Consider the following 57,516-nt stretch of genomic DNA (forward strand, 5'->3'; position numbering starts at 1 on the left):
TCGATACCATGCTTCTGCACGGGCTGGTGCCCGAGCTGGCCGGGCTTTCCCGGGTCAACCAGATCAAGAACGACACGGGGGTTGAAGAAACCGTCTTTGACCATACCCTGGAAGTGATGCGCCATTACCCGGAAGAGTTGCCCTACGACTGGTACGGCACCCTTGCCTGCCTGTTCCACGATGTGGGCAAGCTGTTCACGGCGGAATACTTTGACGGGAAATGGCATTTCCATCAGCACCATCGTGTTGGTGCCCAGGTTACGCGCAAAATTCTCAACCGGCTGCGCATGCCGCCCTGCGACGTGGACCTGATATGCCATTTGGTGCGTCACCACATGCGCTTCCATTACATGCTTACGGACAAAGGCATCCGGCGCTTCAAGGCGTTGGATGAGTACCCCCGCCTCATTGAATTGGCGCGGGCCGACACCAAGGCACGGGGACAGCATTTTACGGATTTCAACCACAATCTGAAGATGCTGGGACGGGCCGATACGCCCGAAGAGATGCTGGAACCGCTGCTTAATGGAAACGAGATCATGGACTTTGCCCATCTCAAGCCGGGACCGCTTATCGGCATGATTCGCGACTCCCTGCTCAAGGCGCAAATTGCGGGCGAAGTAACGTCCGTGCCCGAAGCCGTTAATTTTGTGATGAAGGCCAAGAGGGAAGCCGGGGCATAGCCACCTTTGGGCTCTCATTGAAAGAATGATGTAAAAAGCCGTTCCCCTGAGGGGGGACGGCTTTTTTTGCTGGCGCAATGGAATCTACGGGCCTTTCAGCAGGCTGTGGCGGGGGCTGGCTGCACGCACTCCCGAACACACTCCAGAAGTTTTGTTGTGGCCTCGGACATGGGGCCATTGCCCGGGATAAGGGCGAGTTCGGAGACGCCAAGCGGAGGAAGGGCGCCTCCCTGGTAGATGGGCAGCCCGGCCGATGCCGCCCGCGGCAATGCCGAAACGCCCATTGCACCCAATACCGCCGCCTGAATTCCCGACAACCCCGCACAGGTGAAGGTGACCCGCCAACGTATCCCGGCTGCGTTCAGGGCGGAAATGGCCTGCTCCCGATACGAGCATCCCTCCGCAAAAAGAATCAGGGGCAGGGGGCTGTGGTTGGAAATTTCCGGAGGGGTGCCGACCCAGACAAGAGGCTCCTGCACCAGGGGAATTCCCCGGTCGGTTTGCGGGCGCTGCTTGATGATTGCGGCATCCAGGGTTCCGTTGTGTACGGCGAGTTGAAGTTCCTCGGAAAGGCCGCAACGCACGTTCAGGCTGATGCGCGGGTGTGTTTGCGAAAATCGGGCAAGGATCAGCGGCAGGTGGATTTCGTCGAAATCATCTGTCAGTCCCAGATTGACCGTGCCTTCCATTTCAGGATCGGCAATGGACAGAACCGTCTGGTCGTTCAGCCGCAACATTTCGCGGGCATGGCCGATGATCTGCGCCCCTTGCTCTGTAAGCCCGTTCAGGCGTCCCTGCCGTCGGCAGAGGAGTTTTTTCCCAAAGACCTCTTCCAGCTTTTTTATCTTGATGCTCACTGCGGACTGGCTCAGAAAAAGCATTTCTCCGGCCCGTCTGAAACTTCCCGCATCCACAACGGCGACAAACGTTCGCAGAAGATCGATGTTTAAATTTTGCAGCACCCGCCGTCCTCCTTCCTTATGAAACACTCCGGGCACCTTTGATTCGGGGCCAGGAAGCAACATTCCAATTGGTAATGCTGACGCATGTGAAATTGAATTTTGTTCTTTTTACCGACTGTACTAACGTCGCGTTCGCTCAATCCATTGCATGGAAGAAGCATCAAGACACGCGATATTCAGTATGGCGGACAGAGCGCGCCATGCGCCACCGAAAGCGGTGTGAGAGAACTTGACCACGTTTGTTAGGTTCGCGATGTCCATCTTCGCGTAAATTCATGTGTTTGCCAAATATTGGAGGTGACTGGTGCAAAGAACAGGAAAAGTATGCATGGCCGTTCTGTTCAGTCTGATGTGGAGTTCCGCATTCATTGCGGGCAAGGTTGGCGTTGCATACTGCCCTCCGCTGCTTTTGCTCTCCCTGAGATTTCTTGTGGCCGGGCCGATTTTGCTGACCATTGCACTCTGTTTGGGACATTCAGTCCGCCTTTGCAAGGAAGAAGCCTTTTGGATGGTGGTTCTGGGAGTGCTGAACTATACATTGTATCTCGGGCTGAGCTTTACTTCCCTGAAATCCATTCCATCGGGAATTGTCGTGGTTATAATTTCCACGGCTCCTTTTTATACCGCGGCAATTGCCCGTTGGCTTTTGCATGAAAAGCAGAATCTTATGACGCTGTTCGGATTGATCATTGGATTTTGCGGTGTGCTTGCCATTATGATGCACTCGTTTTGCGGGGCGGATATGAATGGGACAGGGCTTGTGCTGGCACTTCTTGCGGCTGTTTCCTTTTCCGCGGGGACCGTGTTGTTCAAGAAAGCGCCGTTGGCTTCGGTCAGTCTTTTTGCCACGGTTGGGTACCAGACTCTTATCGGCGGAGTATCGCTGCTTGTTTTGGGATTGTTGCTTGAAGACCCCGGTCAGATACATCTGACCCTGCCTTTTGCCGCATCCCTTGCCTACCTGGTGGTTGTGGTTTCAGTAGGTGCCACCCTGCTCTGGTTTTCCCTGGTACGGTCAAGCACGGCAAGCAGCGCCAGCTCGCTGCATTATCTCAATCCGGTTTTCGGTATCGGCCTTGCCTGGCTTTTTCTGGGCGAGCCGTTGTCGTTGCCGGATGCCTTGGGAACCCTGCTCGTCATCCTTGGAATAGCGGCAATCACCCGTTCCACTACCGTGCCTCGGTAAAGCAAAGCCCTTGAGCTGCAGGTGAATGCCAGCCGCCGGGCTTTGCTGATTTAGCCGGATTGGAGGCGTCACACGAGCATGGATTTGCCGAGTTGTATTGCCTCGTGCAGTCCGTTGGTATCGACAAGGGCTCTTATCTGTTCCGAGAGCCGTGTCTCTTCCAAAAGAGTGTCTGCCAGAAGCTCGGCTTCGAAAGCCAGCATTTTCCGAAGCTCGTGGATTTCGGCACTGTAATTGGTTGTTCCCTGTGCTTTTTTCGCCTCAATGGCTTTGTATACGTCGTACGTGTCGAGCTGGGGCAGTATCTTGTTGGTTCCCCAGTATAAGTCGGACCGTTGCTGATCAAAGACCTGCAGTCCGGAAAATTCATAGACCTCTTTTTCAAAGTAGGGAACCAGCACTGTGGAGTCTATTGTCTGCATCAGTTGCAATGCCTGCTCTGGCTTGGATGCTTCGAGCGCTGTAATTGCATCCGAAAGATTTTTATAATTTTCCTGCGCCATTTCGTGGCCGAAGATGACAAGATCCCAGCGGTTTATTTTTTTCATATCTCCTTGAAGAAGTTTGTAGGCTGATAATACGTTATGGTTGTAATCGGCTATGGAGTCTTTGAGCTTGCGAAATACATCTCTTTGCTGATCCGTAAGCATAGCATCCATGGAAGAAATTCTGTTATACATTGCATTGAGTTCCATGCTCAATACATAAAAATTTCTTGCTTCATCGGCGGCCTTTGCAATTGACGACATGAGATCGTCCGCGCTGCATTCGGATTGGGCTATCGTTTCCCTGATAAGAGTTGTCGGCAATTCAAGCAATGCAGAGCTCAAGTCGATGGGGGCCAGGGCCATGGCGTCAAGCGCCATGCACATCTGTATATAATTAGATATGCAGTATTTTTGTATGGCCGGGATGGTCCCCATGTATTCGTTTGCGTAGTTGTCGTATTGCGTATGGTAGCTTCCCTGCTTCCATTGGGACGGGCCCAGGCCGCAAAGTACGGCCGGAATTCCCTTGATTGCGTAATTGAAATCGTCGGACCAGGGGCCGTTGAGTCCCTGGATTTCAGACGGCTTGGTGTAGGGCGGCGAGGGGGGCGAGGGCAGTTCCTCCATGTGCTGCTGCATAAAACTGTGCAGCTCCGGCGTGGCATTGCAAACAAAAGACGGCGTGTCCGGCCTCACGGCGTCGGTGTTCAAAATGGCAAACGTATTGCCTGCCCATTCCGTGTGGAGCGTGTTGACCGCATGCCACGAGCCGATGCACCAGTCGTAGTGGCTGGCGCTTACTCCGTATTCTTCCGAACCATGGGCAATAAAAATTAGGGTCTTTTCCGGTTGGTAACCCGCTTCCAAAAGTGCTTTGGCGAGTGCCAGGGTGGTGGCGACACCAAACCTGTTGTCCACAAATGCGTTGAAATATCCGTCGTAATGGGATGCGAAAATAATGTATTGGGAGTCGTTTTTTCCTGGAATGCGGCCGACCACGTTGTGGCTTTTTCCCTGGCCGAGGGCCAGATTGATAATGGCCGACAGCCGAGCCGTTACCGGGCCTTTGTGCAGAAGTTCTTTGAGGTGTTCGGCGTCCTTTCGCGACATGTTCAGCACGGGGATGGCAGGGCGTAGCTGGCCGTCGAACGAATTGAGCGCATCGGGACGCATCCCGAAACTGTCGCCATCGTATGTGGCAATAAGCGCTGCCGCGCCTTTCAGCTCCGCCTGGTGTGCCACCGGCCCCACCCAATAGTCTTTGAGAAAATCGAAAGAAGCCAGAACGATCTTACCGGCAACATCCTTCCCCTTGTATTCCTGAACCGCTCCACTCCCTACATCGATAATCTCGGCGTCGATTCCCGTCGGCAAACCCACGCTTCCGGCATAGGCGCTCAGTGTCATGGGTATGTCCGCCATAAAGGGTGATGTGATGGTGAGCGAAGCCGAGGTAAACTCCCAAGCGTCCACAGGGAATTCTTCCAGCGCGACGTCACTCAGCCCGATGTTCCGCATCTCCTCGGCAATCCGGTTCGCTATTTTCACTTCCCCGGAACTGCCTGCCGTGGCAAAGCCCAGAGCGTTGTTGTCATTTCCCATCAGGCTGATTTGTTTCATGAATTCGACCGCGTAGTTTTCATCTATTTGCGCGGCCGCAGCTTGAAATATGGTATCGAGGCTGTCGTTTTCCGTAGGCAGGGACATGTGTTTGGTTCTCCTTTGCTGCCGGGAAGGGGACGAAAAATACGTTTCTTTTGATGCCTTTCAACAGAGTGATTGCGTTCCCGGCATGCTGTTTTTTTTTTGAGGTTTCTCATTTGCACATATGCACATTTCATTCCCGCACTGGGTGGTGAGAGCGGAAAGGCGTATGGCCGGGAGCCGCGCCAACTATGCCGATTCGGTTTCTGGACGGTGGGAGAGTAGGGCTTTTGAAGAAAAACTCGGAAGTATTGCGGCTGGGTTTTCGGGGCAGATTATTTTCTTTTTAGAGAAGATGTTGTGACTTTTTCATCAAAATAAAGACTTAATCTTAGTATGGATTTTATCTAAATTAACAAATTTGGCTATGTGTTGTTTTGTATTTTCTCTCTTTTGTAAAACAAGCAGGGATATAAATTGCATTTTGGGGCTGAAAACCGCGTTTTTCTGTTTTTTTGAGTCAAAAATGAATCAAAAAATGTGTTTTCTTTCAGTGGGTCATACTTATAAAACAAGTAAAATCAATATGTTATTATATATCTCCGTGAACTGAATTTGCCAAAGGCACTTCCTTTGCAATCTCTCAAGAGTGGTCCGACCAATCCGGACTGACAGCTTTGTGGGTAAAGCATCCGCCAATAACCAGGACACCCCAAAGACAGTATACGCTTCGACAAGGAAGGAGTTTTGAGATGAAGAAAGTTATTGTTGCTGTGTTTGCTTTGTTGCTCTTGGCTACGCCCGTCATGGCCAAGGAACTGCGGCTGTACGTCTGGGCCAACTATATGCCGGACGACTTTATCCCCAACTTTGAAAAGCAGACCGGGATCGACGTGCGCGTGGATCATTTTACGTCTATGGAAGAGATGATGGCCAAACTGCAGGTCGGTGGGGAATCCCAGTACGACGTGGTCATGCCTTCGGATTACATCGTTACGAGCATGGTCAAGATGGGGCTGCTCAGGGAACTGGATCATTCTAAAATTCCAAATATGAAGAACCTGGACGATATGTTTCGTGATCCGGTGTACGATAGTGGCAACGCCTATACCGTTCCTTACCAGTGGGGCACGCTGGGTATTATCTACAACAAGGACGTGGTCAAGGATAAGGAAATTTCCTGGGGCCTGCTGTTTGCCCCTGAAAAACAGGCTGGTCCGTTTGTTCTTCTTGATTCGTTCCGCGAGATGCTCGGCTGTGCCGAAGTTTACCTGGGGATGGATGTCAACACGACCGATAAACCGGAGTTGCAGAAACTGGCAAAGCTTATGCTGGATACGAAAAAAAGCGACAACTTCGCCGGTTTTGAAGTCGGCCTGAGCGGACGTAACAAGGTTGTGGGCAATTCCGCCATTGCCGCTATCGTGTACAATGGAAGCGCGCTGCGGGCCCTGAAAAACAATCCGAACCTCGCTTTTGCAGTCCCGGTCGAAGGCACCATTGCCTGGGTGGACAACCTTGTCATCACCAAACATGCTCCCAACCCGGACGCCGCCTATGCCTTCATCAACTATGTCCTGGACGCAAAGACTGGCGCTCATCTGTCCAACTGGACCAGATATGCAACGCCGAACAAGGCCTCGCTCCCGTATATTGATCCTGCCTTGCTGAAGGACGACGCCGTCTACCTGCCGCAAAGCTATTTGCCCAAGCTGCACTTTTTGAAGGACCTGGGTAAAAAAAGCCGTATTTACGACGAGTTGTGGACCATGGTGAAGGCCCGCTAGAAAAACAAAAAGGCCGGGGAGGATGATCCTCTCCGGCCTTTGCTTTTATGGAAGAATGGTCCCTGGCAGTTCCCCGTCGATCCGTTGAAACCAAAGACAATCTTTCGTGCTTTCCGCGGTCTCTCCCGCTACAAATTCAGATCTTGAAAAATGATTTCAGCAGCCTTTACCGGAGCACTTGGCGCACCGGGACGCCGCAGACTGCGGCGCAGTTCGGCCAGTTCAACGCGTTTTTCCTTGAGAAGGCCCGGGGCGCTCAGCCAGTGGGTGGCCGTGGCTGCCAGCACATCGGCGTTGGCTTCCTTTTGCAGGAGCTCCGGCAGCACGGTTTTTTCCGTGATGAGGTTGGTCAGGCTGATGTATTCGATCTTCGTGACCACCTTGCGGGCCAGCCAGTAGGTGAAGGGAGAGAGCTTGTAGGCCACTATGCATGGGGTTTCCAGCAGGGATGCCTCGAATGTGACCGTGCCCGATGCGGCCATGAGCAGGCTGCACGAGCGCATGGCCTCGTACCGGTTTTCCGGCTCGGCCATATCCATGGGCACGTCTTCGGGCCAGTAGGATCGTAGCTTGGCCTTGTCCACGCCCGGGGCGCGGATGATGCGGAACCGCAGGCCGGGTTCAAAGCGGTGCAGTATCCTGGCCGCCCGGCTGAACTCGGGCATGAGGGTTTCTATTTCCTTGCGTCGGCTGCCGGGAAGAATGCCTATGAGCTTGTCTTCCGGTTCCAGCGCGAGCAGGTGGTCAAAGTCCAGCTCGTCCACAAGGGGGTGGCCTACGAACTCTGCAGCCACGTTGTGCTTTTCATAAAATGGCTGCTCAAAGGGCAGAATGCAGAGAATGCGGCGGGCGTATTTTTCCAGGAATTTTACCCGGCCCGTGCGCCATGCCCATACCTGGGGCGAAATATAGAAAAAGACCGGGATGCCAAGCCTGCGCCCCATGCGGGCCAGGAGAAAATTGTAGTCCGGGCTGTCCAGCAGGACCATGGCCTGCGGCCGGGTACGCTTCAGCGTTTTCCATGTCTGGATGAGCATGCGGGCGATGTTGGGCACATGGGCAAAGACCTCGGTAAGCCCCATCAGCGAGAGCTGGGAGCTGTGAAAATCGAGTTCCATGCCGCACTCCTGCATGGCGTCGCCGCCCATGCCCCGGAAGCGTGCCTCCGGGTGGAGATTCTGCATAGCCCGGATAAGCGCCGCGCCGTGCATATCGCCGGAAGCCTCACCCGCGTTGAACCAGAACAGGGGAGCGTTCGGGCTGGAATTTGGGCCCGGGACGTCGGGGCGGAGAGGCGTTGAATCTGGCATTTTCTTAGTCCTCAAAAGAAGTTGAAAAGACCGGGCGTACATACTATCGTGCGCCCCTGTTGGCAACCGCCGGACGGATCAGTACGTGGAACGCTGCGGGTAACGAGCCCGGGCAACAACGTTTGAGCGCAATTCCAATCCGGCGGTATCTTCGGTCTCTGAAGCATGCTCCGATACAGTGGCGCGCCTTAGCCGGTGGGAAGCACAAGCTGCTTTGCGACGCGTCCTGATACTCCACCCCGTTGTTCGCTTCAGTCTTTTTTTCTTTTACATCAGTAGGAAACAATATCATGAATGTTTGCGTTATAGGACTCGGCTGGATGGGCAGGTTGCACCTGCGTGTATATTCCGAAATGCGCGATGTAAACGTGGTCGGCGTTATGGACGTGGACCCGGAGATTCGCAAACAGGTGCAGGAACAATACGGTGTGGCCGTATTCGACAACCTGGAAGCACTGCTCGATACCAAGCCCGATGCCGTAAGCGTTTGCGTACCCACCGTGCTGCACCACGAAACCGCTCTGGCCGTCATCAGGCGGGGCATTCCCCTGCTGGTGGAAAAGCCCCTGGCCGCCAGTGCCGCGCAGAGCAGGGAAATAGTGGAAACTGCGGCCGCTTCGAACGTGCCCCTCATGGTGGGCCATATCGAGCGTTTCAACCCGGCTGTGCAGCGCATCCGCGAACTCATTGCCGAAGATGAACACGTCATTTCCATTCAGATCGAACGCGTGGGACCGTATCCTCCCCGCATTCAGGACGTGGGCGTCATTCGTGATCTGGCCTCGCACGATATCGACCTGGTGCACCACCTTTCCGGCAGCCGCTACCAGTCCATCCATGGCGTAACCTCCTGCAACTTGGGCAAGCACGAGGATACGGTCATTATTTCCGCAAAAATGGAAAACGGCGTCCTGGCGCAGATCAACTGCAACTGGATTACCCCGTACAAGTCGCGCCGCATCCACGTTGCCACCAAGACCCGCTACATCGAGGGCAACCTCATTACCCAGCAGGTCAAGGAGTACAGCAAGTTCGAGCGGTACGACGCCAGCTACAACGTACGCGAATGGCCCGTCATGTACCGCGAACCGGTGAAGGAAGAGCTCAATGCCTATCTTGCCGCTGTTCGCGAAGGCAAGCCTGTGCCCATCCAGGGCGCAGACGGCCTGTATGTGTTGGAAACAATTGAGTCTTTGGAAACAACTGGCTGCTAATTGAACTGATGTGCAAGACCAAAGCCGCATGGAGGAATACATCCTTCATGCGGCTTTTTTTATATCGTCCAACCATTATGACAGAGGTTTTTTCTTTGCAGCTTGCCAGAAGAGGTCGAAACCCGTAAGAAGGGGTGCATCACGAACATATGTCCAGTTGATCTCAAAGCGCAAAGGAGACCAGATATGGCCAAGGAAGACGTACAAAAGTCCATGGGAGTTTTTGCTGCGGTCTTTGCTCACACCGGAGAACTGAGCAAAGAAGAAGCAAAAGAATTGTCCGGCCTTGATGATAATGCTTTTGAAGAAGCGTATGCAAAGGCTGCCCTGGTTGCCAAAAAGGTGCAGGCGGCCGAGTCCAACAAGGTGGAGCATTTCATGAACCACCTGGGCGAGGAAATCAACGAATATATGGACAAGTTTTTTCTCTAGGGGACACTCGCAAGATACCCACACGTATTGTGCGAGAAGCGCGGACCTGAAAGAAGTGGTTTTCAGGTAGCTCGAGCCGATTGGGCGGTCCAAGGCGAGGGTACCACCATGGCGAGAGACGCGCGGAAGGGAGGAAGTCCGTAAAACACATCAGCGTGTTTTACGGAAAACCGCAATTCCGAAAGAAGTGGTTTTCGGTTTTGCGGACGCGCCATAGGCGCAAGCCCGCGTCGGCAGTGTATTTGGAGTGACGACGGGAGCTGGACGAACGGCCGATTCCTGGCCTGTAAAGGCACGGGGAGTTAGGTGGATGGAGACAGGTCGCGGCGTCTCACGACGCCGCCGTCCAAGGGATGGATGGATTTATCAGGGAACGGCGGGTGGACCTTTGGGTTCCCCGCCGTTTAGCATTTGTTTCGGCGAAAATATCCGAAAAAACGCCCCCAAAAATCGCCCAAAAAAAATCGTATAAGTTAGGGTGCATTCTCGGCAAAGCCAGCCAACAGGCCCTGGAGTGGTGATCCACACCGGACGCCTTGTTTCAGGGGGCTCTATCTGGGCTTCACGGAACTATTTTGAGGGAAAAGTCGAGGCGGTCCGGAGAGCAAGATCAGAAGAAAAAGAAAGAAGCGGCAATGATGGCAGAGAGCGGTGGGGGCGAAGCCTCGCGTTGCCCGTCGGGGCAGTCGCTTTCAGCCGAGCACCCCGCCCATGTCATGGTGTATGGCATCGTGCTGCGCCATCATGCCCTGCGCCTTGTAGATTTCCGCCAGCACCAGGTAGGCCTGTTTGCGCATGGGGTGGACATCGCTCAAATCCTTCATGGCCTTGTGGACGCAGCCCATGGCTTGGTGAAAGTTTTGCGACGAAATATGGATTTTGGCCAGGGCCAGCAAAAGAAACGGATCGCTGTCGTAGTAGCGTAGGGCATGCTCCAGGCGGCTCTGGGCTTTTTCCAGTTTTCCCTGGATAATCAGGGGGGATATTTCCGCGATAACTTCCTCTGTATTGCCCGGTTTATTGGCCTTGAGCATGGAGGCAACGAGCTTGGGGCCTTTCTTCTGAAACAGGGCCACGGTTCGGTCGAATTTTCTGGCAGCAGTGTCTTTTTGCCCCTCAAAGGTGGTCTGCTGGTAAAATTCACCAAGATCGTAACAGGGTTTGCCTTTGACAGGCGTTGCCAACCCACGTTTTTTCTTGGCCTCGAAGTCCTGCTGCGATTTGAAATAGTAATGGTTTATCTGGATGGTCTGCGTGGTTGCGTAGGAGCGGAACCCCTGGATGGGGATGCGGTGCTCGTTCACGCAATACCTGCCCGGTTGGTAGGTAAAATGGTGTGGAGAAACCACTTTGACCGCATATCTTGGCTGCAGGATGGTTTTTATAAGCGTGGAGCCGGTGTAGGTCGTGTCGTAGGCTTCCACAGGAGACAGGTCAGGCCGGGTGATGTGCCCGTTGGAACCGAACATTTTCCAGTGGATGCCTATGGCCGCGTATTCTTCGTACTGGCTGAGAAAATCGTTGATGTTGTTGCAGGCGAGTGGGCAGATGTATTCGTCAATATCAATGAATGCGACCCAGCGGGCGGCGTCGGCCAGCTCTTTGAGGAATAAGTTGTAAGCCGTCAGCTGTGGATACTTGTCAACCGGCATGTCCAGTACAACGACGAGATTGTTGGCGACATACTCCCTGAGGATTTCCCGGACCGGATTGGTACTGTTGTTGTCGAAAATGAAGATTTGTTCAAAGCCCACGGCAAGGTGGTAGTCTACCCAATGGCGCAGGGAACTGTCTTCATCCTTGGCAATGGCACAGATGGCACTGTAGTTGGCGTAGAACATATTCCTGCTTGTGTCTGATAGGAATGTTGAATTCAGAGTGATTGCACCATCCCTATCTGGCAGTCTGTTCCCCAAAAAGCAAGGGCAGGATGCGGGAAAAAATCAAGGCAGCTGCATGGTACGGATACGTGAGAGGGAGAAACAACCAGGCTGTTGCGCTTTTGTCAGTCGTCTGCTGATGTCGATTTTTCCGCTACTTTTCGGAAGGCCATGGCAAATTCCGGATCAAAGCGCCGTATTTCCAGATATGCATCGGCCCAATGAATGTTCTGGGATTTGAAATACGCAGCGAGTTCCACTGGGGCATTTCCCTGGTGCACAACATCCCGTCTGCCATCCATGCTTGGCTCACAAAACAAGGTGTAGCCTCCCTCTTTTTTCAGCCTGATAAAAAAGGCAGGCGGCCATGCAGAGGGGGAGGTGTTTTCTCCAAGAAAACCGAGAAATTTGGTTTCGTGGGTTGGCGTATCACTCATGTACTGGAAATAGTACTCCAGAGTCTATTCCAAGCCAATGATAAAATATGCGGCCTCCCAAATGCGTACACAGGGCGCCGCAAAGAGAAAGGTATTGGCTCCAGCTTACTGTATGGCGGATTCGCTGGCCTGGGTTTTGCGGATGACAGTATTGGTCAGCAGTGCCACCCCTTCCAGTTCTATAGACACTTCATCACCTTCATGAAGTTCTCCTACCCCTGCTGGTGTTCCAGTCAGAATTACATCACCGGGATGCAAAGTCATAATGGACGATACAAAGGAGACCAGCTCGAAGGGGGAGAACACCATCTCGGAGGTGCTGCAGTCCTGCACCACTTTTCCGTTGAGGGTGGTGCGCAGCGTCATGTTGCTCGGGTCGGCAACTTCGGTTTCTATCCATGGGCCAATAGGGGCGAATGTATCGAACCCCTTGGCCCTGGCAAACTGCACATCGCGCTTTTGCAGATCCCGGGCCGTCACGTCGTTGGCGCAGGCATAGCCGAAAACATATGGCGCGGCATCGTTGGGCAGTATGTCCTTGCAGGTCTTGCCCATTACCACGGCCAGTTCTCCCTCATATTCCACCTGCTTGCTTTCCGAAGGCAGAACAATGGGCTCTCCATGACCTATGACCGCGGACGGCGGCTTGAAAAAAATGCGGGGCTCCTCCGGAATGGAGTGCTCCATTTCCAGGCCGTGGGCTTTGTAGTTGACGGCTGCACAGACAATTTTGGTGGGCATGACCACGGGGAGGATTGCGACCTGGGCGAGAGGAATGGGCTGGGTGAATCCAAGCGCCTTGTTGAGGCACACAACCGCTTTATTTTCCAAAGATGCGTAAAAAACATGGCCCTGATACATAACGCGCAGTATGCGCATAGGATTTTCCTCGTGAGGTTAGAAGTGAGTCCGCGTGGTACGCAAATTGAGCCTGCGCTACATGTCAAAGGTGACGCAGGACAGTTCGGATACATGTTCCGGTGAGTTGCATGTTGCTTGTGCCGCAAGGCTGCCGCTGCCGCACGAAATTCCACGTATGGAATTTCGTAACATGCTCCCGGTATTTTTGTCTAACAGACGAGGAATTTTTCCCGTTATAAAACTCCGACCACAGGCAAAACCACGGGGTCTCGCTCCAGAACCTTGCGGAAGAAACGCCGCAGGGAAGACCGGATACGTTCCTTGAGCTTCTCGGTTTGTCCGGGCGGGATGTTTTCGTAGATGTCGAGCACGATGCATTTGGCATCTTCAAGCAGATGGGCGTACTCTTTTTCGAAAATGAATCCGCGCGAAAGTATTTCCGGCCCCAGGGTTATCTCTCCGGTTTCCTCGTCCAGGATGAGCGTCACCACCACCAGACCGTCGCCTGCCAAAAGCTGGCGCTCTTTGAGCACGGACTCGCCCACGTCGCCCACGCCCTTGCCGTCCACATAGGTCGAGTCGGTCGGTACGCGGTCTTCGTGGCGGATATGTCCGTCCGCGAAAAATGTTACCGGGTTGCCGTCTTCCACCACCAGGGCCCGTTCCGGGGCCACGCCGTGGGCAACGGCCAGCCTGCAGTGCTTGACCAGATGGCGGTATTCGCCATGCACCGGGATGAAAAATTTGGGCTGTACCGTGTCCAGCATCTGCCCCAGCTCTTCACTGTGTGCGTGTCCGGATGCGTGGATTCCACGGACCCGTTCGTACAAAACTTCCGCCCCAAGCTTGTACAGCTTGTTGATGATGCGGGTGATGGCGCGCGTGTTGCCGGGAATGAAGCGCGAACTCATGATGACCATGTCGCCCTTGTGCACCTTGATGTAGCGGTGCTCTTCCTTGGCCAGCCGTGCCATGGCGGAAAGCGGTTCCCCCTGCGACCCGGTCAGCATGACCACGACCTCGCTGTCGGGCATGTTGCGCAGGGACTCCAGGGAGACCAGCTGGCCGTCGTCCACGCGCAGTTGGTCCAGGGCACGGGCAAACTCGATGTTGCGGTGCATGCTTTTTCCGCTTACCGCGACTTTGCGCCCGTATTTGGCGGCCAGGTCGATGATTTCCTGCATGCGCTGAATATGGCTGGAAAAGAGGGTGAAGAGCAGGCGCCCTTTGGTCTGGGAGAAAATTTCATCCAGCTTTTCGCTGATTTCCCGTTCCGTCAGTGCGTAGCCGTCGCGTTCCACATTGGTGGAATCGGACATGAGCAGCTGCACGCCGGGCTTGGAAAATTCCCGGAACATTTCCATGTTCGTGGCATGGCCGTTGAGCGGCATGCGGTCTATCTTGAAGTCGCCCGTGTGCACGATGCGTCCGGCCGGGGTTTCGATACCCAGCCCGAAACCGTCGATGATGGAATGGCATACCGGGATGAAGTTGACGGCCATGTCGCCGAAGCGGACGCGGTCGCCGCCTTTGACGGTCCGTAACGTTACGTACTGGTCCAAACCGTGTTCGCGCATCTTCCCTTCCACCAGGGCCTGGGTGAAGCGCGACCCGTAAACAGGGCAGTCCACATGGTTGAGCAGCCAGGGCAGGGCGCCTATGTGGTCCTCGTGGCCGTGGGTGAGCACAATGCCCTTGAGCATGCGCTTGTTGGCCAGGATGAAGTCGAAACAGGGGATGACCACGTCCACGCCCAGCAGGGATTCCTCCGGGAACATCAGACCGCAGTCGATGAGAAACATGGTCTTGCCGCTGCGCACGACCATGCAGTTCATGCCGATTTCGCCGAGACCGCCGAGGGGATAGATGGTTACCGAGGACGCATCAGCCATGTGGCAGCTCCTTGTAGGCGGCATTCATCATGGCGTACAGGTCGTCCTTGAACTTTTCTCTGTCCTTGAGTGAGTACAGATTGGCCGCGTCTATGGGCGGCAGGGTGCGCAGTTCCAGGCGACGGCTTTTTACCCAGCCGCTTCCCTTGCCCAGAATTTCGCCGGTGCTGCGCATGACAAAAGGCACCACCGGGACTCCGGTCTTGAGTGCCAGAATCATGGCGCCGGACTTGAACTTTTGCAGTTCATCGTATTCCGTGGCCCGTGTGCCCTCCGGAAAGATGATGAGGGAGGTTCCGCTACGGATTTTTTCCACGGCTTCTTCAATGCTGCGCATGGCTTTGCGACGATTGGAACGGTCGATGGCCACGTGGCCGACGCGCTTGCTGGCCGGACCGAAAAAAGGAATTTTGAATACGGATTCTTTGGAAATGAAACGAACGCCATAGTCGTTTAAAAAATAGCTTAAAAAGGGTATGTCCAGATTGCTCTGGTGGTTGCCGATAAAAACATAGGTCTGGTTCGGGTCGAGCCCTTGGATATCCACATGAAATTTCGTCCCGGCGGCGAAGAGAACGGAACGTCCCCAAATGCGCATTATGGGGGTGCCCCAGGCCGGGTGAATGATAGCCAGAGTGGAGAAGAACAGGGTCGATGGTATTGCAATCAGATAAAAAATAATATTTCGCAGCATGAAACCTTCCTGATGTTTGCGTGCCGAGAGGCTACTCGAAATTACGGCCCTGAACAAGGGGAGAAGGACCGTCATTGTTCGCATTTGGCCCGGTCGTTGCAAAAAATGCTTTGCTCGTCGTGTCCTATACCGGAGGTAGTCATGGAATCGACATTGCAATCAACCCTGGCCGTTCTTCCTGCCGAGCTTCAGGGCCGGAAAAAACAGCTGCAACGGTTGGACGTTACCGATATATCCCTTTCCAGCCGGGCCTTGGCGGTCATCCGCTTCAATGTGCTCTCCTTTTTCGGAACGTATGCGCCCGAGGCGGTTTCCAAAGATCCCAGCCCTGCCAAATCCTTGGCGCTTCTTCTGGACCGTCTGTATTTTGACCAGGAAACCGGGGAACTCATCATGTGCGCCGACCTGGGACAACATAACCTGTGCCTTCCCATTCCTCAAAAGCATTGGAGCTTCAATCGTCCTTATCTGGTGCAATAAGCGGCAGGGGATTGGTTTTTGTATCCAATCTGCGCATCTTTTTCGAGATATCATTTGTATCTGTTCAGCAAACAGAAGTCGTGACATGCTCCGGGCAAGGAGATTATGCCATGAAAACAATCGGACTTTTGGGCGGTATGAGCTGGGAATCCACAGCCACCTACTACCGCCTGCTCAATGAAGGCATCAACACCCGTTTGGGCGGACTTCATTCCGCAAAGATCATTCTGAACAGCCTTGAATTCAATGAACTTGAATCCGCAATGTGCCGGGGCGATTGGGATCTTATCCAGGACCGTCTGTGCACGGGGGCTCGGGCTGTTGCCGCGGCTGGTGCGGATTTTTTGTGCATCTGCACCAACACCATGCACAAGCTGGCCGACGCCGTGCAGGAAGCGGCCGGAATTCCTCTGCTGCACATTGCCGACGCCACGGCCATGGCTGCCGAAAAGATGGGCGTCGGCAAGCTGGGGCTGCTGGGTACGGCCTTTACCATGGAACATGATTTCTACAAGGGACGGCTTGCCTCGCGGGGGTACGAAGTGCTTCTACCGGAAGCCGGTGAACGGCGCGACGTACACGACATAATCTTTCAGGAACTCTGCAAGGGCGTGGTGCGCGAAACCTCCCGTGACAGGTACGTGGGTATTGTGGACAGGCTTGGCGCAAACGGTGCCCAGGCCGTGGTGCTGGGCTGCACGGAGATAGGCATGCTTCTGCCCGAGGGGAGTGCTTCGCTGCCGCTGCTAGATACCACCGTACTGCATGTGCAGGCTGCCTTGGAGCTGGCCCTGCAATAAAATTTACCAAGGTCTTTCTTCAAAAAAGAAGCGCCGGAACATATCGAATGTTCCGGCGCTTTGTTGTTTTATGGCGTTTGAGCTTTTCGAAGCAGCCCAGCTATTGTGCCTTTATCGGCAGCGCAAGCTCTAATAGGCTTCTTCGTAGTCCAGGTCATCCTGGCTCATCTTTTTGGCAAAGAGGGTGTAAACCCAGAACTGATAAGCCAAAACAATGGGCACGAAGATGCAAACCACGGTCAGCATGATCTTCAGGGTCAGGGGCGAGGACGTGGCGTTATAGATGGTCAGGCTCCAGGCGGGGTTGAGGCTGGAAGGGATCAACGCCGGGAACAGGCCGATGACGCCAAAGAAGGTCACGCCCAGAATGGTGGCTGCGCTGGAAGCCCAGGCACCCCACCAACGCTGCTTGCCCATGCATACCCGCATCTGAACCAGTCCGCCCACGGGCAGTATCAGAATAAGCAGGAGCAGAGGGTTCTGCAGATAGTTGGAGAAGAGCTTGGTTGCCATGGCAGTCATGATCAGGAAGGCCAGCACGGCGAAGATCAGCACGGGCCAGAGTTTCACGGCCACGCGTCCGGCACGATGGCTCAGTTCGCCGGGTGTCCGGATGGCCAGCCACAATGCGCCGTGCATCAGGAACATGATCAGGAAGAGCAGGCCGCCTGCCAGTCCGTACGGGTTGAGCAGATGCCAGATGCCGCCGTGGATGACGCCGTTTTCGTCCAGGGGCACGCCCTGGAAGAAGTTGGCAAAGGCCACGCCCAGCAGGATGGGAGGAAGTGCACTGCCTACAAAGTGACAGCAGTCCCATATCTTGCGCCAGCCCGGACCGTCGAGCTTGCCGCGGAATTCAAAGGATACGCCGCGAATGATGAGCGCGAAAAGCAGCAGCATCAGGGCGGTGTACAGGCCGCTGAACATGGAGGCGTACACCGGCGGGAAGGCGGCAAAGGTTACGCCGCCTGCGCTGATGAGCCAGACCTCGTTGCCGTCCCAGAATGGGCCACCGGCATTGAGGATGTAGCGTTTATCGGTATCGTTCTGGGCCAGGAAAGGCAGCAGGGTGCCAGCGCCCAGGTCGAAGCCGTCGAGCACAAAGTACATGGCCCAAAGAAGGCCCCAGAGGAAGAACCAGGTGGATTCGAGCATGTCAGTTCTCCTTATGCGCTGTGGGTTTCAGGGCCTTTGGCCGCATAACGGGCAATCAGCGAGAAACCAGCCACGCCCAGCAGGGCATAGATCACACACATGAGTACCATGGAAAAAGCCACCTGCGAGGGATCAACAGGGGATACCGCGTCGGAGGTGCGCATCAGGCCGTACACGATCCAGGGCTGGCGGCCGACCTCGGCCACTATCCAACCGGCCTGGATGGCAATGTAGGGCAGCGGGATGGCAAAAAGCATGGCCCGCAGAAACCAGGGCTTTTCCGTAAGCTTGTCGCGGTACATCCAGCCGAGAATCATCAGTCCGATAAACAGTGTGCCCAGACCAACCATCAGGCGGAAGGCGTAAAAAGTAAGGGCAACCGGGGGACGGTCTTCCTTGGGAAAGTCCTTGAGCCCCTTAACCGTGGCGCTGGGGCTGTTGTACGCCAGGATGGAAAGCAGGCCGGGAATGGGCAGGGCTTCCACAAGGTTGCCCTCGTTCTTTTCGTCGGGAATCTGCAGCAGGTACATGGGGGCACCGGCCTGGGTTTCCCAATGCGATTCCATGGCAGCCAGCTTGGAGGGCTGCACCTTGGCTACTTCGTTGCCGTGAAAGTGTCCCTGTCCGGCCACAAAGAGAGAGGTCGCCAGCCCGACAATCAAGGCCAGCTTGAAGGAACGGGTGAAGAATTCAACTTCCTGCTTCTTGAGCAGATGGTAGGCGGAAACGCCCATCACAAAAAAAGCGCTCAGCAGGAACGCACTGGAAACCGTGTGCATGAATTCATGCCAGGCAAAGGGGTTGGTCACGACGGCAAAAAAGTTGTCGAGTTCGGCCCTTCCGTTGCGCAGTACATACCCCACGGGGTTCTGCATCCAGCCGTTGGCAAGCAGAATCCAGACGGCGGAAAGGTTGGAGCCGATGAAGACCAGCCACATGACCATCATGTGTGCCTTCTTGGAGAGTTTTTTCCAGCCAAACACCCATACTGCAATGAATGTCGACTCCAGAAAAAAGGCCGCCGTGGCTTCGATAGCCAGAAGCGAGCCGAAAATGTCCCCAACGTAGGTGGAGTACTTGGACCAGTTGGTCCCAAACTGAAATTCCAGGGTTATGCCGGTGACCACGCCTACGGCAAAGTTAAGTAGAAAAAGTTTGCCCCAGAATTTGGTCATTCTGAGGTAAATTTCCTCGCCGGTATTCACGTATTTCGTTTCCATTATGGCCACAATGAGCGACAAGCCCAGGGTAAGTGGCACAAACAGAAAGTGAAAGAACGTGGCCGCGGCGAATTGAAGCCTCGAGAGCAGCAACGCATCCATACGAACCTCCACGTGTGCAAGGGTTTACTAACTGTATGTACAGGAGCCTGGGAAAAATGGCTACCTCATTTTCCAGGGGTTGATAACTATCTTATCAGTATTCTTACTGGCTAAGATGAAATACGAATACCCTCTTTATCTGAAAATGCAAGTGGAAATTGAGGTTGGGCGGGGTGTAAGGGGAATCTCCGAGGGAGGAAATGCACTGCGCTGCGACCGGAAACAAAGGGGAAAATGCATAAAAAAAATAGCATCCTGAGGGGAAGATTTCTAATCGTGTACTCTCAAGTTCTGCATTCTTTGCGGAAACCTAAGGGACGTTTTTGCGGAATTAAATCTGGAAATTTAGACCATGTATTCAGCCTGCAGGTGCGTAGAAAACTCCCCGCACCAATGGCCTTTTATTTGCCACGCCCCATTCTTTGGTGTGGCATAAGGGAGGTATCTCACCTGGCTTGGTGCAAAGAGGCGGCAATGTCGTCTTGCTAAATACCTGCGGGCCCTTGGGGCCGGAAAGGGAGGGGAGTTCACTTAAACCAGGGTGTTCAAAATCCGGGCTGGCAAGGCGCAAGTCAAAGGCATGGCCGACGCGTATTCTCCATACGCAAGGATGTGCCTTTGACGCGGCAACACCGCCAGCACGCGATTTTAAAATCCCTGCCACCCGCATGCGTGATGCGGGTGGCAGGGATTTTTTTTGCTGTTCAAGGCTCGGAAGGCCCAGATGGACGAGCTGCCGGGCAAACCTGAATTGATTCTTCGCTCAAGCGGCTCCTCAGCCTTTATTTCGCAATATGGAAAGGCCAGGCCATGACGCCGCCTTCCATCACCTTCACGTTGTTCCAGCCGTAGGATTCCAGCACCAGCTGGGCTTCGTACCCGCGCATGGAGATTTTGCAGTAGGTGATGATTTCCGCGTTCTTGTCCTGCGGAAGTTTGTCCAGATTGTCGCGGAGCGTGCCCAGGGGAATAAGGGTTTCACCCACATCCAGGCGCATTTCTTCAAATTCGTTTGTCGCACGGACATCCAGAAAATACGGCGCGGTCCCTTCGTCGATGCGTTTTTTGACCTCGCTGGTGCAGATGCCTGCCATTCGTCCGGCCATTTTGTTTTCCAATATATGGGCCGTGGCAATGAAATGATCGATAGCCAGAGAGAACGGCGGCGCATAGGGAAGATCGGCCACGCCGATGTCGTAGATGGTGCTGCCGTTCATAACCGCCATGGCAGCTTCGGCCACCTGCCGGTTCACGTTGCCGGGACCGACGCATTGGAAACCGAGGATGCGGCCGGTTTTGGCATCGGCCACCATTTTGGAAACCAGCAGTCCGGCACCCATAAAGCCGGGTTTGTCCGGGCTGGCGTTGGTGGCGGTCACAACATCGTAGCCTTCTTCCTTGGCCCGTTTTTCAGAAAGGCCAGTGGACCCGGCGCTGAAGTCGAAGACCTTGCAGATACCGCTGTTAACGGTTCCGGGAAAGGTTTTGCTGTTGCCCAGCATCATGTTGTCCGCAAGAACGCGGGCTTCCAGGTTTGCCAGGTCGCCATAGGGCGCATAGGCCTTTTTGCCCGTGATGCGGTTGGTAATTTCCACACAGTCGCCTGCCGCGTAGATGTCGGGATCAGAGGTGCACATGTACTCGTCCACTGCGATGCCGCCAAAGCCACCGAGGTCCAGCCCGGCGTCTTTCGCCAGCTTGGCATTGGGCATCACGCCGATGGAAACCACGGCCAGGCCGCAGGGAATTTCCAAGCCGTCGGCCAGCTTCACTCCGGTGAGTTTGCCGTCCTTGCCCAGGAACTCGGCCACGCCGTTTTCCGCATGCACGGTGATTCCCTTGGAAATCACATGCCGTTCCACCAGCTTGGCAAGTTCCCAGTCCAGAAAAGTCAGCAGCTGGGGGAGCATCTCCACAACGTGCACAGTCATGCCCGATTCAGCCAGGGCTTCGCAGACTTCAATGCCGATCAGCCCGCCGCCAATAATGACAACATCCTTTACCTCGCCGGAATCGCGCAGGCTGCGCAGGGTGTCGGCATCGTGCATGGCGGAAAGGTGCTGCACTCCGTCCAGGTCGATGCCTGGAATGGGGGGGCGGCGCGGGATGGAGCCGGTGCAGAGAACCAGTTTGTCGTAAGGAATGGAGGATTTTTCGCCGCTGGGCACATGGACGTAGGAAACCGTTTTGTTTTTCCTGTCTATGGCCGTCACTTCGGTGCTCACCTTGGCGTTCACCCCTTTGGCGGCGCCAAAAAAAGCCTCGTCGCGCACCACTCCGGTGGGCGTTGCCAGCAGCTGCGAACGGTTATCGAAATTTCCGCCGATGTAATAAGGATATCCGCAGGAAGCCATGGAAAGTTCCGGGGCCTTTTGCAGCAGTGTAACCTCGGCTTCGGCATCCAACCTTTTGGCGCGTGCCGCAGCCTTGGGACCAGCGGCAGATCCGCCGATGACGACGATGTTCTTTGAACTCATGTGGAGTCTCCTTTGCATTGTACTTCGCCCGTCATGTTGCCCGAGGTGCCGATTCAACGTGGAAGCACTCTGCGAAACGGCTGTCCCCCGGACCATACGAGCGTAATGCGTGCTTTCGCAGAGCAAGAAAGAGTCCTTAGCGTTGTTTTTGGAGCAGGGCATTGATCGAGATCAATGCCTTGTGAATTTATGGTCATAAATATTTTGTCTTGACGTGGGCTTGGCTGCGGGGCAAATGTTGTCCGACAAAAATTGTCGGACAATTTTCGTCCTACAATCTGGTCGGCAACTTGTTCGATACTTCCTCCGGGCGGAGCTACAGCGCAAAAGGGCCGGAGACTATGTGCCAACTTTGAATAATCAGGAATCTTGATGCAAGCCAACGACAGGATCATCCCCCTTCGCCATTACGGGCGCTGGGTTTCCGGAGCCGTGCTGATTGCCATTCTCGGCCTCATCATAAACGCATTTGTCGTAGGGCAGATCGACTGGCCCGTGGTGGGCGAGTTCTTTTTCTCCCCCGCGCTCATCAAGGGATTGGGCAACACCATTCTCATCACGATCTGTTCCATGGTCATGGGGCTGGTCCTTGGCGTCATCTTCGCCATAATGCGTTTGTCCAAAAATCCGGTAACGCGATGGTTCTCCGGCCTGTACATCTGGCTTTTCCGCGGCGCACCCGTGTATCTGCAACTGCTCATCTGGTTCAACCTGGCGCTCATTTTTCCCACCATCAGTCTCGGCTTTGCCCAGTACAGGATGGTGGATGTGATGACGCCGTTTGTGGCCGCGCTTCTCGGCCTCGGCCTCAACGAAGGCGCGTACATGACGGAGATCGTGCGCAGCGGCATCCTTTCGGTGGACAAGGGGCAGATCGACGCTGCCACCAGCCTGGGCATGACCCGGCTGGTCGCCATGCGCCGCATCATTCTGCCGCAGGCCATGCGGGTCATCGTTCCCCCCGTGGGCAACGAGTTCATCGGTCTGTTGAAGACCTCCTCCATGGCGAGCGCCATTGCCTTTACCGAGCTCTTGCACAAGGCGCAGCTCATTTACTTTGTCAACGCCAAGGTCATGGAGCTGCTCATGGTTGCCACGGGCTGGTATCTTATTGTCGTGACCTTGCTGAGTTTCTTTCAGATGGGCATAGAGCGTCATTTCAACCGCGGACATTCCTTCAACTCCCGCCGCAGTCTGTTCGACGTCTTCACTGCCAATCTTTTCACCAAACAACACAAGGCGGGGGCCTAGCCATGTCCAGGACCGAACCGATGCTTCGTGTGGCCAATGTCCGCAAATCCTATGGTGAACACGAAATTCTCAAAGGCATAGACCTTGAGGTGGACAAGGGCGAGGTGCTCTGTCTGCTCGGCCCTTCCGGCTCGGGAAAGAGCACGTTGCTGCGCTGCATAAACCATCTGGAAAAGATCAACGCCGGCCGCATCTATGTGGGCAACGAACTGGTGGGCATGGCCGAACGCAACGGCAGGCTGTACGAGCAAAACGAAAAAGAGCTGTGCAGAATGCGCACGAAAATCGGCATGGTTTTTCAGAATTTCAATCTCTTTCCCCACATGACGGTGCTGGAAAACATCATGGAAGGACCGGTCACCGTGCGGAAAAAGACTCCTGAAGCCACCAGGGAACTGGCCATGGACCTTCTGACCCGTGTCGGCCTGCGCGATTGGGCGGACAGGTTTCCCAAGCAGCTTTCTGGCGGCCAGCAACAGCGCGTTGCCATTGCCCGTTCGCTGGCCATGGAGCCGGAACTGATGCTGTTCGACGAGCCCACCAGCGCGCTCGACCCCGAACTGGTCGGCGAGGTGCTCAGCGTTATGCGCGACCTTGCCGAGAGCGGCATGACCATGGTGGTCGTTACCCACGAGATGGAATTTGCCAAGAATGTGGCCAACAAAGTCGTCTTTATGGATGACGGCTTCGTGCTGGAGGAAGGAACTCCGGCAGAGGTTTTCGATAATCCCCGGCACGAGCGCACCAAGGCCTTTTTGGGGTCTATCGACTGATTCGATGTCCGCGGCTCTGCCGGTTTAACGCACAACATGGATACAGGCGAATACGGATATCAAGGACGTCGTGTGCAGACGCAATGCACCGGGAAATGCAGGGGCGTTTCCTTGTTCTGCAGCCAGCCGGATGCCGTACTATGCGAAAATCTTTAACAGAGTAAGAGAAGGAAGAAGACTGTGATGAAAAAAATCTGTGCTCTCGTAGTGTGCTTGCTGACATTGGGTCTCGCAGGGACGGCTTTTGCCTCCGATCTGCATGACATGCTGCCCGATTCCATCAAGAAAAGCGGCAAAATCATCATTGGCATCAACGGCATTTTTCCGCCCATGGAATTCAAGAACCCCGGTTCCGACACCCTGGTGGGCATTGATGTGGAACTTGCCGACGCCATCGCCCAGAAGCTGGGCATCAAGATCCAGTATGACGACCAGAAGTTCGACCAGCTGATCAACTCCATCAACACCAAGCGTGTGGACATGGTCATCTCCGGCATGTCCGACAGCGCTGCCCGCCGGAAGTCGCTGGACTTCATCGATTATTTCAACTCCGGCACACAGTGCTTCACCACCAAGGCCCTGGCCGGTGAGATCACCAGCCTGGAAGCCCTCGACGGCAAGACCCTGGCTGTTTCCGCTTCCACGGATTACCTGACCACCATGCAGAAGTGGAACAAAGCCAATCTGGTTTCCAAGGGCAAGCCCGGCATCAACATCATGGCCGTGGATTCCGCCGCCTCCGCCCGCATGCAGATGCTGCAGGGCCGTGCCCAGGCTTCCGCTCTCAGCCCCGAGGCTCTTGGCTGGGCCAATGTGCAGCAGAAGGGCGCCTACGTGGCTGTTGGTCCGCTGCTGGAATCCAACCCCTACGGCATCGCCTTCAGCAAGGACAGTGCCCAGCTGCGTGACGCCGTCTTCGCCGCTCTGCAGGAAGTTTTTGCCGACGGAACCTACCTGAAGGTTCTTACCAAGTGGGGGGCCGAATCCGGTGCCCTGGAACGTCCGCTGATCAACGGCAAGGCCGCTGAGTAAGCATTGGCGCACTTTCTTGTGCCGCAGTGCCGCGGCATGAGGATGCACGGGAAAAGATTCGGGAAGCCGCTCTCCGCAGGAGTGGCTTCCCCAGTCTCCCCACAACGGCACGATCGAGGAATGGCCGTTGGCATTGCCTTCGTACCGTTGTGAGCAGGCTGGCGGATGGAATGTGACCAACCTGCGGAAAATCACTCAATGTGGGGTTTCCCCACGGGGAGTTATGAATAAGAATTTTACTTTTGGAATGTTGACCCTGGGGCAGTCCCCCAGAACGGATATTGAGCCCACGTTCCGCGCAATCTGGGGAGAGGGCGTGCTTTTCATGCAGCGGGGCGGGTTGGATGGATTGTCCATTCCGGCCATTGCGCAACTTGCCCCGACAGGGGGAGAGCCGGGCATTGAAACATGCGTCACCTCGTCGGACAATGGGCGTTTGGGAGTGTTTGTTTCCAAAAAGCATCTGCTTCCGCGTCTGGTCAGTGCCGCCCACGAGCTTGAAATGCAGTGCCACAACATCGTGCTGCTCTGTTCCGGGCAATTTTCCGCGCTCAAGCAGGCCGTGCCCAAGCTTATCGAGCCCATTGTCTTCATCCGGTCGGTGGTGGCTTCCCTGGCTGGTCACGCACATGTCTGCGTCATCGGCCCGGAGTCGGATATGGACGAGGCCCCGGCCCAATGGAGCCCCTATGTGGCCAGGGTGTCCGTGGCAGCCGCTTCGCCCTACGATCCCGGCGAGCGTCTTGTGCAGGCGGCATGCAGGGCGCGTGAAATAGGCGCCGACTACATTCTTTTGGACGATATGGGCTTTACCGAGGAGCAGCGGCGTCTGGTACGGGCCATTTCCGGGATCGTCACGCTGAATGCCACCAGCATTGCGGCCCGCGTGCTCCAGGAACTTGTTTGAATACGGCTTTGGCCGATGGCCTGAACATTCGGCCGGAAAACACTGCGGAGAGAGTTCGAGTTTATCTATGAGGATTCAATGAGCGGCAACCTTACCATTGTACATGCGACAAGCCTGGCCTGCATTACCGACGACAACAATCCCCGGGCGGGCAGGACGCAGGGCGAACTGAACATCATACCCGACGGCGCGGTTGTCATCCGCGACGGGATTATCGCTGCCGTGGGCCCCACGGATGACATCCTGGCCCAGTACGGAGACGACGCTCCCCTGCTGGACGCCAGGGGCAAGACCGTGTTGCCGGGGCTGGTGGAGTGCCATTCGCATCCCATTTTTGCAGGCAACCGCCATTGGGAATATGTGCGCAGGATCGAGGGAGCCAGCGGAAAGGATATACGCACCGAGGGCGGCGGCATCTGGTCCACCATCGTGAACACGCGCAAGGCCGATGATGAGGTACTTGTGCGAAATACCGTGCGGGCTTTCCGGCAGATTGCCGCGGGCGGGGTGACCACGGTGGAGGTGAAGTCCGGCTACGGTCTGGACACGGAAGGCGAGCTGCGCCTTTTGCGACTTTTGAAGCAGGCCGCCGGGCAGACTCCCATGGACGTGGTGATTACTTTTTTGGGGGCGCATATTGCCCCGCAGGACGGCCGCAGCACCGATGCGTTCGTGCAGGCGGTCCGGGACGAGATGCTTCCTGCCGTGCTGGCGCAGGGCATTGCCGAATCCCAGGACCTGTCGTGTGAAAATGGAGATTTCTCCGCTGCACAGGCCAAAGAACTTATTGAATGTTCCGCTGCTTTGGGGTTACCAGTGCGGGTGCATGCCGACGCATCTTCCGATTCCCGGGGGTGGCGGACCGCTGTGGAGGGTGGGGCTCTTTCCGCAGATCATCTGACCTACACGCCGGATTCGGAAATCGATTCCGTGGGGGCCGCCCGGACCGTTGCCGTGCTGTTGCCCGTGGCAGAGCAGTTCTATCTGGACGACCGCAAGGCCAACGGCAGACTTTTCATTGAAAACAACGTGCCTGTGGCCGTGGCAACGGATTATTGTTCGTCTTTTCAGGCCACGTCATTGCCGTTGACCATTGCCGAAGCCTGTTCCTGGTTCAGGTTCACTCCGGCACAGGCTATTGTGGGGGCCACACTCAACGCCGCATACGCTTTAGGTAAAAATCACGACCGTGGTTCGCTGGACGTGGGCAAGCGCGGCGACATTACCATTTTCGACTGCGAGCATCCCAATCAGCTGGGCACCGCCATCGGCGCTCCGCTTGTGGACATGGCCATTTCCAGGGGAATGGTGATTTGGGATGCAAACAAGAGTGTTCAGAAAAGCCAGAGAATCCAGAGAGTCCGATGACGACCAACCTGACGTCCAAAACCGAAGCGAGCGGTGTCGAGAAGATAGCCGCAACATTGCGGAGCGCTATTTTCAACGGGACTTTTCTGCCCGGCGATCAGCTCAAGGAAGTCGCTCTGTCCCATTCCCTTGGCGTTTCGCGGGGGTCGGTGCGCGAAGCCCTGCGCATTCTGGCAACGGAAGAGCTGGTCATGCACCTGCCCAACAAAGGGGTCTCCGTCCGCAAGTTGAGCCTGGCGGAGATAGACGATATTTTTCTGACGCGCCATATTCTGGAAACCAAGGCCTGCGAATGCATCCCCACGGTGCCGGAAGAGCTGCTGAACAATCTTGAAGAAAAGACCGTGGCCTACGAAGCCGTGGTCAACCTGGACGACCCGGTGACCATTGCCAATGCGCACATCAATTATCACAAGGCATTGGTTGGAATAACAGGCAGCCTGAAGCTTGCGGAACTGGAAGAGAGCCTGATGCAGACCTTGCAGGTCATTATCGCCTGCATTGAAAACGACCGGGACGATACCCAGAACGAAATAGCCAACCACAGGCATATGACGGAGATGGTACGCAGCGGGTGCGTTGAAGGTGCCAAGAAATGGGTGGACGACTATATCCCCATTGGCAAGGATTTTGTCATCAAGCAGATACTCTCGCAAAAGAACAGCCTGCGGTTGCGTCGCTAACCGGCACACGCACACCGTCCTCTTTCAGGACGTGATACAGAAAACAGAAAAGCCGCCCGTGCATTTGCAGGGGCGGCTTTTTTTACGGAGAGGGAAAGAAAAAACTAGCCTTTGTAGGCCGCGATTTTTTCCTTGAGTGCTTTGGCAACGGACTGGCCGTACGTGTAGCACTCTTCGTAATCGGTATGCTCAGGAACGTTTTTGATCTTGACCGGATTTTCCATGACCACGTCGCAGAACTGTCCCAGCCAGTCGGAAAGGATTTTCACGCATTCGCCGGACCAGCCGAACGAACCGAACGCGCCGCCGACCTTGTTCTGCGGGCGCAGTCCCTTCATGTAGGTGAGGGTGGAGGCCATGTAGGGCAGGATGCCGTTGTTGTGCGTGGGCGAACCCGCAAGCACCGCACCGCAATCCATGAGTTCGGTCATGATGGCGGAATGGTGGTGTTTCTTCACGTGCATGATGCGGACTTCGATGCCTTCGGATTTGATGCCGGAAGCAATGGCCGAGGCCATGTTTTCCGTGGAGTGCCACATGGTGTCGTAGAAGATGAGAGCCTTGGGTTTGGGAGCACCCATGGAGTATTCACGGTACTTGTCCAGAACGAATTTGACGCCTTCGCCACGCCAGATAAGGCCGTGGTCGGGCATCAGCATATCCACATCCAGCTTCAGTTCCTCAATGGCGTCGAGAGTCTTGAGCACCACGGGGGAGTAAGGCTGAACAATGTTGGCAAAGTATTCCTTGAGAAGTCTTTCCAGCAGTACGGGTTCCACCTCGTCGGCAAAGCGTTCGCTGGTGGCCCAGTTCTGTCCAAAAGCGTCGGAGCAGATCAGCAGCTTGTCTTCGGGAATGTAGGTGACCATGTTGTCGGGCCAATGCAGCATGCGGGTTTCCACAAACTGCATGGTGCGCGAACCGATGGAGGCAGAAGTGCCGGATTTGCAGATCTCCAGAGGCCAGTCCTTGGCATGGTAGATTGTTTCCAGAGATCGCTTGCCCATGGGGGAAACAAAGATCTTTTCAGGCTTGATGCGTTCCACGGCTTCGACCAGGCAACCGGCGTGGTCTGGTTCCAAATGGTTGGCAACGATGTAGTCGATATTTTCCAGATCGCCCACCACCTGGGACAGGTTGCAGAAAAATTCACCCTTGTAGTCTGCCTTTACGGTGTCGATAAGGGTGGTTTTCTCGTCCTTTATTACAAAGGCGTTGTAGGTGGTGCCGTACTGTGCCTGGGAATATCCATGGAAATCCTTTCCGTTCCAATCGATGGCTCCGACCCAGTGGACGCCTTTTTTCAATTCAACGGCTTGCATTATCTACCTCTTTGGTTGTGTTTTTTTTCTCAATGGTTTTTCGTAATAAAAAAAAGCCGCCTGGGGAAGGCCCCGGACTGTTCAAAAAAAATGTCAGGCTGCTGAAAAAAGCACGGTAGCTGCGTTGCGTCAATAAATTCAAATCCCCGCGTATCGAAAAAATACGCGTGGGGCTTGAACTTTCCTCACGTCCGCAGAGCTTATGCCTCTGGTTCTCTTTTGCCCAGCCTGTTGCCCGGACTTAAAACGTCCCTGGCATGGCTCCATTTTTTTTGAACAAGCCGGAAAAGCAAGCGGCGCGGGGAAGGTAGCCTCCCCCGCGCCGCTTGGATTTTTTATTCGTCAGGGCTGAATTCGCTCTTATCTGCGCCACAGACTGGGCATACCCAATCTTCGGGGAGATCCGCGAATTCGGTTCCTGCGGGGATATCGCTGTCAGGGTCACCCACAGCGGGGTCGTAAACATAGCCGCATACATCACATACGTATTTCATTGTTCACTCCAAATAATTGTTTACGAGCGGGTTGTTCCGGTGTGGGAAGAACCCCAGTTCCACTGGTCGTAAGCCTTGGGCTCTAGGCCTCGGCCTTCCAATGTCCGTGGAGATTGCAGTATTCACGAGCAGTTACCGAGGAAGCCTGAACACAGAATTCAGCTTCCGGTGCATCGCCGGGCTTGAGGAATTTCTTGTAGGAAACGCCGTCGGCGATAAGTTCAATCCACTCGATGTAGTGCTTCTCTTCCATGGGATGTGCCACGCTGCCTACGGCAACCTTGTAACCGTTTGCAGTCTTTTCAATAACAGGCACGTGTTTTTCCTTGGCAGCATCGGTGGTGCCTTCCTTCATCAGTTTCATGGGCTGTCCGCAGCAGACAAGTTCACCTGCTCCGCCATGAAGAACTTCCACGATATTGCCACATTCTTCACACTTGTAGACTTCGTAACGTTCTGCCATGTCAACCTCCAGTTGTTAAAGACCAATTCATTTTGGTCCAGACGTGTTCAAATAAAAGAAACTTAAAACGCTATATACATGCTTCGTGGTCAACCTTCAATGCACTTTTAAAGAAAGTTGATGCATGAGGGTTATTATTAGGAATTATTCTTTCCTAGTCAAGAAGAAGATTTAGCCTCGGAGTCTTTCTTTGCTTCCCGGAATAGCCATGCCTTCTGTGTTACGGAGGGAACCTGCCCGAAGACATAGGCTATGTCGCCCGCTTTGAGCTCTTCCTCGGCACCAGGATTTGGAATCATTTTTCCTTCCCGGCTTACAGCTACCACACTCAGCCCATGCTGGTTCCGCAGGTCGGATTCTCCAAGGGTTTTCCCTTCCAGTGGAGCTCCCTTTTCAACTCGAAGGGTAGCAATATTGGCCTGAATGTCCAGCCCCTGCATGGTGTGCAGAGGGGCGAGGGCGGCAGCCTCGTCCACAAGCAGGGAGTATTCCCGGTTGCGTACGTCGGCCACCATGCGCTCTATGTCCTGGCGGGGAATCAGGTATTTGGCCAGCACCCGGGCGAAAATTTCCACCGAGGTTTCCAGCTCCTCGGGCACAATATCATTTGCGCCCAACTCCTTGAGCGGGCCGATTTCACTGAGGAATCGGGTCCTTGCCACAATATGCAGGCAGGGATTGATGGACCGGGCCGTGTCCGTTATGCGCCGCACCGATGCCGGTTCGGAAATGACAATGACGAGGGCTCTGGCCTTTTCCGCCCCGACATGGCGCAGAACGTCTTCGTAGGCTGCGTCGCCGTACAGGATGGGTTCGCCCGCGGCTGCGGCTTCGCGTACGGTGTCCGGATTGGTTTCCAGAATAACATAGTCGATGCCCGCCTGCCGGGCCGTGCGGGCCAGATGGCGGCCGCCAACGCCGAAGCCGACAATGATGAGATGGTGACCCTTTTCGTATTTTTCGTTCACAGCCCCGTCGGGGTCGGTGGAGGTGGGCAACCGGTTGAAGCGCGCCATGAACGGCCATGCCGTGATGGTGTCGGCCAGTTTGGGGGCCAGATGGACCAGAACCGGAGTTACGCACATGGTGAGAATGCTGGCGGCCAGAAAAAGCTGGTAGCCATCCTGCTGCACCAAGCCCAGGTTCAAACCTTCCTTGGCAAGAACAAACGAGAATTCACCTATCTGGGCCAGAGCCAGGCCGGTGATGATGGCTGTTCGTGCCGGGTAGCCGAGAAGCAGGGCCGGAAGGCCGGAGAGCAGTGGTTTGACCAGCAGAATGGCCGCAAAGGCCAGCAGCGCCTTGGGCAGGTTGTGTGCCAGAAAACCTATGTTGAGCAACATGCCCATGGAGATGAAGAACAGGCTTATGAACACGTCGCGCAGGGGAAGGATGCCTTCCAGGGCGCTCAGACTGTATTTGGATTCGGACATGATGAGTCCGGCCATGAATGCGCCAAGGGAAAGGGAAAGTCCCAGCATCCAGCTGAAGTAGGCAATGCCCAGACACAGGCCCAGCGTGGTCAGCAGGAGCATTTCCCGGCTGCGGGTGCGGACCACGAAGCCGAGAACGGCCGGAATGACCCGGCGCGAGAGCAGAAAAAGCGCGCCCACCAGTCCGGCGGCCTTGAGGAGCGGAACAAGCAGGGCCATGCCCGAGGTGGGTTGGGTTCCGGCCAGAAACGGCGTGATGAGAATCATGGGCACGATGGCCAGGTCCTGGAAAATCAGGAACGAAAGGGCCATGCGTCCGTGCGGACTTTCCAGCTCTGCCCGCTGGTTCAGAAGCTTGAGTACGATGGCGGTGGAGGACAGGGCAATAAGGCAGCCCACAAAGACAGCCTGGCTGGGATTGCTGAAAAGCATTGCGGCCATCAGCCCGAATATTCCTATGCACAGTCCCACCTGGAGCATGCCGCCAAGAAATACCGGTTTTTTCAGCCGCATCAGCTCCCCGAAGGAGAGGTCCGCGCCAATGGTGAACATGAGCAGTACCACACCCACTTCGGCCATGGTCTCGACCTGATGGACCATGGCAATGAGGTGCAGGCCGTGCGGCCCGGCCAACACGCCGGTAAGAAGATAGCCCACAATGACAGGGAGGCGCAGCGTGTGAAAAATGCTGGTGACGGCTACTGCCAGGGCCAGCAGGATGGCCATATCACCGAGAATTGCCAATTCCATTGAGAATCCTTGTGGTTATTGTACTACAGCAGGGCTGTTCTTTTCGAAAATAGCAACCGCATGGTAAATATTGCGGAAAATATGCATTTACGGGGCAGCGTGTATTTTATCAAGCGCTCCGGAGAAGGGATGAAAAAATCCCCCGCAGGTTGCCCGACGGGGGATTGAAAACCCCGGTTTCCGGGGATATCGGCATATGCTCCCGGAATCTTATTCTGTTTTGAAACGTTCCACCAAACGGCTCAGGTTTTGGGCCATGGAGGCCACGCCTCGGATGGCTTCGTTGGCCTGTTGGATCTGCGCGGAAACTTCCTGGGACAGATCATTGATCTGGCTCACGTTGTCGTTGATTTCCTCGCTGGTGGACGATTGCTGTTCGGCAGCCGTGGCAATGTTGCGTACCATATCCGCAATGGTGTCCGACTGGGAGACGATTTCGTGCAGCATGTTGCCGGCTTTTTCCACGCTTCCGGTGGCATTGTTGACCCGCTCCCGCGTCTTGTCCATTTCGGTGACCGCATCTTTGGTTCCGTTCTGGATTTCCGAGATCACCACGTGGACTTCCTTGGTGGCGGTCATGGTTTTTTCCGCCAGCTTGCGCACTTCGTCGGCAACAACAGCAAATCCGCGTCCGGCGTCTCCGGCCCGGGCTGCTTCGATGGCAGCGTTGAGCGCCAGCAGGTTGGTCTGGTCGGCAATGTCGTTGATGACACTGAGTACCTGGCCGATGTCCTCGGCCTTGCTGGACAGGCTGTTCAGGGTCTCGGCCAGGGAGTCCGTGGTATGCACCACCTCGCGGGTTGTGGTTACCGTAATCTGGACTTCGTTGCCGCCGTCGCGGGCCACGGCGCTTGCCTGGTCCGAATGTGTGGCAGTCTGCCCCGCGTTGCGGGCCACTTCCATGACCGTGGCGTTCATCTCTTCCATGGCCGTGGCCACCTGTCCTGTCCGGTCGGCGGTGGAATCCACGGCCCGGGTCAGGTCATCCATGCGTTCGCCCAAGGCATCCGCCGCGTCCGTCAGCTTGTGGGCCACGTCGGTGACTTCGTTGGCGACTTCCAGCAGGCTGGCCCGGTTGGCTTCTATGCGTTTGCGGTCCTGTTCTTCCTGGGTCAGGTCAATCATAACGGCAATGGCGCCCACCACGTTGTTCTTGGTGTCGCGCAGGGGGGATATTTCGTAGTGCAGGGGGAAGTCCCGGCCGTCGTTGCGCTTGTAGCGCATGGTGCCGCTTTTGCTGTCCCCGGTTTTCAGAACCTGGTTGGTTGCCGCATCTCCGCCCTTGGGATCACCGTTGCTGTAGAAAATCTCGCGCGCGGTCTTGCCCACGCATTCGTCCGCACTGCGTCCCAGGATATCCGTAAGCGGTCCGTTGACGAAGTCGAGCCTGCCTTCCTTGTCCGTGACGAACATGGGAATGATGATACCGCTGAGAACCCCGCGGTTGTACTCCAGCTGGTCCTTTATCTGATGGACCATGTCGGTGAGGTAGCGGCTCAGGTCGGCCATTTCGTCCTGCCCGCCGACATTGAAGTCGGTGTCCAGATCGCCCTTGCTGACTTCCTCTGTGCGGTTGGCAATGGTGCGGATGCGCTTGACCACGGCAACGCGCATGAAGAGCAGCAGACAGGTAAGGAGAACGACGAGGCTTACAAAGGAAATGATGGCGCTTTTAATCTGGGAATTGCGCAGGGTGGTCATTTCCGGTGAAATGTCATTGAGTGCGATCATGGAGCCGAGGATGGGCTTGCTGGCTCCGTGACAGTGGTGGCAGGTGGGCGCGTTGGGAATGGATTTGACCTGGACATAGTACGGCCTGCCCTGCAGATCCATGATGCCGCCCGCCTCGGTTTCTTCGGCCAGGCTTTGGTCCATGAGTTTGCCCACCCGTTCGCTGGCAATGTCTTTCATGTCCTTGCGCAGGTCGTCCTTTTGGGTGGCATAGGTGATGTTGCCGCTCCAGTTGGTCAGGTAGACCTGTATGCCCTCGAATTGCGAGGCGAGTTTTTCGAACTGGGCGATTGTGGCTTCGTTGTTGCCTATGCTCATGGGTTCTTCAATAGCCATCTGGAGCATTTCAACGGTCCGTTCCGCCGAAAGCTGCACCTCGTGAACCATGGCATCGCGTTGCCAATAGGAGTTGGCCAGAAAAAGGCCGGTAAAGGCGATGATTGTGAGCAAGGAAGTAAGGACAAGTACCTTGGCTCCCAGTGAGCGACGGATGAAATTCATCGACATCTCCTAGTGCGCTCCGCCATAAAGCAATGGCTTGAAGTTGAAGGACGCAACGCGTGATGCGTTATGACAGGTTTCGCAATCCTGCATGGTAAGCGTTCCCTTGATAAGTTCGGGGTCTCCCCCGGATTCCACATGCGCGGAACCGGGGCCGTGGCAGACTTCGCATCCGGCATTGCCCATCTCGGGAGTTTGCTCAAAGCTGACAAAGCCGCCCGGTTGCCCGTAGCCTGTTGCATGGCAGCCATAACACCCGGCCAATTCATCTTTGGTCAGGTCGGAAGCCATGGCAAGAACGCTTTTTGAAGACGTCGCTTTTTTGGAAAACTTGGAGTAGTTTTTGTATTCCGCTTCGTGGCATTCGGCGCACGCCTTATTGCCCACATAGGATCTTTCTTCCGCTCCACTACTATGCCCACCCGAAACGAAAAGAAGGAACGTGCCCAAGACCACAACCATGCCCGTAACACGGAAAACGGCCATGCGGAGCCTCCCCTACTGTCATAAGTAAAGTGCTATTACATCACAGAAAATGTAGAATTTTATTCGCTAAGATATTACGCTGGTTTTCTCTAAAGGTCAAAGAGCCTTGTGAATTTTTTCGAATGTTTTTTTCGGTTCGCGTATCGAAAATTGGTTCAAAAATTACCAGAATATCAACTATTCCAAAGCAATAAAAAAGTCCCGGACCCTATTTCCCATAGAGCCCGGGACTTTTAATTTTTTTTGTAAACGCGGCGCAGGCGAAAACACCAGGCGGCGCGTTGTACGGGAAGCGACTACATGTTCAGGGTCGCCTTGAAGGCAGTGGCCAGCTCTTCCACGTTTTCCTGAACAAGAATTGTGCCGTTGAGGGACATGCGCAGTTCGCCGTGCGTCTGCACGCGACCGAGCAGGCCGCAATGCTGGCCTGCCATAAGGCCTTCAAAGGCATCCTGTTTGGACGGGGGAACCGACACCAGAAGACGTCCGGCAGATTCGCCGTACAGCAGCGAAAGCAGGGGGATTTCCGTGTCCGGCATGGGGACGGCGGAGAGGTCCAGGTCCATACCTACGCGTCCGCCCAGCGCCATTTCCGCCGCGGCAACAGCCAGGCCGCCGTCGGACAGGTCGTGGCAGGCGTTGATGAGCCCCTGGCGCATGGCCTGATGGATGGTCTTGTAGCGCCGCAGGTTGGCCAGGGCGTCCACCTGGGGCACCTTGCCTCCGGTGGCACCCAGCTGGGATGCGATTTCCGAACCGCCGGTTTCGTCCTGGGTGAGCCCCAGCAGGTAGACCAGATCGTCCGGATTCTTGAGGTCCGACGTGGCGCAGGTATTGATGTCGGGCACGATGCCCGCCACGGAGAAGAGCACCGTGGGCGGAATGGAGATTTTCTTGCCGCCGCCGGTGTAATCGTTCTTCATGGAGTCCTTGCCGGAAATGCAGGGCACGCCATAGGCTGTGCAGTAGTGGGCCAATGCCTGGTTGGCGCGCACCAGCTGGGCCAGCTTGTACTTGCCGTCCGGGTTCTTTTCGCTCTGCACCGGGTCGCACCAGCAGAAGTTGTCCACGCCGACCATGCGTTCCGGGTCCGCACCTACTGAAACCGCGTTGCGCACGGCTTCGTCAACGGCGTTGGCCATCATCCAGTAGGTGTCGAAATCGCTGAATTTGGGGCAGATGCCGTGGGTGACGGCCAGCCCGAGTTCGCTGTCCAGCACCGGGCGGATGACGCCGCCGTTGGAAGGGCCGTCGCGGCGTACGCCGACCATGGGCTTGATGACGCTGCCGCCCTGCACCTCGTGGTCGTACTGACGTACCACATATTCCTTGCTGCAAATGTTCAGGCGGCCCAGCATCTGCTTGAGCAGGCTGCCGTGGTCCGGTGTGTCGGCGGGAAGGGCATCCTTGATGGCCGGGCCGTTCTCGGGACGTTCCCATACGGCTTCCAGGCTCATCTGGGGCACACCATTGTGCAGAAACTCCATATCCAGGCAGACAACGGGCTGTCCGTCGTAGTGCACGTGGAACATGCCGCTGTCTGTAAATTCGCCCAGCACGGAAACTTCCACGTCCATTTCCCGGCCCATGGCCAGGAATTCTTCCAGCTTGTCCTGGGGCACGGCCATGCTCATGCGTTCCTGGGCTTCGGAAAGAAGGATCTCCCAGGGGCGCAGGCCGTCGTATTTGAGGGGTGCCTTGGAAAGGTCGATGGTGCAGCCGCCCGTGGCTTCCGCCATTTCGCCCACGGAGGAGGACAGGCCGCCAGCGCCGTTGTCCGTAATGGCGCTGTACAGTCCCGCGTTTCTGGCGCGCATGAGAAAGTCGTACATTTTGCGCTGGGTGATGGGGTCGCCAATCTGTACCGCAGTGGCGGGCGATCCTTCGTGCAGTTCTTCGGAAGAGAAGGTCGCGCCGTGGATGCCGTCCTTGCCGATGCGTCCGCCAGCCATAACGACGGCGTCGCCCGCTTGGGCGTACTTCTCGTAGTTGGCACGTCCGTTCAGGGTAATGGGCATGGTGCCGATGGTTCCGCAGTACACCAGGGGTTTGCCCAGGTAGCGTTCGTCAAAGACGATGGAACCGTTGACTGTGGGAATGCCCGATTTGTTGCCGCCGTGTTCCACGCCTTCACGCACGCCTTCAAGGACGCGGCGGGGGTGCAGCAGGCGGGGAGGCAGTTCGCCTTCGTGAAAAGGAGAGGCGAAACAGAAAACATCGGTGTTGCACAGCAGGTTCGCGCCCATGCCCGTGCCCATGGGGTCGCGGTTGACGCCCACGATGCCGGTGAGGGCTCCGCCGTAGGGGTCCAGAGCCGAGGGGCTGTTGTGCGTTTCCATCTTGACGCAGGCGGCCACGTCATCGGTAAAGCGGAACACGCCGGCGTTGTCCACAAACACGGACAGGCAGAGGTCCTTGTCGCCCTTGGCGGCGCGGATGATTTTCGTGGACCCGGCGATAAACGTCTTGAACAGGCTGTTGATGGAAACCTGCTTGCCGTTTTCCTTGTTGGTGTAATCGATGTGCGCGGAAAAAATCTTGTGCTTGCAGTGTTCCGACCATGTCTGTGCCAGGGCTTCGACTTCCGCGTCCGTGGGCAGTGCGCCTATGCCGTCGGCCTCACGCGCCGCCCGAACTTCGGGATCTGCGTAGTAGGCGCGGATGGCGTGCATTTCTTCCAGGGAAAGCGCCAGGGTATTGGCCCGGCTGAAATCTTCCAGCTCCTTGTCGGACATGGCTTCCAGGTCGATGCGGGCCACTTCCGTAACTGCCGCGCCCGTTACCTGTGCGGCAAAAGCGGGCAGGTCGGCACCTTCCTCACGGCTGCGGATGTCGTAGCGCTGGATGAGTTCGTTGGCCAGCAGGTCGCGGGCGATATGTTCGACAGTTTCGCGGGGCAGGTCGCCACGCAGCAGGAACTGGGTGGAGGTGAAGACCACGAGTTCTTCGGCCGAGCCCTGTTTTTTGCCGAGCACGGAGCGGAGTATGCCCTGTGCGGTGCGTCCTTCGTTGTCGGTCACCCCGGGGCGGAATCCCACCTCGATGAGCCAGTCGAAATCTTTGGCCATGGGCTCGAAGGAAGCGTTATGCAGCACCGGGTCGTGCAGGGCATCTGCTTCCAGCACAGTCTGCAGTTCGGCTTCGTCCAGACCGGAAACAGTGTAAACCTTGATCTGGGATACTCCCTCCAATTCAATGCCAAGGGCTTCCCGTATCTGCCGGGCAGTGCTGTTGCCCTGGGTATCGGCAACATTGGGTTTGAGGCCTACGTGTATGCGGCGCAGCATTATGAAATTCTCCTCATGTGATGTTGGCTGAAATATGGCAAAGCGGGTACAGATATCCGGGGCAGTTCCTTGCTATTTCCTGTCCTGGCAGTCGGCCCAGCGAAACTGAGTGCCTTCTGCTTCTTTGGCCCTGTACGTCGCCTTGTCGGTTCTATGAAGAAGGTCCGTTGTTGTTTCCCCTATCTCGGCCAGCGCCAGACCGGCACTGAAACCGACTTTTCCGGAAAGTTCAGCTTCGAACCCTTTTCGGATTCTGGCAAATGCTGTTTCCAGAAGGTGTTCATCCACTTCCGTGTAGATAACGGCGAATTCATCCCCACCGTAACGGCAGGGGAAGTCCATGCTTCCTTTGCGGCAGGCACCGCGCAAAATGCGTCCCACCTTTCGCAACACCGCGTCTCCGGCCAGGTGGCCCTGGGTGTCGTTGATGGCCTTGAATCCGTCGAGATCCAGAAAAATAAGTCCCACGCGCTTTCCGGTTCGCTCGGCACGCCTGAGTTCCCGCTCCAGCAATGTCTGGAATTGCGAATGGTTGAGCAGGCCGGTGAGTCCGTCGTAAACGGCCTTGCGCCTCAGTTCTTCTTCCAGGCGGCGAATTGTGGTCAGATCGCGCCCCACCATAAGGTAGTTGCTTTTTTGGTCCTTGGCCTGCATGGGCGAGAAGATCAGCTCCAGAGGTATCTGCTTGTCTGGAAGATCTATTTTGACCTCGTATGGCCCGGACATTTCGGCCAGGTGTCCTTTTCCTGGCAGTGGGGCGGCCTTAGACGTGGACCTGGCTACGTCGAACAGGTTTTTGCCCAGCAAAATCTGCGGGGCGTTGGGTGAGGCATAGGTTATCCTGCCGGTTTCGTCCAGAGTCAGGACGATATCCCGCATGGAGGAAACCAGCGCATTGAGAAAACCAAGTTGTTTGATTGATTGGACTTCCAAGGAGGAAACATCGCTGAGATCCTCGGTCAGGCTCAGTATCGTATCGCTCGAGCCATCTGATCGGTGCAGGGAGGCGTACAGGAGCTGGTCTGCTCCTTCCTTGTCCTTGATGCAGAATATCCGGCTGACGTTTTTTTGATTTCCGGCCAGAAAACTTCGCAACGTCCCCGGCGAATTTTCTTCCGTCACCCGGCTGACTGCCAATTCCAGCGAAGTGCCTTTGTAGTTGGGCGGAAGCCTGAAGTATTTGATGTATTGGGCGTTGGCATCCTGAATCTTGCCCTGGGGGTCCAGACGGGCGACGCCAATGGGCAGCTGGTCCAGGGTGGATGCCTTGGTTTCCAGCTGTGCCCGGCGCAGCAGATAGTTTTCCAGGGCATGGGCCACGAATTTGAGCTGCAGGCAGAGGCCGGAAGGAGAATAATTTTCAGGCTTGGAAATGATATTCAGCTTGCCGTACGTTTCGCCCGATGCCTGGATGAGGATTTCTTCCCCTTTGTGCTGCCAGGCAATTTCATCAGAGGCGGAGCTTTTTTGAAACTGGTCGGAAAGTTCTCCATCCGTGCAGGAAAAGATGTACCAAAGCTGTTTGTCCGGGCCCAGCAGGGCGAGTTCCCAATCCATGAGGCTGAAGGTCATGGAGAGGATGCGGTGCAGGAGGCCGCTGATGCTGGGCAACCCGCCCGCGGGGTTGGAAATTTCCGAGGCCAGAAAGTTTGCCCGTTGGATTTCATACAGCGAGTGGCGGTAGTAATGCGAGTCCTGCGGAGCTTCTGCAATGCCGAGGGTTGAAAGCATGCTGGAAAAACGCATGACGATGTTGGAGCGCAGTTCGTCCATGGCGTCCTGATCCAGGTTCATGATACGGCGGCAGATGGCCTCGAAATGAAGAATCTGTTGCGGATCTCGCGAGCAGCCCAGTTCCACTTCGCTCCAACGCGTGGCCAGGATCAGACATTGGGTAGCAGGAGGGTGGTTTATGATTCCCTCTATGTCATGATGGTGGGGCACGCAGTCACAACCCAGCCCCATCAGGCCAAGTTCGTTGAGAAGTTCCATGCTGAGCTCGGCATGGTCCACTCCGAACATTTTTTCCTCGGCCCTGAGTTGTCCGGGAATGGGGCACAACAGCGGGGGCTGTGCCATGGAGTTGAATTGTTCGGGGCAGGTTTTTTGGAGCACAATGAGGGAAAGATCTTTGAGCAGGGCGCAGAGGTACAGTCGGCTTGCTTCACTGGGACAGTGGGTTTCCGCAATGAGTTCGGTGGCTACCGAGGCCCAGACGAGCATGCGCCAGTTGGAGTAGGAGCGTTCGTTCTGCACCCCTTCCTTGCCTGCATTCTGGTGGAAGGAGACGCTCAGGGCGAGCTTGAGAATTTCCTGCACGCCAAGCACCACGGCGGCCCGGCGCAGGGCAACGACCTTTTGGCTCAGACCGTAGAAAGGGGAATTTACCAGGTTGAGCACGGAAGCGGCCAGAGCCGGGTCCATGCCGATGGTCTCTGCAATGGTTGGAAAGTCCGGCTGGTCTTTTACCGCTTCGCTGAGCAGGCGGTACATTACCGGCGGGAAGGTGTTGTGCAGATTGACCTTGAGGCTGGCAAGCGTGGGATTGATCATAAGTGCTGCGACCCCGTCGTGGCTCCTTGCTTGGCCGGAGGCGGTGAGTCCAGCGGCCTGTTATTTTTTCCGTGCCAGAACGTACGGCAAGGAGAGCTGCAAGATGTCCTTTTCCATGCTGGCAGGAAACTTGTCCAAAGCCTGACGCGCTTTTTCCACGTATTCGGCAGCTTTATTCCGTGTGGCTCCCGCCAGGTTGCTCTCCTGAATAGTGGCTATGATAGCATTTATCTGTTCATCCGTCAGCGTGTCGCTGGAAAATTTTTCGTCGAAATCCTTGCGTTCCTGCGGACCGAGCGTCTCCAGATAGAGAAGCAGGGGCAGGGTCAGCTTGCCTTCGCGCAGGTCCTTGCCAACGGGCTTGCCGGCTGTGTCCTCGGAGGATTCGTAATCAATGGCGTCGTCCACAAGCTGGAAGGCGATGCCCTGGTTCAGGCCAAAGGCTGCGGCCGCTTCCACAAGTTCCTCATCAGCTCCGGACAGGATGGCGCCGCAATGGCTGGCCGCCTGGATGAGATATGCGGTTTTCCCGGTGATTATTTCCAGGTAGCCGTCAAAGTCCAGCTTGGGACTGCGGGTTTTCGCTATTTCCTTGATTTCTCCCACGCAGGTGCGCATCACCGCTTCGGAAAGGGTGCTGACAAGGGAGGGAATGTCGTATTGGGCGACGAGCAGGTTGGCCAGGCCCAGAAGTACGTCTCCGGCCAGAATGGTATGTGCCTTGGAGTAGATGATATGGGCCGCTTTTTTGCCGCGGCGCAGTTCGGCACTGTCCAGAATGTCGTCGTGCAGCAGGGTGGCGGAGTGAAGAAATTCCAGAGAACAGGCCAGCGGATAGATGTCGTCATCCGCATATCCCAGGGCACGCGCCGTCAGAATGGTCAGGAAGGGGCGAAAGCGCTTGCCACCGGCAGCCAGCACATGGGCGGCTACCGGACGGACCATTTCGTCGAGCTGGGCGACCTGTCCGTCTATGTAAGCGTTTATCTTGGGGAGTTCCTGCCCCAGGTACTGTGCCATGTCGGTCATGTTGTCATCCTTGGTTCACTTGCCCCGGGAGCAAGAAGAGGTTGCGTCGTACCTGCCATAACGGATGAAGGCATCCGTCATGCCTTTTGGTCCATCATATCCGTGACTGAAAAAAGTTGAGCGACCACATTTGCCAGTTCCGCAACGGCCTGGCCAACTTTCCAATGGCCCGGTTCCCTGGAACCCACCAGGTTGGAAACCGTGCGTATCTCCAAAAAAGGAATCCCTGCCAAGGTACAAGCCCAGGCCAGGGCAAAACCTTCCATGTTTTCCGTGCAGGCCCCGTAGCGTGTGCGCAATGCCTGCGCATGCGCTGGTGTGCCGCTGGCAGCGCCCACCGTTACCGAGTCGCCCCGCCGCCATGTTTCGGGCAGAGTCAGGCGCATGGTACGGGCAGCCTTGTCCGGATCGAGTTCCAGCCGGTCGAAAACAGGGACATTATCCACCCGTCCCAAGGACAGTCCTATGCCTTTGGGGTCGATGCCCGTTTCCGTTGCCAGACCGAAGTCGGGCCAGCATTCCGCCGTGGCAACTGCCGTAGCCAGCATGGGCAGGGCTTTTTCGTCATAGGTCCCTGCCACGCCGATATTCACCATACCGGAAATTTCATGTCCCGCCAGCGTGCGCCCTGCGGCCAAAGCCGCGTTTACGGGGCCCACCCCCGTTACCAGGGCCAAAACATCCCGGCGCCCCTTGGGAACGCCGGTCAAACTTTCCGGCAGCCTGGCGGGAAAGGGCTGGCCGGGAACGGCATTTGCGGTTTGTCCTTTCCCCAGGACCGGCTTCAGTTCCATGGGGGTGGCGCAAACCAGAACAATCATGGACAGTCCCGCGTTGTCCGGCGCCTACAGACGCCAGTAGTTGTAACCCAGTTCCTTCATTTCCGCCGGGTCGAACATTCCCTTGACGTCCAGCAGCATGGGGGTGACGCCCTTCTTGAACATGGCGCTGATGCGTTGGATGGACATGCTTTTGTACTGCGAGTGCGGCACGGCAAGGATGAGGGCATCCAGGTTGTTCATGTCGTCAATATCCGAAAGCATCAGGTCGAGTTCCGACTCCGCCTCGTCGGGCAGGGCCATGGGATCGTGCACCAGAACTTCGGAGCAGTATTCGTTCAGCTCGTGGATGATGTCGATAACCCGCGTGTTGCGGAGGTCCGGCACGTTTTCCTTGAAGGTAAGCCCCAGCACGCCGATGCGCGCCGAGCGGATCATGCAGTCCTGCTTGGCAAGCATCTTGATGCAGGTTTCAGCCACATATTTGCCCACATAGTCGTTTATGCGCCTGCCCGCCAGGATGACCTGGGGATGGTGGCCGATTTCCTCGGCCTTGTAGGTCAGGTAGTAGGGGTCCACGCCTATGCAATGGCCGCCCACCAAGCCGGGGCTGAACTTGAGAAAATTCCATTTGGTTCCGGCGGCTTCCAGAACTTCCAGCGTGTCGATGCCCAGATGGTCGAAGATCATGGAGAGTTCGTTCATCAGGGCGATGTTGAGGTCGCGCTGGGTATTTTCAATAACCTTGGCAGCTTCGGCCACGGCAATGCTGGAGGCGCGGTGCACACCCGCCTTGACCACGGTGGCGTAGACGGAGGCGACGAGGTCGAGCGTTTCGGGAGTCTGGCCGGAAACGACTTTGACGATGGTTTCGAGCGTGTGTTCCTTGTCGCCGGGGTTGATGCGTTCCGGAGAATACCCCACAAAAAAATCGACCCTGTTACGCATGCCGGAATGGGCTTCCAGCAGGGGAATGCAGATGTCTTCGGTCAGCCCCGGATACACGGTGGATTCGTAGACGACCACTGCGCCGGACGCCAGGTTCTTGCCCACGGTCGTGGAGGCGGAAATAACCGGGTTGAGGTTGGGGCGGCGGTGTTGATCGATGGGTGTGGGAACAGCCACGATGACCAGACCGCAGTCGCTCAGCCGGGTCGGATCGGAAGTATATTGAATATCGGCCTGTTTCAGCTCGTGCGAGGTGACTTCCCGGGTAAGGTCCTCTCCCTTCATCAGTTCGGCGATGCGGCGCTCGGAAATGTCGAAGCCGACAACGTTGAAATGGCGGGAAAGGGCCACTGCCAGCGGGAGTCCTACATACCCCAGGCCCACAACGGCAATGGAGGAATGGCCGTTTTTCAGATTTTCGTAAGTTATCATTCGTGTGTCCTTTGCATCGGCGTTTGTAAAAAACGCATATTTGAGCCGAAATTCCTTGGAATGCAATTTCATTCCGGCCCGGCTTTCACATACGTGAGAAGCGTCCGCCCATCAACCCGAACCAGGGTGCCGGGGCGGTTTGCGGAAAAGCACTTGGTGCAGCAGGTGGACAGACAGCCATGCGCGGGGTAGTGTGCCGCCATGCATATCGATTGGTCCTTTGTCCTGGCCGCCATCGGCCTCGCGCTTGTCTTCGAGGGGCTTCCCTACTTTGTGTGGGCGGAAAAGATGCCCCGCATCCTTTTGCATCTGGCCACTCGGCCACCCCAGGTTCTGCGCATGCTCGGGCTGGCGTCCATGCTCGGCGGCCTGCTGCTTATCTTTATCAGCCGCTCCTGATTTTTTCAGGTCACTCGGCCGGAGAATCCGTTTGCGTGGCTTTTTGCGCCACGTGGATGTAGACGATTCCGGAGAGAAGCGGTTGCCAGAAAACTTTTTCAAAACCGCAGTTCGTCATTTCCCGCGCCAGTTCGCGTTCTCTGGGGAACGCCTTGATGGTTTCCGCGAGGTAGCGATACGCCTGCGAGTCGCCGGAGACAAGCCTGCCTGCCAGAGGGAGAAGCTTGTCCAGGTAGAAATTATACACCCCTTTCCATATCTTGGCCTGTCCCGAGCCAAATTCCAGCACGCATAGGCGGCCTCCTGGCTTGAGCACCCGGAGTATTTCCCGGAACGCCTGTTCGCGGGGAATGATGTTGCGGATGCCGAAGGAGATGGTGACGGCGTCCACGCAGGTGTCTGGCAGGGGAATGTGGCGTCCGTCCGCCAGGGCCGCAGCCATGCGCGGAGCGAACTTGTCGGGGATTTTCTTGGTGCCCTGGCGCAGCATGGGCATGGCGAAATCCATGGCCAGTATACGTGTGCCCGGAAGCTGGCGTGCCAGTTCGAGGCTGACGTCCATTGTGCCTGCCGCAAGGTCCAGGACAATGCCGTCCTGCTTTGCCCGGACGTGGCGGACCAGACGGTGGCGCCAGTAGATGTCCTGCCCGAGGCTCAGGGTCCGATTGAGAAAGTCGTACCATCCGGCAATGCGGCCGAACATTCCGGCCACCTTTTTGCCGTGTTCCACTCCTGCCGGTTCGTTGGAAGTCCGCACTGTCTAGTCTTCCTCGGTCTGGTCTGCAGGGGCGGTGGAGGTGGAGGGCTGTTCTCCGGCCATGATGGTCCCCAGTACTTCCTGGTATATGGGGGCGAAGTGATCGGAAAAGTTGGTGGGCGAGATGCGGCCCAGTTCGATGAACTTGACGATGATTTCCTTTGTGACCTGGACGGCCATTGATTGGGTCTTGTCCATGACGCCTCCGGTATATGAATAAGCAGCCTGTTTTCGGCTGAAAGATGCAAAACCCGCCCGTAGGGGAAATGGCGTTGACCTGCACGATGTAGGTGAAACGCGGGGCGGGGAAAAGGAAGAAACCTTGGCAGCACCTTCCTTTTTCGGCCATGTAGCACGGGGAGGTTGCAAAGTCGAGGGAAGGGCCCTGGGAAAACGCCGCAAGGCCCCGGCTGTCGGAGGGTTTGGCCTTTTTTTGAGCTCCAAAAAAAGGCCGGGTGAACCCCGGCCTTGTATATGCATCTAAATAAGACATGAATGCTCGATGCCTTAAAACTCAGGTAGACGACGCTACTCTTCGAAGTCTTCCTCCAGGGCCTGGATTTCCTCACGGATGATCCGGGCGGCCGCTTCGGGTATGGCTTGTTCCAGCTCTGCACGCACCTCATCCATAATCGAGGACTTGAGCAGGGCGGAGGCCGCGTCGATGCGTTCGGCAACAGCGCTTTCAATTTTGTTTTCGAGCAAGGCTTCCAGGCGCGGAATCAAGGAACCTTCCAGCCGTTCGGCCAGTCGATCAGCCAGGGCGTCTTCATCCAGCCCTGCGTCGGCCTGCTCTTCGGGAGTCGGCTGGCTGATCGATTCCAGCCTGCCCTCCACGCTGTTCAGCAGGGCGGAGAAACGATCTTCCAGGGCTTCGAACTGGGTTATTCCCTGTTCCAGCCGGGCAATGCGTTCGGCCAGCCTGTCCACGTCGCCGTTGGATGCGGGCTGTGGTGCCGCGCTTTCTTCGGCTGGCGCAACCATGGTTTCGACCGCCATGTCTTCCACGGCAAAGGCTGCCGCTTCATCGGGCATGCCGTCGTCCAGGCCTACCTTGTCCTCGTCCTGACCATCGATCCCTTCAATATCCTGCAGGAAATCGTCGATATCGTTGGATGCCTCTTCGTCGTCCTCTGCGGGCAGTACGGTGGGGTCATCCTCCATCTCGTCGAGCATGTCCTGAATGTCTTCGTCCAGGGGCTGCGGAGCTTCGGTACTGCCTTCCATGTCCTCAAGAAGGGCGTCTACGTCCGCTTCATCGTCCGCTGCCATGTCGGCAGACTCTTCGGAAGCTATCTCCAGCTCTTGGGAAATGGTCTCCTGCATGTCCGGCTCGTCCATTCCGTCGAGCTTGTCCTCTTCTTCCGGAATAGGGGCGGAGTGCTCCAACTCGTTCAGAATTTCATCCTGATCAAACGTTTCAGGAGCGGACTCCTCTGCAGGTATTTCTTCTGCAGCCGTTTTTTCTAGGGAAAGTTCTTCTACAGAAATTTCTTCCGGGATATCTTCCGGCGTTTCTGCAACCGCATCGTCCTCTACGGGGGCGGATATATCCTTTGCCGTGTCGAACAGGGCGTCGGCTTCGTTTTGTCCGGCCGGTCCGCTGGGGCCGTTTTCCAGCTCTCCCAGAATGGCGGCCAGGTCTTCGTCGTCACCCAGGGGCTCGCCCGTATCCTGAACGGTCTCGCCGGCCAGGAATGCGTCGAGCTGATCCTCGTCTGACAGAGGTTTTTTAGGCTTGGGCATTTCAGGCGCAGCTTCCTGCGTGATGGCAGGCTCTTCCTCCGCGTCTTCTTCCATGGACAGCATGTCGGCCATATCGTCCAGGTCGTCCAAATCGCCCAGATCACCCAACCCGTCCAAATCATCGGGCTCACCAGCTTCAGCCACAGCAGCCGGTTCAGGCGCACCTTCGGAGTCATCTGCCCCAAACAGGTCGTCGAGATCGCCTAAATCGTCGGTGCCCGTGTCGGCCTGCGAGTCGCTTTCACCCAGCAGATCATCCAGGTCATCTAGATCGTCCATTGCCGAAATGTCGTCTTCCGCCGTTGCTTCGGCTTCTCCCAACAAGGCGTCCAGATCATCGGGCTGGGCTGTCGCTTCGGGCACTTTGGGGGATTCTTCTACGGAATCGACCTCACCCAAGAGGTCATCAAGGTCGTCAAAATCATCGGAACTCTCGTCTGCCTGCTCTGGTTCGCCGAGCAGATCGTCGAGGTCGCCCATGGCATCCATATCGCCCAGGTCTTCCATGGCTGCCTCGGCGTCGGCCTTATCCGGCGCATCCGAGTCGGCTTCACCCAGCAGATCATCCAGATCGTCCAGATCGTCCATAGCATTTTGGGCACCGGAGTTGTCAGGAGCAAGGGCGTCTGCGGGGGGAGGAGTATTGGAAAAATTGTCGTCGCCAGCGTCATCCATGTCGGCATCCATGTCGCCAAGGAGGTCGTCCAGTTCGTCACCAGCTCTTCCGATTGCATCGGCATCGGATTGCTGGTCGTCCCCGAGCAGATCGTCCCCCAGCAAGTCGTCAAGATCGCCGAGGTCGTCCTCTTCGTCCATATCCTCGGCACTCGGGCCGGCATCGAGATCGCCGAGCAGGTCGTCCAGTTCGTCGTTGGCGCCCTGGTCCGCCGCGCTGGTCTCATTGGAATCGCCAAGCATGGCTTCTATGTCGTTCTGGTTGGGAGTCCTGGCGCTGCCGCCACCGAGGTCGTCGAGCAAATCGTCAAGGTCGTCGGATTCGTCGGCAACAGGCTGGGGATTCTCGTCATCAATGCTGTCGAGCAGATCGTCCAGACTGCCGTCCTCCATGCTGGTGGCGGTGCTGTCTCCGGCTTCTGCTTCACCCAGCAGATCGTCGAAAGAAATATCTTCGTCCCCGGCGGACATGTCGTCGTCACCGCCCAGCAGGGCGTCGAGGTCGTCTGCGGCGTCGGTTGCAGGCTGTTTGCCTGTGGCATCGCCTTCTTCGATGATGTCGGTCAGCTCTATGATGTCGTCATCGAATTCGCTGCTGTCGGGAGGGGTTGGACACATGAGGTACCTCGCCGTGGAACGTTGCTGGAAAAAAACGGGGCCGCGGTAGCGGCCCCTATGAAAGCCTTTTGGCTGCTAATTCTTGGGATGGCACTCGGTGCACTTGGTGGGGCCCTTTTTCATGGACTTGTGGCAACCCACGCAGCTCTTCTCGCTCTTGCGTTCATGGAACGCCATGTAGAAGGAGTCGTCACCCTTCTTGGCTGCGGCGTTGGCATGACAGCCGGAAGCCTGGCAGGGCTGGATGGCACCTGCGCCGTCCCACTTGTGGTGGCAGGTCTTACAGTCCATGCTGGCGTGGCCCTTGTGCGAAAAAGCAACCGGGGCCTTTGTTACCTTGGCACCTGCGGGAGCCTTGATAACCATGTCTGCGGGAGCGTCCACTGCGAATACGGCCGGAACCGCGAACAGGCATACGATAGCTGCGCTGATCAGGCTCACGAGCAAAGATTTCCTCATCCTGTCTACCTCCTTACCTAAAGAACAACAAATTGTAGAACACATTGCATATCAACACCAATTAAGAGAAGGCCATGTCCCGTGTCAAGGCTGATGGGCCTTGCGGACATGCCTGCCCGTCTCTTACGAGGAGCCGAGATCGTACTTTTTATCATAACCTCGGGGGGTAAGCATGCGCAAACCATATTTTGTATCGATTATGCGCGTGGTGCTGTTCCCTATCACGAGAATGCTCAGCATATCAACAATTGAAGTGTCCAACCGGGCCATGGTGCATACATATACTGACTGGTTTTCACGCGCGGCATTGCGTACCAGCCCCACAGGTGTTTCCGGATGTATCTGTTTCCCGATGACCTCCAGGGCCTTGTCGAGCTGCCAGTCGCGCCGTTTGGAACGGGGGTTGTACAGAACGATGACGAAATCGGCCTTGGCGGCCATTTCCAGACGCAGGGCGATTTTGTCCCACGGGGTGAGGAGGTCGCTCAGGCTGACGACTGCAAAGTCGTGCATGAGCGGCGCGCCCAACAGGGAGGCTGCGGCAGCCAGGGCCGGAATGCCCGGCACCACGCGTACGTCCATGGCATCCTGCAGGCCGCGGGACTGGACCAGTTCCAGCACCAGCCCGGACATGCCGTACACGCCGGAATCGCCGCTGGAAACCACCACGGTGTTCTCCCCGGCAACGGCGAGGTCGATGGCCGCGTTGCAGCGGTCCACCTCCTTCATCATGCCGGTGGAAAGCACGTGTTTGCCGTCCAGCAGTTCGGGCGCAATGAGATCGAGATAGGTGGAATAGCCGACAACGGCGTCGGCTTCGGCGATACTTCGCGTCGCCTCTGGCGCGCAAAGGGCCGGATCGCCCGGGCCCAGCCCGACCACGCTCAGCAGGCCGCAGCCAGCGTTACTCGAGGGCTTTTGGTCTTGGGGACGATCAATTGTTTGTTCGCGGCCAGAGTCAGGGCGGCGGCTTCGCATACGCTTTCAACTCCCATGTGCTGTTGGACCCGGTCGGACGGGTTGGGCACGTCCACGCCTTGCAGCTTTTCCGGGGGATAAAAAGTGACAGGAACGCCCAGTTCCCGTGCGGCCTCCAAAAGGCCGGGCTCGTCCTGCTTGGCGTCTATGGAGGCCAGCCCTGCGATGCTGTCCGTATGCAGCCCCTGGGCGGCAAAGACCGTGCGCAGGTGGTCCAGGATTTCCTGGCACGGGGTGTCCCGCCGGCAGCCGATGCCCACGCTGATATTTTTTGGATGCAGCAGTAAATGGCCGGGCGCGGACGGACGAACACGATAATCCACCCAGACCGCACATGGTGCATCGGCAGCCACTGTCTCTGTTGTCGGCTGAAAATATGCGGCAAGGTCCGGGCGCTGTGAAAACTGCAGATGGTCGTCGGGATCGAACAGCGCGGCCTTTCCGCCGTCCAGCAGGTGGCCGCTGACAAGCTTTACGGCCTGTATGTTGCCGATACCCAGACCTGCCTGCTGTGCCAGCAGATCGATGGCCGGAACCGCCTGCCTGTCCGTGGCCGTGGTGATGACGGGCTGCGCGCCGACCATGTCGGCAATATCGCGGGCCAGGGCGTTGCCTCCGCCCAGATGACCGCTCAGCAGGCTGACGCAGAACATGCCGTCCTGATCCATCGCCACCACGCAGGGATCGGTATCCTTGCTTTGAAGATGCGGGGCGATGGCCCGTACGGCAATGCCTGCCGCGCCCACAAAGATATGGGCCGGATAGTGTGAAAAAGTGGAGGCCAGCAGGTCGCGTATGGATTCGAAAACGATTTCCTCGGGAAATCCCGGTTCGGCGCAACGGGCATGCAGATGGACCCGGCCATTTGCCAGACGCCCGATGCGGCGGGCCATGGCGGCTCCCTGGCGGGTGAAGGCATAAATGGCGGGGGAAGTGGATGAAGGCATTGTGGTCACCGGAGGTTACAAAAAGGCCCGGAAGTGCACTACGGCACGCTTCCGGGCCGGGGTTGTCTTAGGGCTGGAAGGTCTGTGCGGCTTCCAGGATCTTGGCAAAGTCCTCGTCCGTGTGGGCAAAGGAGGCAAAGGTGCATTCAAAGGCGCTGGGGGCCAGGAATACATCGTTCTCCCGCATGTGGCGGAAGTACTTGGCGTACATTTCGCTGTCGCCCTTGCTTGCGGAGGCAAAGTCCGTCACCGGGCCTTCGCAGAAGAACAGGGTAAAGACGGAGGCGATCTGGTTGCAGGTAACGGGCAGGCCCTTGCCGCTCAGGATGGCGGTCAGTTCGACGGCCAGTTTCTTGACGCGGTTTTCCAGGCCTGTGTAGTCCTGCTTGGTGAGCAGGCGCAAGGTGGCCAGTCCGGCGGCCATGGCAACCGGGTTTCCGGCCAGGGTTCCGGCCTGGTAGACCTCGCCGCAGGGGGCGATACGCTGCATCAGGTCGGCCCTGCCGCCGTAGGCGCCCACGGGCATGCCACCGCCGATGATCTTGCCCAGGCAGGTCAGGTCGGGCTTCATGCCGAAGCGGCCCTGCGCACCACTCAGCCCCAGGCGGAAACCGGTGATGACTTCGTCGAAAATAAGCAGGGATTCGTGTTTTATGGTCAGGTCGCGCAGTCCTTGCAGAAAGCCTTCCTGTGCCGGGACGCAGCCCATGTTTCCGGCCATGGGTTCCACGATGACGGCGGCAATGTCCTCGCCATGGGTCTTGAACAGTTCGGCCACGGCCTCGACGTCGTTGTACGGGGCCAGCAGGGTATGGGCCACGGTTTCGGCCGGTACGCCCGGCGTGCCGGGAATGCTCAGGGTGGCGAGGCCGGAACCGGCGCTGGCCAGAAACGTATCGCTGTGTCCGTGGTAGCCGCCGATGAACTTGACGACCTTGGACTTTCCGGTCACGCCGCGGGCCAAGCGCAGGGCGCTCATGGTGGCTTCGGTGCCGGAGTTGACCATGCGCACCATGTCCACGGCGGGCATGATGTCCACGATGGTTTTGGCCAGATCTACCTCGTCGCGGCAGGGCGCGCCGAAGCTGCAGCCGAAATCTACCGCGGCATGGATTGCTTCCGTAACGTAAGGGTGGTTGTGCCCGAGAATCATGGGGCCCCAGGACAGGACCATGTCCACAAGTTCCTGTCCGTCCACGGTTTCAATGTGCCCCTTGTCCGCACTATCGATGAACAGGGGATTCACGCCCACGGATTTGCAGGCCCGTACCGGGGAATTAACCCCGCCGGGAATGTACTTGACGGCTTCGGCAAAAAGAGATTCAGACTGGCTCATTGTACCCTTCCTCGTCCTCGCAGAAGTAGATCATGGAGGTTTTTTTCAGTTCACGTACGCTTTCAAGAATGTCGAATTGCTGGATGCCCGTCTCCTCTACAAGCTCCTCGGCAACACGCAGGCAGTCGCCCGGGTCTTTGCCGTGGATCATTGTGTAGAAGTTGTACGGCCAGTCCATACAGTTGCGGCGTACGTAGCAATGGGAAATTTCCGGCCGGGCCGAGAAGATGCGTCCGGTTTCGTCCAGGTCTATGCCTTCTTCGGCAAACCAGGCGACCATGGCGTTGTGTCCGTACCCGGCCTTCTGGTGGCGCAGGGTGGCCCCAAAGCGGCGGATGACCTTATCGTCCTTGAGCTGTTTGACCAGAGAGAGGATTTCCTCTTCTTCCAGCCCCACCTGTGCGGCGATGTCGGCAAATGGAGTGGCCGTGTCGGGCAGGTTGCGCTGCATGATGGCCAGGGCCTTTTTCTGCTTGTCGGTAAAATTGAGATTTCCCATGGCCGGGGTGATACCTTGTGGGGGGGGATTTCGCAACCCAGGGACGGGCTGTTTACAAAAGGAATAAGAGCGTTGTCGTTTTAAAGAAATATTCCAGCATATGTCCGTAACTACTTGTCGAACTTATGTTTTTCTCGTGAGACCTGAGTCCTTTGGGGGCCTGCGCCTCTGTACGCAACCTGCCGGATTATACTTTGTAATTATTCCGAGAAAACCGACTGAAAAAATATTGACTTCCGCTCCCTGGTGACTAACTTGAAAATAGACCTGGAGCGCAGGTACGGTTGGTTCGGCGGGAGAATCAACATAAAGAGAATTGATAAGGCCGCAAGGCCTATTTAAAAAAGGGTTCTTGGACCACCAGCTTACGGCGCTCCGGGTTTTTCATTGGCCGGAAGCCATCCCCAGACGGGAAGGCTTCCGGCCTTTTCTTTTGGGGGCCATTTTTTTTGGCGTTTTCAGCCTTTATCAGGCTCCAGGCCCAGGTCTTCTATTTCCCGCCTGTCATCACCCATATCCGAGCCCTTGCTCGTCAGGTAATCACCAATCATCAGTCCGCTGGCTCCGGCCATGTGGACTTCTTTTTTGCGGTCATGTCCCAGGGTGGATTCACGTCCACCGCAGATGCGGATGTGCTTGTCGGGCAGCAGAAAACGGTACACGGCAATCACGGCCAGGGCCTCGTCCGGGAGCAGGCGGGCCTGCCGTTCCAGCGGCGTGCCCTCAAAGGGCATGAGAAAATTCACCGGGATGGAATGCACGCCCAGGGACTTGAGTTCCAGGGCCATTTCCACGCGGTCTTCCCAACTTTCCCCCAGGCCGAAAATACCGCCCGAACAGACGTGCAGACCTGCGCTGACGGCGCGGCGCACACAGTCGGTGTCTTCGTCGTAAGCATGGGTGGTGCAGATAGACGGGAAGAACGAGCGGGAGGTTTCCAGGTTGTGGTGGTAGCCGCTCATTCCGGCCCGCTGCAGCCGCGCCAAGGCCTCGGCGTCGAGCAGCCCCAGCGAGGCGTCCGCAGCCAGCCCGGCAGCCTTGATGTCGGCCAGCATGTCGGCAATGCGTTCCAGTTCCTGGGCATTGGGTGCCTTGCCGCTGGTAACCACGGCAAATCGTCCGGCACCGCCGCGGCGCATGGTTTGGGCGGCCTTGAGCACGGTTTCCCGGTCCACCAGGGGATATTCCGGGCTGTCGGTACCGTAGTGGGCGGATTGGCGGCAAAAGGCGCAGTCTTCCCCGCAGCGTCCGCTTTTGGCATTGATGATGGCGCACAGTCCCACCTTGGTGCCCAGATGGTGCAGCCGGATCTCCCTGGCATGGGGGAGCAGGTCGGCAGGGCGGGTACGGGCAACGTCGAGGAGGAAGGCGATTTCGCCATCATTAACGGAAACGCCGTCTTTGGCCTTGGCGGCCAGGGCGCGCAGATTTGTCGTGCTCATAGTGTCTTCTCCAGCGATTCGGCGGTGTGGTTTCGTTCGTCCGCAGGGGCTTTGCGCCCCATGACGCAGAGCGACTTGTACGAAACATAGACCCCGTCGGGACCGGCGTAGTTTTTTTCATACTCCCGGCGGAACGCGGCCAGGCGGCGTGGGGATGCAGCCTTTTTGCCCGCAGTATAGCGGGCACCGGTGCGGCGCAGGGAGTGCAGCAGGGAGAGCGCGTCGGGCTGTCCCAAGCGGTCCACTCTTTGGGTGTGGACAAAGGTGAGGCCTGGATAGGCCGTGAAAATCTTCAGAATGCGCTCTGCCCCGGCCAGCGGATGGATGGACCCGAACCCGGTTTTTCGGCTGGTTTCGGCCAGTTCGGCCAATGTGCCGTCCACAAACATGTTCAGGGCGAACCGTCCGCCCGGACGTATCAGGTCCAGGTTGGCGGTGATGGAGCGTTCCGGGTTCTGATACCACTGCATGGCCGAGCTGCTCAGCAGCAGGTCTATGCTGTGCCGGGGCATGGGCATGGCCTCGCCGTCGGCGACAAAAGGTGCCAGGCGGTTGTCCCCGGTTTGGTTGCGCATGTGCGCCAGCATGGAACCGGCCACGTCCGCGGCAAGGTAGGTACGGCAGTGCAGTTCCGGCAGTATTTCCCAGGTCAGGGTGCCGACGCCCGCGCCGATTTCAAGAACCGTATCGCAGGCCGGGAGGGTTGATTCCCCGGCGGCATCGGAACGTCCGCAAATATCCGGCCAGTTCGCGGCCAGTTCGCGGATCATGTCTCGGGCTATCTGTTGCTGGATGAGTGCGGCGTTTTCGTATTCTTGGGCAGCGGCATCAAAATACCGGCGTACCTGTTTTTTCATGCAGGAGGGCATGCAAGGTCTCCTCGGATAGGCAATGACCGCCGGGTACCTGTTTCAACGCGGTTCCGTCAAGCGTTTGTACCACGCTTCGGGCGGCCCTGGCGCGGACGATCTTGTCGTTTTGCGGCATGACCAGCGTGATGTCGGCCCCTTGGGGAAGTGTGGGCGCGGCAGTGGAATCCAGAAGATATTGCAGGCCGTTTTTCAGGGCACCAATGAGGGGATGTTGGTCGGGATGCCGGGGAATGGGCATTGCCGATTCCGCCAGTCCGCAGTTGGTGTAAAAGTTGTGGAGCAGCCCGGCCGGATCGCGATCCAGTTGGTCCATCATGGCCTGCACCACGCGGGCCGGGAACGAGTCTGTAAAGCGCAGAAACGGGGCCACCAGCAGCACATGCCGAAAGGTTGCCAGACAGCGGCCGTGCTTGAGTGCCATGTGCGCGCCCGTGGACCAGGCCAAAAGTGTCTCTCCGCCTTTGTCCAGCCGCTCGAATACGGCCTTTTCGTCGGGGGAGTCCGGGTCGGTAAAGGGCGTGATGAACTCGCAGGCCTTGGACAGATTCGGGAAAAGCGGGGCAAATCCGGCCCAGCCGGAAAGGAACAGAATCCGGGCCATCAAGACTCGTTTCCCACGACGGGCAGGTTTTGCCGCAGGTCGCGGAAGGTGTCTGTAATTTCCTCCATTTCCCGGTCCGTGAGGTCGGCCCGCAGGCTCAGGCGCAGCCGTGCCGTCCCCTTGGGCACCGTGGGCGGGCGGATGGCCCCCACCAGCAGGCCGCGTTGCAGCAGAAAATCGCGGGCCGCAAGCGTGGCGCCATTATCGCCCAGAATTACGGGGATGATTTGCGTTTGGGACTGGCCCGTATCGAAGCCCATTCCATTGAGCGCATCCCGCAGGTCCTTGGAAATGGCCATGAGCCGTTTTCCGGTCTGGGGTTCATTCTGCACTATGCGCAGGGCCTCGCGGTTGGCACCGATGACCGAGGGCGGCAGGGAGGTGGAATAGATGAAGGAGCGGGCCGTGTTCATCAGCCAGTCTATCATGGTACGGCTTCCGGCCACGTATGCGCCGAACGATCCCATGGCCTTGCTGAAGGTTCCCATGTGCAGGTCCACCTGGTCGGCCACGCCGAGTTCCGACGCCAGGCCGCGGCCTTGCCCCAGAACCCCGGCAGCGTGGGCTTCGTCCAGCACCAGCAGCGCACCGTGCGATTTGCAAAGCCGGGCCGCCTGGGCTACATCTGCCATGTCGCCGTCCATGCTGAAGACGCTGTCCGTTATGACGATTTTTCGATGCGTACCCGCATGTTTTTCCAAACATTTTTCAAGGTGTGCCATGTCGTTGTGGCGGTAGCGCACATGCGTGGCGCGGGACAGAATGATGCCGTCCACAATGCTGGCATGGTTGAGTCTGTCGGAAAAAATTACGCAGTTGCGGTCGGCCAGGCTGGAACAGATGGCCAAATTGGCGGCATACCCCGAATTGAAGATCAAAGCGGCTTCGGTTCCCTTGAACCGGGCCACTTCCTCCTCCAGAGCGTCGTAGGGGCCGTATGTGCCGCTGACCAGACGCGAAGCGCCCGAAGTGGTGCCGTAATTCTGCGCGGCGATAACGGCTGCCCGGCGTATTTCCGCACGTTCGGAAAAGCCCAGGTAGTTGTTCGATGCCAGGTTGAGTATGTGCCGTTCCTGGAGCAGTACATGTTTGTCTGCTCCGTAGTCTATGTTTGGAATGGAACGGAACCGATGGTCTTTCTTGAGGGATTCGAGAGCGGCTTGGATGCTTTGCATAAGATGTCGCCAGTGTTTTTTTAACAGGAGTTTTTTCGATGCAAGGAGCCATATGGCATCCCTGTACGCAGATGGGCGAGGTGCGCGAGCACCCGCTGCTGCGCATAGTCAAAGGACAAGGCATATATCTCTACGACGCCGCAGGCAAGCGCTACATGGACGCCGTGGCCTCGTGGTGGGTCAATCTGTTCGGCCACGGAAACGAGCGTATCGCCCGGGCCATCCGGGAGCAGGCCGGAGTGTTGGAACAGGTCATCATGGCCGGAGTGACCCATGAAAAGGCCGAGGAAATGGTCGACCTGCTGCTGCCTCTGCTGCCGCCGGGGCTGAAGCACGTCTATTTTGCTAGCGACGGCGCCAGCTCCGTGGAAGTTGCCATGAAGATGAGCGTGGGCCATTACCGCCGCAAGGGGCAGACCGAGCGCGGCAAATTTCTTTTTCTGAAGAACGGCTACCACGGCGATACCATGGGCGCGCTGTCCGTATGCGGCGACGGCGGATTTACCGAAGAGACCGGACTGCCGCCGCGCAACATCATGGTGGAAGCCCCGGACTGTTTTCGCTGTCCCTACGGCAAGGAACGCGGTTCCTGCAACGTGGAGTGCTTCGAGCACATGGAAAGGGCCATTGCCGACCATAAGCACGAGGCCTGCGCCGCCATTGTGGAACCCCTGGTGCAGGGGGCGAGCGGCATGCGCATGTATCCCGCCCGTTACCTGACCAAACTGCGCAAGGCCACACGCGATGCCGACATGCACCTTATCTGCGACGAAATCGCCGTGGGGTTCGGGCGTACCGGAACCATGTTTGCCAGCGAACAGGCCGATATTTCCCCGGATTTGATGACCGTGGGCAAGGGGCTGACCGGCGGCACCCTGCCGCTGAGCCTGTGCCTGACCACGGACGAGGTCTACGAGTCCTTTTTGGGCGCATGGCCCAATGCCTTCATGCACAGCCACAGCTTTGGCGGCAATGCCCTGGCCTGCGCCGCGGGCGTGGAGACCCTGAAGATTTTTCGCGAGGAAAACGTGCTGGAAAACAACCGGGCCAAGGCCGAGCATCTGGCTGCCTACACCCGGGAGCGTT

49 protein-coding genes (2 of these 49 cut by a window edge) are annotated in these 57,516 nt (G+C 56.8%); 15 read left to right on the top strand and 34 right to left on the bottom strand.

Going from position 1 to position 57,516, the window contains the following annotated elements; all coding sequences use genetic code 11:
• A protein-coding gene (locus tag ACI0FJ_RS19520) for an HD domain-containing protein (RefSeq protein ID WP_424306229.1) crosses the window boundary here: on the top strand, nt 1–683 show its 3' portion. Its footprint begins 649 nt before the window's first position; only the last 683 of its 1,332 coding nucleotides appear in the window; the start codon falls outside the window, past its left edge; its stop codon occupies nt 681–683.
• Between the two features lie 95 nt (nt 684–778).
• On the opposite strand, the gene ACI0FJ_RS19525 is transcribed toward ACI0FJ_RS19520, so the two are convergent.
• Entirely contained in the window at nt 779–1,645 is an 867-nt protein-coding gene (locus ACI0FJ_RS19525) for a LysR substrate-binding domain-containing protein (protein ID WP_424306231.1), read from the bottom strand.
• Nucleotides 1,646–1,973: 328 nt separating this feature from the next.
• Here ACI0FJ_RS19525 and ACI0FJ_RS19530 point away from each other — a divergent pair, with 328 nt between their 5' ends.
• Complete coding sequence (locus ACI0FJ_RS19530) at nt 1,974–2,831, top strand: DMT family transporter (RefSeq protein WP_424306233.1); 858 nt, start codon at nt 1,974–1,976, stop codon at nt 2,829–2,831.
• Nucleotides 2,832–2,899: 68 nt separating this feature from the next.
• On the opposite strand, the gene ACI0FJ_RS19535 is transcribed toward ACI0FJ_RS19530, so the two are convergent.
• Nucleotides 2,900–5,026 (bottom strand): M28 family peptidase, encoded by a 2,127-nt coding sequence (locus ACI0FJ_RS19535; protein ID WP_424306235.1) that lies wholly within the window; start codon nt 5,024–5,026, stop codon nt 2,900–2,902.
• A 689-nt stretch (nt 5,027–5,715) separates the two neighbouring features.
• Here ACI0FJ_RS19535 and ACI0FJ_RS19540 point away from each other — a divergent pair.
• Nucleotides 5,716–6,750 carry a polyamine ABC transporter substrate-binding protein gene (locus tag ACI0FJ_RS19540; protein WP_424306237.1) on the top strand — a complete coding sequence of 345 codons (1,035 nt, stop codon included), beginning with the start codon at nt 5,716–5,718 and terminating at the stop codon, nt 6,748–6,750.
• Nucleotides 6,751–6,878: 128 nt separating this feature from the next.
• Here the strand turns inward: ACI0FJ_RS19540 and lpxB are convergent, their stop codons facing one another.
• Nucleotides 6,879–8,060: a lipid-A-disaccharide synthase gene (gene lpxB, locus ACI0FJ_RS19545; RefSeq protein ID WP_424306239.1), complete on the bottom strand. Its 1,182-nt coding sequence runs from the start codon at nt 8,058–8,060 to the stop codon at nt 6,879–6,881.
• Nucleotides 8,061–8,350: 290 nt separating this feature from the next.
• On the opposite strand from lpxB, the gene ACI0FJ_RS19550 reads away from it, so the two are divergent.
• A complete protein-coding gene (locus ACI0FJ_RS19550; RefSeq protein WP_424306241.1) occupies nt 8,351–9,274 on the top strand; it encodes a Gfo/Idh/MocA family oxidoreductase in 924 nt (307 codons plus the stop codon).
• Nucleotides 9,275–9,460: 186 nt separating this feature from the next.
• On the top strand, nt 9,461–9,706 hold the full coding sequence (locus tag ACI0FJ_RS19555) for a hypothetical protein (protein WP_424306243.1): 246 nt from the start codon (nt 9,461–9,463) through the stop codon (nt 9,704–9,706).
• Between the two features lie 692 nt (nt 9,707–10,398).
• Here ACI0FJ_RS19555 and ACI0FJ_RS19560 read toward each other — a convergent pair.
• The 5 genes from ACI0FJ_RS19560 to ACI0FJ_RS19580 form a co-directional block, all read right to left on the bottom strand.
• Nucleotides 10,399–11,547, bottom strand: coding sequence for a glycosyltransferase family 92 protein (locus ACI0FJ_RS19560; RefSeq protein WP_424306245.1), 1,149 nt, complete (start codon nt 11,545–11,547; stop codon nt 10,399–10,401).
• A gap of 164 nt (nt 11,548–11,711) precedes the next feature.
• Nucleotides 11,712–11,888 (bottom strand): hypothetical protein, encoded by a 177-nt coding sequence (locus tag ACI0FJ_RS19565; protein ID WP_424306247.1) that lies wholly within the window; start codon nt 11,886–11,888, stop codon nt 11,712–11,714.
• Between the two features lie 240 nt (nt 11,889–12,128).
• On the bottom strand, nt 12,129–12,902 hold the full coding sequence (locus ACI0FJ_RS19570) for a fumarylacetoacetate hydrolase family protein (RefSeq protein WP_424306249.1): 774 nt from the start codon (nt 12,900–12,902) through the stop codon (nt 12,129–12,131).
• A 215-nt stretch (nt 12,903–13,117) separates the two neighbouring features.
• A complete protein-coding gene (locus ACI0FJ_RS19575; protein ID WP_424306251.1) occupies nt 13,118–14,776 on the bottom strand; it encodes a ribonuclease J in 1,659 nt (552 codons plus the stop codon).
• A complete protein-coding gene (locus ACI0FJ_RS19580; RefSeq protein ID WP_424306252.1) occupies nt 14,769–15,470 on the bottom strand; it encodes a lysophospholipid acyltransferase family protein in 702 nt (233 codons plus the stop codon). The genes ACI0FJ_RS19575 and ACI0FJ_RS19580 overlap by 8 nt, the downstream gene beginning before the upstream one ends.
• 141 nt (nt 15,471–15,611) lie before the next feature.
• Here ACI0FJ_RS19580 and ACI0FJ_RS19585 point away from each other — a divergent pair, with 141 nt between their 5' ends.
• A complete protein-coding gene (locus ACI0FJ_RS19585; RefSeq protein WP_424306254.1) occupies nt 15,612–15,950 on the top strand; it encodes a hypothetical protein in 339 nt (112 codons plus the stop codon).
• Nucleotides 15,951–16,060: 110 nt separating this feature from the next.
• Nucleotides 16,061–16,750 (top strand): aspartate/glutamate racemase family protein, encoded by a 690-nt coding sequence (locus tag ACI0FJ_RS19590; protein ID WP_424306256.1) that lies wholly within the window; start codon nt 16,061–16,063, stop codon nt 16,748–16,750.
• Between the two features lie 129 nt (nt 16,751–16,879).
• On the opposite strand, the gene cydB is transcribed toward ACI0FJ_RS19590, so the two are convergent.
• The 3 genes from cydB to ACI0FJ_RS19605 form a co-directional block, all read right to left on the bottom strand.
• On the bottom strand, nt 16,880–17,905 hold the full coding sequence (gene cydB / locus ACI0FJ_RS19595; protein ID WP_424306258.1) for a cytochrome d ubiquinol oxidase subunit II: 1,026 nt from the start codon (nt 17,903–17,905) through the stop codon (nt 16,880–16,882).
• Between the two features lie 11 nt (nt 17,906–17,916).
• Complete coding sequence (locus ACI0FJ_RS19600; RefSeq protein WP_424306260.1) at nt 17,917–19,227, bottom strand: cytochrome ubiquinol oxidase subunit I; 1,311 nt, start codon at nt 19,225–19,227, stop codon at nt 17,917–17,919.
• A 782-nt stretch (nt 19,228–20,009) separates the two neighbouring features.
• Nucleotides 20,010–21,704: an FAD-dependent oxidoreductase gene (locus ACI0FJ_RS19605; protein WP_424306261.1), complete on the bottom strand. Its 1,695-nt coding sequence runs from the start codon at nt 21,702–21,704 to the stop codon at nt 20,010–20,012.
• A 372-nt stretch (nt 21,705–22,076) separates the two neighbouring features.
• On the opposite strand from ACI0FJ_RS19605, the gene ACI0FJ_RS19610 reads away from it, so the two are divergent.
• From ACI0FJ_RS19610 to ACI0FJ_RS19635, 6 genes are all read left to right on the top strand, one after another.
• The gene (locus ACI0FJ_RS19610; protein ID WP_424306262.1) at nt 22,077–22,955 is read left to right on the top strand and encodes an amino acid ABC transporter permease; all 879 of its coding nucleotides are present in this window, start codon (nt 22,077–22,079) and stop codon (nt 22,953–22,955) included.
• A gap of 2 nt (nt 22,956–22,957) precedes the next feature.
• Nucleotides 22,958–23,728, top strand: coding sequence for an amino acid ABC transporter ATP-binding protein (locus ACI0FJ_RS19615; RefSeq protein WP_424306264.1), 771 nt, complete (start codon nt 22,958–22,960; stop codon nt 23,726–23,728).
• A gap of 183 nt (nt 23,729–23,911) precedes the next feature.
• Nucleotides 23,912–24,760 carry an ABC transporter substrate-binding protein gene (locus ACI0FJ_RS19620; protein ID WP_424306266.1) on the top strand — a complete coding sequence of 283 codons (849 nt, stop codon included), beginning with the start codon at nt 23,912–23,914 and terminating at the stop codon, nt 24,758–24,760.
• 223 nt (nt 24,761–24,983) lie between these two features.
• A complete protein-coding gene (locus tag ACI0FJ_RS19625) occupies nt 24,984–25,667 on the top strand; it encodes an AroM family protein (protein WP_424306268.1) in 684 nt (227 codons plus the stop codon).
• A gap of 78 nt (nt 25,668–25,745) precedes the next feature.
• Complete coding sequence (hutI, locus tag ACI0FJ_RS19630) at nt 25,746–27,035, top strand: imidazolonepropionase (protein WP_424306270.1); 1,290 nt, start codon at nt 25,746–25,748, stop codon at nt 27,033–27,035.
• On the top strand, nt 27,032–27,718 hold the full coding sequence (locus ACI0FJ_RS19635) for a GntR family transcriptional regulator (RefSeq protein ID WP_424306272.1): 687 nt from the start codon (nt 27,032–27,034) through the stop codon (nt 27,716–27,718). Before hutI ends, ACI0FJ_RS19635 begins: the two co-directional genes overlap by 4 nt.
• 104 nt (nt 27,719–27,822) lie before the next feature.
• Here ACI0FJ_RS19635 and ACI0FJ_RS19640 read toward each other — a convergent pair whose 3' ends face one another.
• The 11 genes from ACI0FJ_RS19640 to ACI0FJ_RS19690 all read right to left on the bottom strand — a co-directional run bounded on the left by ACI0FJ_RS19640 (nt 27,823) and on the right by ACI0FJ_RS19690 (nt 43,926).
• Entirely contained in the window at nt 27,823–29,040 is a 1,218-nt protein-coding gene (locus ACI0FJ_RS19640; RefSeq protein WP_424306274.1) for an FprA family A-type flavoprotein, read from the bottom strand.
• A 335-nt stretch (nt 29,041–29,375) separates the two neighbouring features.
• A complete protein-coding gene (gene rd, locus ACI0FJ_RS19645) occupies nt 29,376–29,534 on the bottom strand; it encodes a rubredoxin (protein WP_424306276.1) in 159 nt (52 codons plus the stop codon).
• 82 nt (nt 29,535–29,616) lie between these two features.
• Nucleotides 29,617–29,997, bottom strand: coding sequence for a desulfoferrodoxin (locus tag ACI0FJ_RS19650; RefSeq protein ID WP_424306278.1), 381 nt, complete (start codon nt 29,995–29,997; stop codon nt 29,617–29,619).
• Between the two features lie 158 nt (nt 29,998–30,155).
• Nucleotides 30,156–32,180 carry a cation:proton antiporter gene (locus ACI0FJ_RS19655; RefSeq protein WP_424306280.1) on the bottom strand — a complete coding sequence of 675 codons (2,025 nt, stop codon included), beginning with the start codon at nt 32,178–32,180 and terminating at the stop codon, nt 30,156–30,158.
• Nucleotides 32,181–32,390: 210 nt separating this feature from the next.
• Nucleotides 32,391–34,412 carry a methyl-accepting chemotaxis protein gene (locus ACI0FJ_RS19660; RefSeq protein ID WP_424306282.1) on the bottom strand — a complete coding sequence of 674 codons (2,022 nt, stop codon included), beginning with the start codon at nt 34,410–34,412 and terminating at the stop codon, nt 32,391–32,393.
• A gap of 9 nt (nt 34,413–34,421) precedes the next feature.
• Complete coding sequence (locus tag ACI0FJ_RS19665) at nt 34,422–34,898, bottom strand: cytochrome c family protein (RefSeq protein ID WP_424306284.1); 477 nt, start codon at nt 34,896–34,898, stop codon at nt 34,422–34,424.
• Between the two features lie 296 nt (nt 34,899–35,194).
• Nucleotides 35,195–38,185 carry an AIR synthase-related protein gene (locus tag ACI0FJ_RS19670; protein WP_424306286.1) on the bottom strand — a complete coding sequence of 997 codons (2,991 nt, stop codon included), beginning with the start codon at nt 38,183–38,185 and terminating at the stop codon, nt 35,195–35,197.
• Nucleotides 38,186–38,257: 72 nt separating this feature from the next.
• Nucleotides 38,258–40,738, bottom strand: coding sequence for an HDOD domain-containing protein (locus ACI0FJ_RS19675; protein ID WP_424306288.1), 2,481 nt, complete (start codon nt 40,736–40,738; stop codon nt 38,258–38,260).
• 60 nt (nt 40,739–40,798) lie between these two features.
• Nucleotides 40,799–41,767 carry a polyprenyl synthetase family protein gene (locus tag ACI0FJ_RS19680; RefSeq protein ID WP_424306290.1) on the bottom strand — a complete coding sequence of 323 codons (969 nt, stop codon included), beginning with the start codon at nt 41,765–41,767 and terminating at the stop codon, nt 40,799–40,801.
• Between the two features lie 77 nt (nt 41,768–41,844).
• Nucleotides 41,845–42,588 (bottom strand): futalosine hydrolase, encoded by a 744-nt coding sequence (gene mqnB / locus ACI0FJ_RS19685; RefSeq protein WP_424306292.1) that lies wholly within the window; start codon nt 42,586–42,588, stop codon nt 41,845–41,847.
• Between the two features lie 24 nt (nt 42,589–42,612).
• Nucleotides 42,613–43,926, bottom strand: coding sequence for a nucleotide sugar dehydrogenase (locus ACI0FJ_RS19690; protein ID WP_424306294.1), 1,314 nt, complete (start codon nt 43,924–43,926; stop codon nt 42,613–42,615).
• Nucleotides 43,927–44,127: 201 nt separating this feature from the next.
• On the opposite strand from ACI0FJ_RS19690, the gene ACI0FJ_RS19695 reads away from it, so the two are divergent.
• A complete protein-coding gene (locus ACI0FJ_RS19695; RefSeq protein ID WP_424306296.1) occupies nt 44,128–44,325 on the top strand; it encodes a DUF2065 domain-containing protein in 198 nt (65 codons plus the stop codon).
• A 10-nt stretch (nt 44,326–44,335) separates the two neighbouring features.
• Here ACI0FJ_RS19695 and ACI0FJ_RS19700 read toward each other — a convergent pair whose 3' ends face one another.
• The 12 genes from ACI0FJ_RS19700 to bioF all read right to left on the bottom strand — a co-directional run bounded on the left by ACI0FJ_RS19700 (nt 44,336) and on the right by bioF (nt 56,430).
• Complete coding sequence (locus ACI0FJ_RS19700; protein WP_424306298.1) at nt 44,336–45,082, bottom strand: ubiquinone/menaquinone biosynthesis methyltransferase; 747 nt, start codon at nt 45,080–45,082, stop codon at nt 44,336–44,338.
• Nucleotides 45,083–45,085: 3 nt separating this feature from the next.
• A complete protein-coding gene (locus ACI0FJ_RS19705) occupies nt 45,086–45,280 on the bottom strand; it encodes a hypothetical protein (protein WP_424306300.1) in 195 nt (64 codons plus the stop codon).
• A gap of 330 nt (nt 45,281–45,610) precedes the next feature.
• On the bottom strand, nt 45,611–48,121 hold the full coding sequence (locus ACI0FJ_RS19710; protein ID WP_424306302.1) for a hypothetical protein: 2,511 nt from the start codon (nt 48,119–48,121) through the stop codon (nt 45,611–45,613).
• A 75-nt stretch (nt 48,122–48,196) separates the two neighbouring features.
• Nucleotides 48,197–48,580: a cytochrome c3 family protein gene (locus tag ACI0FJ_RS19715; protein ID WP_424306304.1), complete on the bottom strand. Its 384-nt coding sequence runs from the start codon at nt 48,578–48,580 to the stop codon at nt 48,197–48,199.
• A gap of 123 nt (nt 48,581–48,703) precedes the next feature.
• A complete protein-coding gene (gene cobJ, locus ACI0FJ_RS19720; protein WP_424306305.1) occupies nt 48,704–49,558 on the bottom strand; it encodes a precorrin-3B C(17)-methyltransferase in 855 nt (284 codons plus the stop codon).
• Entirely contained in the window at nt 49,465–50,505 is a 1,041-nt protein-coding gene (locus ACI0FJ_RS19725) for a cobalt-precorrin 5A hydrolase (RefSeq protein ID WP_424306307.1), read from the bottom strand. The genes cobJ and ACI0FJ_RS19725 overlap by 94 nt, the downstream gene beginning before the upstream one ends.
• A 67-nt stretch (nt 50,506–50,572) precedes the next feature.
• A complete protein-coding gene (gene hemL / locus ACI0FJ_RS19730; RefSeq protein WP_424306309.1) occupies nt 50,573–51,841 on the bottom strand; it encodes a glutamate-1-semialdehyde 2,1-aminomutase in 1,269 nt (422 codons plus the stop codon).
• Nucleotides 51,828–52,340 carry an Lrp/AsnC family transcriptional regulator gene (locus tag ACI0FJ_RS19735; RefSeq protein WP_424306311.1) on the bottom strand — a complete coding sequence of 171 codons (513 nt, stop codon included), beginning with the start codon at nt 52,338–52,340 and terminating at the stop codon, nt 51,828–51,830. Before ACI0FJ_RS19735 ends, hemL begins: the two co-directional genes overlap by 14 nt.
• A 458-nt stretch (nt 52,341–52,798) precedes the next feature.
• Nucleotides 52,799–53,782, bottom strand: coding sequence for a biotin synthase BioB (gene bioB / locus ACI0FJ_RS19740; RefSeq protein ID WP_424306313.1), 984 nt, complete (start codon nt 53,780–53,782; stop codon nt 52,799–52,801).
• Nucleotides 53,779–54,651, bottom strand: coding sequence for a methyltransferase domain-containing protein (locus ACI0FJ_RS19745; RefSeq protein ID WP_424306315.1), 873 nt, complete (start codon nt 54,649–54,651; stop codon nt 53,779–53,781). The genes bioB and ACI0FJ_RS19745 overlap by 4 nt, the downstream gene beginning before the upstream one ends.
• Nucleotides 54,611–55,255 (bottom strand): alpha/beta hydrolase, encoded by a 645-nt coding sequence (locus ACI0FJ_RS19750; protein WP_424306316.1) that lies wholly within the window; start codon nt 55,253–55,255, stop codon nt 54,611–54,613. The genes ACI0FJ_RS19745 and ACI0FJ_RS19750 overlap by 41 nt, the downstream gene beginning before the upstream one ends.
• Nucleotides 55,255–56,430 carry an 8-amino-7-oxononanoate synthase gene (gene bioF, locus ACI0FJ_RS19755; protein WP_424306318.1) on the bottom strand — a complete coding sequence of 392 codons (1,176 nt, stop codon included), beginning with the start codon at nt 56,428–56,430 and terminating at the stop codon, nt 55,255–55,257. Before bioF ends, ACI0FJ_RS19750 begins: the two co-directional genes overlap by 1 nt.
• Before the next feature lie 38 nt (nt 56,431–56,468).
• On the opposite strand from bioF, the gene bioA reads away from it, so the two are divergent.
• A protein-coding gene (gene bioA, locus ACI0FJ_RS19760; protein ID WP_424306320.1) for an adenosylmethionine--8-amino-7-oxononanoate transaminase crosses the window boundary here: on the top strand, nt 56,469–57,516 show its 5' portion. The gene runs 266 nt beyond the window's last position; only the first 1,048 of its 1,314 coding nucleotides appear in the window; its start codon is at nt 56,469–56,471; its stop codon lies beyond the right edge, outside the window.

Source organism: Desulfovibrio sp. 7SRBS1 (genome assembly GCF_049723905.1).
Lineage (GTDB): Bacteria > Desulfobacterota > Desulfovibrionia > Desulfovibrionales > Desulfovibrionaceae.

Coding starts and splice junctions, on each gene's coding strand:
- ACI0FJ_RS19530 (WP_424306233.1), top strand. CDS start 1,974: ATGGCCGTTCTGTTCAGTCTGATGTGGAGTTCCGCATTCATTGCGGGC.
- ACI0FJ_RS19535 (WP_424306235.1), bottom strand. CDS start 5,026: ATGTCCCTGCCTACGGAAAACGACAGCCTCGATACCATATTTCAAGCT.
- ACI0FJ_RS19540 (WP_424306237.1), top strand. CDS start 5,716: ATGAAGAAAGTTATTGTTGCTGTGTTTGCTTTGTTGCTCTTGGCTACG.
- lpxB (WP_424306239.1), bottom strand. CDS start 8,060: ATGCCAGATTCAACGCCTCTCCGCCCCGACGTCCCGGGCCCAAATTCC.
- ACI0FJ_RS19550 (WP_424306241.1), top strand. CDS start 8,351: ATGAATGTTTGCGTTATAGGACTCGGCTGGATGGGCAGGTTGCACCTG.
- ACI0FJ_RS19555 (WP_424306243.1), top strand. CDS start 9,461: ATGGCCAAGGAAGACGTACAAAAGTCCATGGGAGTTTTTGCTGCGGTC.
- ACI0FJ_RS19560 (WP_424306245.1), bottom strand. CDS start 11,547: ATGTTCTACGCCAACTACAGTGCCATCTGTGCCATTGCCAAGGATGAA.
- ACI0FJ_RS19565 (WP_424306247.1), bottom strand. CDS start 11,888: ATGGATGGCAGACGGGATGTTGTGCACCAGGGAAATGCCCCAGTGGAA.
- ACI0FJ_RS19570 (WP_424306249.1), bottom strand. CDS start 12,902: ATGCGCATACTGCGCGTTATGTATCAGGGCCATGTTTTTTACGCATCT.
- ACI0FJ_RS19575 (WP_424306251.1), bottom strand. CDS start 14,776: ATGGCTGATGCGTCCTCGGTAACCATCTATCCCCTCGGCGGTCTCGGC.
- ACI0FJ_RS19580 (WP_424306252.1), bottom strand. CDS start 15,470: ATGCTGCGAAATATTATTTTTTATCTGATTGCAATACCATCGACCCTG.
- ACI0FJ_RS19585 (WP_424306254.1), top strand. CDS start 15,612: ATGGAATCGACATTGCAATCAACCCTGGCCGTTCTTCCTGCCGAGCTT.
- ACI0FJ_RS19590 (WP_424306256.1), top strand. CDS start 16,061: ATGAAAACAATCGGACTTTTGGGCGGTATGAGCTGGGAATCCACAGCC.
- cydB (WP_424306258.1), bottom strand. CDS start 17,905: ATGCTCGAATCCACCTGGTTCTTCCTCTGGGGCCTTCTTTGGGCCATG.
- ACI0FJ_RS19600 (WP_424306260.1), bottom strand. CDS start 19,227: ATGGATGCGTTGCTGCTCTCGAGGCTTCAATTCGCCGCGGCCACGTTC.
- ACI0FJ_RS19605 (WP_424306261.1), bottom strand. CDS start 21,704: ATGAGTTCAAAGAACATCGTCGTCATCGGCGGATCTGCCGCTGGTCCC.
- ACI0FJ_RS19610 (WP_424306262.1), top strand. CDS start 22,077: ATGCAAGCCAACGACAGGATCATCCCCCTTCGCCATTACGGGCGCTGG.
- ACI0FJ_RS19615 (WP_424306264.1), top strand. CDS start 22,958: ATGTCCAGGACCGAACCGATGCTTCGTGTGGCCAATGTCCGCAAATCC.
- ACI0FJ_RS19620 (WP_424306266.1), top strand. CDS start 23,912: ATGAAAAAAATCTGTGCTCTCGTAGTGTGCTTGCTGACATTGGGTCTC.
- ACI0FJ_RS19625 (WP_424306268.1), top strand. CDS start 24,984: ATGAATAAGAATTTTACTTTTGGAATGTTGACCCTGGGGCAGTCCCCC.
- hutI (WP_424306270.1), top strand. CDS start 25,746: ATGAGCGGCAACCTTACCATTGTACATGCGACAAGCCTGGCCTGCATT.
- ACI0FJ_RS19635 (WP_424306272.1), top strand. CDS start 27,032: ATGACGACCAACCTGACGTCCAAAACCGAAGCGAGCGGTGTCGAGAAG.
- ACI0FJ_RS19640 (WP_424306274.1), bottom strand. CDS start 29,040: ATGCAAGCCGTTGAATTGAAAAAAGGCGTCCACTGGGTCGGAGCCATC.
- rd (WP_424306276.1), bottom strand. CDS start 29,534: ATGAAATACGTATGTGATGTATGCGGCTATGTTTACGACCCCGCTGTG.
- ACI0FJ_RS19650 (WP_424306278.1), bottom strand. CDS start 29,997: ATGGCAGAACGTTACGAAGTCTACAAGTGTGAAGAATGTGGCAATATC.
- ACI0FJ_RS19655 (WP_424306280.1), bottom strand. CDS start 32,180: ATGGAATTGGCAATTCTCGGTGATATGGCCATCCTGCTGGCCCTGGCA.
- ACI0FJ_RS19660 (WP_424306282.1), bottom strand. CDS start 34,412: ATGAATTTCATCCGTCGCTCACTGGGAGCCAAGGTACTTGTCCTTACT.
- ACI0FJ_RS19665 (WP_424306284.1), bottom strand. CDS start 34,898: ATGGCCGTTTTCCGTGTTACGGGCATGGTTGTGGTCTTGGGCACGTTC.
- ACI0FJ_RS19670 (WP_424306286.1), bottom strand. CDS start 38,185: ATGCTGCGCCGCATACACGTAGGCCTCAAACCCAATGTTGCCGATACC.
- ACI0FJ_RS19675 (WP_424306288.1), bottom strand. CDS start 40,738: ATGATCAATCCCACGCTTGCCAGCCTCAAGGTCAATCTGCACAACACC.
- ACI0FJ_RS19680 (WP_424306290.1), bottom strand. CDS start 41,767: ATGACCGACATGGCACAGTACCTGGGGCAGGAACTCCCCAAGATAAAC.
- mqnB (WP_424306292.1), bottom strand. CDS start 42,588: ATGATTGTTCTGGTTTGCGCCACCCCCATGGAACTGAAGCCGGTCCTG.
- ACI0FJ_RS19690 (WP_424306294.1), bottom strand. CDS start 43,926: ATGATAACTTACGAAAATCTGAAAAACGGCCATTCCTCCATTGCCGTT.
- ACI0FJ_RS19695 (WP_424306296.1), top strand. CDS start 44,128: ATGCATATCGATTGGTCCTTTGTCCTGGCCGCCATCGGCCTCGCGCTT.
- ACI0FJ_RS19705 (WP_424306300.1), bottom strand. CDS start 45,280: ATGGACAAGACCCAATCAATGGCCGTCCAGGTCACAAAGGAAATCATC.
- ACI0FJ_RS19710 (WP_424306302.1), bottom strand. CDS start 48,121: ATGTGTCCAACCCCTCCCGACAGCAGCGAATTCGATGACGACATCATA.
- ACI0FJ_RS19715 (WP_424306304.1), bottom strand. CDS start 48,580: ATGAGGAAATCTTTGCTCGTGAGCCTGATCAGCGCAGCTATCGTATGC.
- cobJ (WP_424306305.1), bottom strand. CDS start 49,558: ATGCGAAGCCGCCGCCCTGACTCTGGCCGCGAACAAACAATTGATCGT.
- ACI0FJ_RS19725 (WP_424306307.1), bottom strand. CDS start 50,505: ATGCCTTCATCCACTTCCCCCGCCATTTATGCCTTCACCCGCCAGGGA.
- hemL (WP_424306309.1), bottom strand. CDS start 51,841: ATGAGCCAGTCTGAATCTCTTTTTGCCGAAGCCGTCAAGTACATTCCC.
- ACI0FJ_RS19735 (WP_424306311.1), bottom strand. CDS start 52,340: ATGGGAAATCTCAATTTTACCGACAAGCAGAAAAAGGCCCTGGCCATC.
- bioB (WP_424306313.1), bottom strand. CDS start 53,782: ATGAGCACGACAAATCTGCGCGCCCTGGCCGCCAAGGCCAAAGACGGC.
- ACI0FJ_RS19745 (WP_424306315.1), bottom strand. CDS start 54,651: ATGCCCTCCTGCATGAAAAAACAGGTACGCCGGTATTTTGATGCCGCT.
- ACI0FJ_RS19750 (WP_424306316.1), bottom strand. CDS start 55,255: ATGGCCCGGATTCTGTTCCTTTCCGGCTGGGCCGGATTTGCCCCGCTT.
- bioF (WP_424306318.1), bottom strand. CDS start 56,430: ATGCAAAGCATCCAAGCCGCTCTCGAATCCCTCAAGAAAGACCATCGG.